Origin of the sequence: Methanolobus sp. WCC4 (assembly GCF_038022665.1) — an archaeon.
Classification (GTDB): domain Archaea; phylum Halobacteriota; class Methanosarcinia; order Methanosarcinales; family Methanosarcinaceae; genus Methanolobus.
On record NZ_CP150629.1, the window covers coordinates 980,418 to 1,038,088 of the forward strand.

Consider the following 57,671-nt stretch of genomic DNA (forward strand, 5'->3'; position numbering starts at 1 on the left):
CTTTGTGATGAAGGGGTAAAGTATCCCTGCCGCCAGTGGTATTCCAAGACTGTTGTAGCCGAATGCCCAGAACAGGTTCTGTTTGATCTTGTTCATTGTCATGCGGCTCAGTCTTATGGATGCGAGCACATCCCTGAGGTCGTTCTTGATCAGTACGATCTGCGCGGATTCCATTGCAACATCGGTCCCTGCTCCCATTGCGATACCAATATCTGCCTGTGTGAGTGCAGGGGCATCGTTGATGCCGTCGCCTACCATTGCAACGATCCTGCCTTCTCCCTGAAGCTTCTCGATCTCGGATGCTTTTTCTCCGGGAAGCACTTCTGACAACACTCTCTTGATGCCAAGCTGTGAGGCAATAGCATCTGCAGTTCTGCGGTTGTCCCCGGTTATCATCACAACTTCGATATCCATGTTCTGGAGCTTCTCCAAAGCTTCCTTTGAGTTCTCCTTGAGTGTATCTGCAACTGCTACAATGCCGATAACATGTCCGTCCATTGCAACTATCATGGCGGTCTTGCCTTCGGACTCGAGCCTTTCCATGTCATCATTGACGGAGGCTATCTGAACATCATTGTCCTCCATGAGCTTACGGGTTCCAAGGAGTATGCTGCTGCCATCAAGTGTTGCTTCCACACCGTGACCGGCTATGGATTTGAAATGCTCTACATTACCGATTTCCAGTTTCCTGTCTTCGGCAGCTTTCACAATAGATTCACCAAGAGGGTGCTCTGATCCTTTTTCCGCACTGGCAGCAATGGCCAGAACTTCATCCTCGCTGTGTCCGGCGGTTATTATGATATCTGTAAGTTCAGGCTTTCCTTTTGTGAGGGTCCCGGTCTTGTCGAACACGATGGTATCGATCATCAGTGTCCTTTCAAGGGCCTCACCGCCTTTGATGAGTATGCCGTTCTCAGCACCTTTGCCTGTACCCACCATGATGGCGGCAGGTGTTGCAAGTCCCACGGCACACGGGCATGATATAACAAGTACTGTGATGGAAATGAGCAGCGAGAACAGGAACGGACTTGCTATTCCTGAATTGATCGCAACGTCAAATCTTTCGTATCCGATGAAGTACCAGAAGAAGAAAGCAACCAGTGCCAGTACATGCACTATAAGGATGAAGTGGCCTGCAACGACATCAGCTATCCTCTGAATGGGTGCCTTTGAGTTCTGGGCATTCTCAACCAGTTCGATTATCCTTGCAAGGGCAGTGTCTGCTCCTACATTGGTTGCTCTGAACTTCAATGCACCTGACCGGTTGAGCGTGGAACCGATGACCATATCTCCAACGTTCTTTTCCACAGGTATGCTCTCGCCTGTTATCATGGACTCGTCCATTGCGGATGAACCCTCGATGACGATCCCGTCAACAGGAGCCTTTTCCCCTGGTCTGACAAAGACTATGTCATCTACCTGTACATCCTCAACAGGAACTTCCTTCTCTTCACCGCCAACGATGATACGTGCTGTCTTAGCCTGAAGTCCGATGAGCTTCTTGATGGATTCAGATGTCCTTCCCTTTGCCCTTGCTTCAAGGTATCTTCCAAGGACGATGAAAGTGATAAGCATCACCGCAGTGTCATAGTACACATGCTCGTAGCCCGGTCCGAGGTCAAAGTAGCTTGCAGCGATACTGATAACATATGCTGCACCTGTTCCGGTGGCGATGAGCAGGTTCATGTCTGTGACACCGTGTTTCAGTCCACGGTATGTTCCAACGAAGAACTGCCTTCCGGGGAAGAGCATGACAATTGTGGTAAGCAGGAAAAGCAGGTTCCTGTCCGAGAAGAGTTCCGGGACGAACCCGAATGATCCGGGGAACATTCCTTTCATGTTCCCGAGCATTATCGGAACAAGCAGGGCCACGGAGATGATCAGGTTATTCCTCTGATGGCGAATCTCCTGTTCCCTTTCCTTTCGTTCCCTGTCCTCTGTTTCATGTCTGTCAGCAGGGAGTGATGCAGAATATCCTATGCCTTCGATGGCCTTTCTCATCTCATCTACTGAGACAAGTGAGGAATTGTACTCCACCTGTGCCTTACGGGTCGTGATATTAACGTTAGCGGAACTGACCCCATTGAGCCTTTTGAGCACCTTCTCAACGTTCTGTGAGCAGGCAGCACATGTCATTCCTCCTACTTCCAGCACTATCCTGTCCTTCACAACATGATAACCGATACCATCTATGGCCTTTTCCATATCCTCGGGGCTTATCAGGGCAGGGTCATAACTAACGGCTGCCCTTTCCGTTGGCAGGTTCACGGAAGCGGAGATAACACCTTCCTGCTTCTTCAATGTCCTTTCAACGTTCTGTGAACATGCAGAACAATGCATGCCCGATACCTTAAAAGCAATCTCAGCCACGGAACCCGGTTTAAGCTCTGTTACTTCCTGTGCTGTATCCTCGATCACGATGGGACAGGCACCTTCTCCTTCCTCTGGTGCGGGGCAGGAGTCCTCTCCGACCTCATAGCCTGCATCTGTGACCGCTTTCTTAATGTCAGCTATGCTCACGATACCGGTATCGAATTCTACCGATGCTTTCTCATCCTCGAGGCTTACCTCTACGGAGTCAATACCTTCAAGGGCCGATATGGCATCAGTGACACGTTTATGACAATGCATGCATGTCATGCCATAGACTTTGATATCTGCTTTCATATTGCCTGAAAAAAGAAAAAGGGGTCTTCAGTTTGCGATACTTCAGGCTACGACAGTATAACCTGCATCCGCTACTGCTGCCTTGATTGTCTCAAGGTCCGCAACAGAAGGGTCGAATGTGACAGTTGCCTGCTTTGCCTCGAGGTCAACCTTTACTTCACTGACCCCTGCAATTGCAGCAATGGACTTTTCCACATTTGCCTTGCAGTGTCCGCACATCATACCTTCTATTTTTATTGTTTCTGTAGTCATGTTTTTGGAACTCCTATATTTCATAAGATACACTAATGTATATAGACTTCACGCTTGTGAACAGTTAATGCAAAATCATAATGTGCGGACACATTGCCCTATCATTTCCTTCCATCTTGCAGGTTGATCAACATCAAAATTGTGTTTTGTCACGACATCCGAATCTTCCAGCACATGCAATTGTTCCTTTTTCAGGAAACCACCTTTCACTTCAACACCAACTATGCTTTTGTTACGGATCTCTGTCATTGTCCCTTCGGAGATATCCGTGACTGCAAGACGCTTGTTAGTGAGTATGGTAAGTTGTGTCCCGTTCCTTGATGAAAGTAGAAGGTGTTCACCTTTGAGGTATTCGGACTGCAGACTTTCGAATATCCTGATAATTCCCGGGAGTTTTCTGGAAGTCAGTGGGTATAGTTTTGGCTTCTTGCTCCCTGTGATAAGTATCACTCTGCCGGATTCGGTATGCATGCCAATTATCTCTTTTATCTCTATCCTTTCCTCGATGCTGGAGTTCTTCGAGAAAAGGCCTGAACTTTCCTTTTTCAGGAATAGGTTCCTGTTAGTTATCTTGAGGGTGAACTTCTCATTACCTATCATCACCACTTCGCTGGCAATGACCTCTTCCCCGCTTTTCAGGATCGCTCCGTTCCCTATCTCTTCGGATATCCTGTTCGTCCGGTCATCAGTGGTTTGTGTACTTCCATCCGGAATATAGTGGTTGAGCATTCCCACGAGGAGATTCCCGTCTATTAGTCTGACATTGTGTTCTGCCGCTTCCTGCATGGCCTCCCTTGTGAATGTGGAGGTTGTGACAATGATGACACCGTCCACACGGTCCCTGTAACGAAGGCTGCTGTATTCCCTTACCTCTTTTACGCCGACGGGATTGGAGTATCTCTTTGCCTGGACCAGCCAGGTGTGTGAGAGACCGAAGTTCTCGATGCTGATGACTATATCAACTCCTCTGTCCCTCGAGTATTGTGTGGGCTCTGCTCTGTAACCCATGTTACGGAAAAGTCCGGAGAGGAGTGTCTCAAAATCCTGCGGGTCGGTCAGCAACAGTTCCTCAAGTGTCCATTTCGCCATTCTTATCCCGTTTATCTATTGATCTGGCAGTTTATCCTTTTTTCCTGAGTGGACATGGTAGTGCCCAGTTAGTACACAACCATGCAAACAGTTAAATGCATTGCGGTAGAATAATCAAGAAAACATCAGGTGTCCATATCAGATAATGTTCACAGTTAAATATCTTTAAACATAAACATAATATAGATCTAACATCGAAAGGGTGAATCAATGGATGAATTAGAAGAGATCAGGCAAAAAAGGATGCAGGAAATCCAGCATTCCCTTGAGCAAAAACAGTATCCAGCAAGTACAGTGACAATTAACGATGCATCGTTCGATGAGTTCATATCAAAATACCCTCTTGTGCTTGTTGACTGCTGGGCTCCCTGGTGTGGTCCCTGTCGTATGCTCTCTCCGGTCCTCGATGAACTGGCAACAGAGATGCAGGGAAAGGTCGTCTTTGGCAAGCTGAACGTAGACGACGAAAAAATGACAGCTATCAAATTCGGTATAACCAGCATACCTGCAATGCTCATCTTCAAGGATGGGGAATTCGTTGACAAGCTCATTGGTGCTGTGCCGAAACAGAATATCATCCAGAAACTTCAGCCTTACTTATAATGACATGAGGGAGATCTATGGGACACAAACCAAGAATATCAGAAAGTCCTTCAGTTCGTTTACTTGACCTTAAGGACAAATCAAAATCATATTTTATCGTAGCTTCTGTTGAAGTAGGTAATACCACTACCAAATGCATTCTTACTGCAACCAACCTTGAGGATGGAAAGACGAGACTCGTTAAGAAGTCAGTGAGCATGACAAGGGATGTCCGACCTCCAAAACCCGGAGAAGAGGTGTTTGGAAAGACATTGAACGGTGTGGAACTGACAAGGGAGTCTGTTGGCGAACTTGTAAGGGATACCCTCCTGGGAGTTGTAAAGGACGCAAACCTTGACATCAAGACCGATATTCACTTCGTGGTCCGCTCAACCGGTGTTGTTGCAGGTTTTGATTCTCCTGAGGAGGTAGGTGAGTTCATCAAGGCGCTGGCAGACGGTTGCCTCATGGCAGGTGTACCGCCTAACAGGATGACCCCACCAATGTCTATCTCCAACATACCCAACAGGTTCCAGAAATATTCCAAACTCGAGAAGGTCATATTCGATGGTGCAGTGGCAAGTGTGACCCCTCCGGTGGGTGCGACAGGTGTTGAGATCGTTGCCAATGAGATGGAAGGAGAACTTGCAACTGCAGGTATCAAAGAGGGTGCAAAATGGGTGGATGTGGATTTCCGTAACCCGTGCATCTCAATGGACTTTGGTACTACCCTTGACGGCAGGATAATCAGTCCCGATCTTCCTTATGCAAAGACCATTGGTAACTTCTGTGGTTATGCCGGCGCCATACCTGATACCATCATCAAGGGAACAGGCACGGTCGATTCCAGCAAGGGTACCGCGCTTGATATCTTCGATGGGAAGTCCCTTGATGGTATTGCGCTGAAGCTCAAAAGCAAGGTCATAAAGGAATATGCTGAGAAGATATTGAACTACATTATCATTGAAAGAGTGCCTGAAGGACGCACAAGGTATGGTAGCGTACCTGTCAATTCCGAGGCGGCAGATGAGATCAATGTAGTGTTGATCGGCTGTGATATCGGTAACAATGGCTCGGATATGGACAAGCTTGCACAACTTGGTGCTGAGATCTATGAGAAGCACAATGTGAAGGTCCTTTTTGCTGTGATCGATGAGGTCATGGCACGTGTTGTACAACGCCTGATAAAGGTTGCACAGGACGAAGGTCTTGTCTTTGATGACACAGCTATCGGTGTTACCGGAAGGGCTGGTATTACCGGCAACAAGCCAAAGCTCATCCTGAAATACCTTCATGAACTCGGCATCAATAACAAGATAGAAGAGCAGGTTGTGTTCGTAGATGACGGTCTTGCACGTGGTGCCGCTGTAATGGCAAGATGTATGAATTCCCTTGGAACCACCTTCAATCCGCTTGGAGGTCATAGGGGAGGGAACTGTATACTTGGACAGCGTATCAAGTTACAGAACAAGTAACAACAGGTATAACAAATACCAATAAAAAAAGGTATGGTTCGGCAGGTTAGCCCCTGCCACTTGATAATTTGAACGATGATATGCGGAAAAGTTATGTTCAAGCTCTTCTTTTCTGCTGTCTTCTCATTTCCTTCTGGAATTCGATCTCATGTTTTTTCACAGATCTTTCATGCCTGTTGGTTTTTGTACCTTTCAAAATTGCACCTCATAATTTGTCATGAGTGATGCGTTCAACTACCGGCGAAGCATAAAGCCACGAAAGTATAGTGTTATCTATTGTAACTCGATTCCTGAACTATCCAACCTCTGTTAACGTCGATAAATCCCTGTTTAAAATAACCGAAATTTATATCTTTTGCTTTTTTCAGAAATTGGCTATCAACAATACGATAATTATTGTGTGAATGAAATATCAGGAAAAATATCATCAATTTGATGTAATATTGTCTCAATATTGTCATTCAATCGTCTGGAATTCCCAGCCTTGAGCACAACTGTTTCAGGTTCATGGTATTGAGCACATCTTCAGGTTCGACCCATGCTCTCCTTGCAACATCTATCCCATAGGCTATGTTGTCGAAATGGTCAAGGTTATGGGTGTCGGTATTGATGGCGAGCATCACGCCACGTTCCTTTGCTTTTCTCGCATTGATGTCGTTAAGGTCCAGTCTCCACGGCGAGGAATTGATCTCAAGGACCTTATCATTGTCCTTTGCAGCCATGATGACCTTCTCCATGTCTATGTCATAGGCAGGGCGTTTGCCGAATTTCCTTCCGGTAGGATGGGCGAGTATGTCAACGTGTTCGTTCTCAAGGGCAGAGACAATCCTTTTAGTCATCTTTTTCCCATCCTGCTCAAGTCCTGCATGGACGGCCACCACGACAATATCAAGTTGATCAAGCATATCATTACTGTAGTCCAGCTTTCCATCCGCCTTTATGTCGCACTCTGTGCCTGAGAGTATCCTTATCCCATCGTATCTCTCATTGAGACGATCGATCTCATCGACATGTTCCTGCAACCTTTTATCAGAAAGGCCATTGGCTATGCCGGTGGAATGCGAGTGGTCAGTGATTGCGATATATTCGTATCCTCTGCGGATGGCATCCTCTGCAAGTTCTTCCATGGTGTTGGCACCGTCACTCCAGTTGGAATGGACGTGAAGGTCACCTTTGATATCCTCCCTTTCTATCAGTCGTGGAAGTTTACCAGTAAGTGCAGCCTCGATCTCCCCTCTGTCCTCTCTTATCTCTGGTGGCAGGTATTCCATTCCCAGGAACCTGTAGATGTCCTCCTCTTTGCTGCACGGTGTGAGCTTACCATTCTTTTCCTTGGTGAGGCCGTATTCGTTCAGGCTGTAACCTTTCGAGAGGGCGAGTTTCCTGAGGTGGATGTTGTGTTCCTTCGAGCCTGTGAAATGTTGCAGCATGGAGCCGTAATGTTCTTTTTCCACAACCCTTAGGTCTACATGCAGGTCTCCTGTATATACTACAGAAGCTTTCCTTGTGCCGGATCCCAGTATCTCTTTGACCTTATCCATATTGACAAAACTGTCGATGGTCCTTTCAGGCTCGCCGGAGATGGCAATGAGGTCTATGTCCTTTACAGTGTCCTTCTTTCGGCGAAGACTGCCTGCGATTGTAACCTTTTCTATGTGGTCCAGAGAGGAGAGTCCATCCTTTATCTCCTCTGCGATCCCAATGACAAGTGCCATGGGATGCCTGCCGTGGTCCTTATCATCCTGAAGCCTTGTTATGGCCCTCAGGATCTTATCCTCCTGTTTCTCACCCATTCGGGGCAGGCGCCGTATCCTGTGTTCTCTGGCAGCCCTGCTGAGTTCGTCTACTGATGTCACTCCCAGTTTCCTGTAGAACTGTCTTGCCGTCTTAGGGCCTATCCCGGGGATATCCATGATATCTATGATGCCCTGTGGTACTTCCTCGACGGTCCTTTCATAGGCTTCGAAGGTACCGGTTTCCAGCATCTCGATGATTTTGCCCTTCAGTGCTTCACCGATTCCGGGTATGTTGTCGATATCCCCTTCTCTGTACAGTACCTTCAGTTCCTCGTCAAGTCCTTTGATACTTCTTGCAGCATTCGTATAGGCTCTTGTCTTGAACTGGTTCTCTCCCCTGAATTCCAGAAGTTTTGCCATCCTGTTGAATCTTTCAGCTATCTGAATGTTGTCCATGTTTCCCCATTTTCCTCATGTTCTCCCCATTCTATCGAATTCAGTTGCCCTTTCCCTTTTTCAGGGCTTCTTCAACCGCCTTTTTGTGTATCTCCCCTGACTCGTGGATACCACCTGCATTTCCCCTGACGGCCCTGCAAGGGTATTGCTGGATGAGAAGGCCTGCCCTTGAAGGAGCATCCTCTATCTTTGTTCCCACAAGCTCCCTTGCCATATGCCATGTACTTCCACATGGTGCTCCACAGACGACCTCAACAGACTCGATGATCCCTTTGTCCGTTGCTATATCGAGAACCGGTGTTGAGAGGTAGGAGCATAGTTCCTTTGTCTCTGGTTTTGCCTCAAGGGTGCAGCAGATGTCCTCTACTTCGATGAGCATGCCGTATTCTTTTGAGATACCTTCCAGTTCGACCACAGGTGCCTTTGAAGGTCCGCCTGGTATGATAAGTGCTTTGACCCCGGCCTTTCCTGCCCTGTGGGCTATTGCGACCGTAAGGTCAGGGTGCAGGGAGTATGTTATGACGATATCCGAATCAAAAACAGAGTTGTCGATATCGGTCCCTTCAAGGTATTCCTCCGGCTCGTCGAGGAAGTCCGGAAGGTATTCGGGTACTGAGCTTCTGATCACTTTCATACCGGTCTTTGAAAGAATTGTCTCTATCAGGCGGTTCCCATACTTTCCCCGGGTGATAACACCTATTGTTGTCATTTTCTATCTTCTACAGGGTTATTTTCCTTTGCATATATGCTTTGCCGGACGGTCCGGAACGTTTTGGATCCATATTGCAATATTTATCAACCGATTAGTATATTAATTATGATGGGTCTATTCATTTTGAGGTATGAATATGGACGACTACGACCCCAATAAAGTATATTTCAGATGCAATGTCTGTGATTTCCTTTTCATGGAAGATCCGGCACGTTTCCCTTTGTTCTGTCCGCAGTGTAGCAGCGAGAACGTCTCAAGGACCTGATATGGGACCTGTTCTGCTTACGGAACAAATAATCTAAATACTATCCCTTTACTTTCTTTCCTGATGTCAATGAAAGGTAAGCTCATTACTCTGGAAGGTATAGACGGTTCCGGCAAGTCGACTATCACAGCCCGGCTGAACTCTAACCCGGAATTCTCCGATTTTGTCTTCACCAGGGAACCCACCACCGGATGGATAGGTGAGGCAGTTAACCGTGCGATCCATTCCGATACTGATGAACTTGCAGAGCTTTTGCTTTTCACCGCAGACCATGCGGAGCACATATCTAAACTGATACTTCCTGCGCTTGAGAGCGGGAAGAACGTGATATCCGACCGTTACTCCGGGAGTCGTTTCGCATATCAGGCAGTGACACTGAAGGACAGGTTCCCCGATCCTATGGCATGGATACAGGACATCCATAGGGGCTGGACAGTGGTTCCTGATCTGACCATCCTTTTTGATATAGACCCCAGAATCGCTGTGGAGAGATGTGGTAATCGCGGGGATAAGACAAAATTCGAGAAGATAGGATTCCTTGAGAGTGTGAGGGAGAACTACCTGCGTCTTGCAAAGCAGGACCCGGAAAGATTTGCGGTTATATATACCGATAAGGATATCGATGATATCGAATCTGATGTTCTGGACATAATTCTATCATTTTTGAGGTAGATACTGATCAGATAATATCTGACCATATCTTCATACTATGTTTGCGTGCATGATCTGTATCTTTACATACCGTTCCCAGTAAATGGGTATGTTCTCTCTATTTTTATATAGATATATGACATACATATCAATATGTAGGATCAATTTTCACAGCATTCTGTGACAACACTGCCCTGTCAGGCAGTACTCGATCAGGTCGTTGTTCAGAATGCACCGATCGGGATATGTGTTCTTGACAGGAACGATGACCTTATTCTGTTCAACAGTTCGATGGAAGCCATTCTGGGGGTGGCTGAAGAGGAAGTGGTGGGGAAGAATCTCTTTCGTGATATTCCTGCACGTACGCTAGAAGGTGACCCGGGTCTGGGGCAATTATATCTTGATACTAAAAGATCCCTGAAAGCTTCCTTTAAGCAGCGTATGTCTATAACCACACCGGCTGGTAAACATATTTTCATTTCCGTACACATGGTACCTTTTTTCGGAGAAGGTGGGGACCATGAAGGGATCATTGCCTATGTTGAGGAAGTGAGTGAGAATTACTATAAGGAAAGGCTCCTCATCGACGAGATTTACAAGTTCAGGAACCTTGAGTCGATCTACAGGAACATACCCTTTATTGCTTTCAGATGGTCAGGCCAGGAAGGATGGCCTGTTCAGTATGTTTCCGATAATATTTCCCAGCTTGGCTATACTAAAGAGGATTTCCTGTCGGGAGGGCTGAGATATATTGACATCGTTCATCCCGATGATGCTGAAATGCTGGTGTCGGACGTGGATGCTTTCGAGAGTACGGACCAGATATATTTTTCCGATGACTATCGTCTGGTAAGTAAGGACGGAGATGTCATCTGGGTGAACGAGATATCCCTGCTTACTGAGGATGGGGGTGAGACACCTTTCCGTTATGACGGTATAGTCCTTGATATCACTGACAGGAAGATGAAGGAAAGGGAGATTGAAAGAAGTAAGGCGCATATCGAGAGCATATTCAGGGCAACACCTGCAGGTATAGGTGTTGCGTCTGACAGGATATTTGTAGAGGTCAATGACAAGCTCTGCGAGATGCTTGGTTATTCCCGGGAGGAGCTCCTCGGTCAGAGTTCCAGGATGATATATCCTGATGACAGGTCGTATGAATATGTGGGTGCGGAGAAGTATTCTCTGATGAGTGAGACAGGGATCGGTGTCGTAGAGACAAGAATGGTCTGTAAGAATGGTGAGGTTATCGATGTTATTCTGAGTTCGACCCCGATCAATTCCGAGTCCCTTTCAGAGGGTGTTACTTTTGTAGTTCTCGACATAACCCATTTGAAGGATACAGAACGGGAACTGCAAAAGCGTACAGAGGAACTCGAGCAGTTGAACAGCCTTAAGGACCTTTTCTCCGATATCATACGACATGACCTGCTCAATCCTGCCAATGCCATTGGTGCCTATGCGCAGCTTCTCGAGGAACAGGAAACGGATGAGGAGAAGCTTCACTACCTGAGCAGGATATCCGAGAGCAATGATAGTCTGGTATCCCTTCTTGAAAGTGCTTCCAGATATGAGAAGCTCAATTCCCTTGAGGAGGTGGATTTTGAGAGAATGGATATTGTTTTACTTTTCAGAAATGCGCTATCCGGCCTTTCCCGGCAGATGGAAAGTAAGGGTGTCACTGTGGAGTTCTCTTGTGATGGTCCATGTTACGCTGATGTTAATCCCTTTGTCAGTGAGGTATTTGTCAATCTCCTGTCCAATGCTATAAAGTACGGACCTGAGAAAGGTGTTGTCAGTATCGATGTCACCGATGAAGGAGGTTTCTGGAAGGTTGCGGTCACTGACCGTGGCAGCGGGATCGATGATGAGGATAAGCCATATCTCTTCGACCGGTTCAGGCGTGCTGATAAGAAAGGTATCAAGGGCACGGGTCTGGGACTTGCCATTGTCAAGAGGATAATGGAACTACATGGTGGTGACTACGGGGTTTATGACAATCCCGAAGGAAAAGGCAGTGTTTTCTGGGTTACCTTCAATAAGGTAAATGTAAATGAGTGCAAAAGAGTGGTGAAGTAACCGTTACCGGTCACTCCAGGCCGTTCTCATCTGCGAATTTGATGAGGGCCTCACCCAGTGTACGGGTGTATTTAGGATTGAGGTTGAAACGTGACTTCTTCTGTCCCCCTCTTTCCTTTGCGATCTCGATGTATTCGTTCTCGTATCTCTCACTTGTTGCAAGTGTGATGGTGAGGAACCAGCCTGCTCCCATCTTGATCTCACCGTAGTTCTCGCCTATTTCCACATTTTCTTCCTTGTCTGCCATGATTACACCAAATGAATGTTAGTGACTGTTAGTTGTATTATTGTAAGATCTGTCGGTTCACTGCTGAACCATCTGGAGCGGGATCGAGCCTTTGTGCAATGCTGTTGCAACAAGTGCACCCTTCACTCCTATCTTCTCCAGTGCCTCAATGTCTTCCTCGTTGCTGACTCCGCCACCAAGAAGCACGTTATGCTCCGAGATAGAGACGATCTTACTTAAGAATTGTGAATCCACACCACTTGATGTTCCTACCCTGTCGAGGTCGAGGATTATGATGTCGTTGAGGTCGTAGTTGTTGAGGAGTTCAACGATCTTGAAGGGGTCATCGGGCATTGCGGGGTCGTTGGTGAGGATCTTCCCGTTCTTCTTGTCTATGCTGACTGTGATCCTGCCCGGATACATGGAACTTGCCTGTTCTATCACGTCAAGGAATGCGGTCTCTGTCCCGAGTATCACGGACTGGACTATCTCCATGACGTCCTCGGTCTCGGAGACGGATGTTATTCCGGGGTCGAGCATGACAGTTGCCTTTTCGGATACTGCTTTTATGATGTCGAAGTTCTTTTCCCTCTTGCCGATCCTCTCGAGCAGGTTGAGGTCTGCAATGTAGACCTCTGCGGGTCTTACGGTGTCCACTATCTTTACGGCATCGGAGCTATTACATATGTGACTCGAGAAGTGTATGGGCTTGTATTCACTGCGAGTACCGCCTTGCGCATGGACTACTGTCCGGTTGAATAGATCAAGTACGAAGATGATACGAAACATATATAATTGATACATCTGTCATGCTATAAAAAAGAGGTTAATATCATGAAGTTACTCATCAGTCCTATCAACCCCGAAGAGGCAATTGCAGCATATGAAGGCGGTGCTGACATTGTTGATGTGAAAAACCCAAAGGAAGGCTCACTTGGTGCTAATTTCCCATGGATAATCAAGTCCGTTAAGGAATCCATTAATTCCGGAAAGCCGATCAGTGCCACGATAGGTGATTTCAATTTCAAGCCTGGAACAGCTTCCCTTGCAGCTCTTGGTGCCGCAGTGGCAGGTGCCCAGTATATCAAGGTCGGTCTTTATGATGTCCAGACTGAGGAACAGGCGCTTGAGATGCTCACCAACATCACAAGGGCTGTCAAGGACTACGACCCTACAAAGAAGGTTGTCGCATCAGGTTACTCCGACTACGAGCGCATCAACTCCATCAACCCTCACCTTCTCCCTGAGATTGGTGCAAAGGCAGGCGTGGATGTCGTGATGGTTGACACAGGTATCAAGGACGGCCGCTCCACATTCGAGTTCATGGACGAGGAAGAGCTCACAAAGTTCACTTCAGCTATCCGTGCTGTAGGTCTTGAGTCCGCACTTGCCGGAACCCTCAAGTTCGAGGACCTTCCAGTGCTCAAGCGCATCCAGCCAGATATCATCGGCGTGCGCGGCATGGTCTGCGGCGGCGACAGGACATCCTGCATCAAGGCAGAACTTGTTGACAAGCTGAAGAACGAGATGTGAATTTATTTCACTTCTCATATTTTACTCTATTTTTAATCTCTGTTTTTGACAGTCTCTTTTTGCTCTAGCTTTGCTTTTGTTGCGTGATAGGCGGCAGTTTCAAAAATATTAAATAAATGTCGATCTCATTTGATAAAGTGGAAGTGGTATTAGATGAAAGAAAAAATAGAGTCTAACAGAATGACCGCTATAATTGTGGGAATTTTGTTCATATTTGCGATCGTGATGCTTTTTTTAGGGGAATCTCTTTACAGACCGATCCTGGATTCCCCGGACTATCTGGATAATGCTTATCCGAACAAAGTGGTTGTGGTAACTGGAATATTGTTAGAGTTCACAGGTGTTCCTGCAGTGGTCTTCTTATCGGTGTTACTGTTTCCGATCTTAAGAAGATACAATGAAGCTCTGGCTTTGGGGTATGTTGTTTTCAGGTTGTTCGAAGCTGCGCTCTTAAGTGTTGCTTATATCAGTAAGCTGTCAATGATCAATTTAAGCCAGAATTATTTGAGTAAAGGTAGTGTGGATACTTCGTATTTCCAGTACATAGGAGGCTTGCTACAGTCATTCGATCACTGGGCCGGCACACAGGGAACTATCTACCATGTCGCTTTTGTTATAGGGTCCATGATCCTCTATTATACATTGTACCGATCGAAACTCGTTCCACGACCCATATCTGCCTGGGGTTTTTTTGCTGCTATAGCTTTGCTGACCGGTTCTGTACTTTCCAGTATGGGCATGTTCGCTGAAACCTCAGAAATAGGATTGGAACTCGTTTTTGCTCTTCCTATAGCTGTGGCTGAGATCATGCTCTCGATATGGCTTATAGTGAAGGGTTTCAACCCATCAGCGATTGCTTCTATGTATGCTGGAACTGATTCGGGAGAAATTTGAATATATACTAAACGGCTTTTTCAAAAATGTTGTTGGAAGTTCTCCTTTATTTGGCAGTTTCTTAGCCTTATTTAGGAGTTTGTATTTTTATCCAATATACACTTCTTAATGTAAATAAGTAGACGCAGAGATATCCCGATAAATAATCCTATTCCAAGAGCTATAGGGAACAATAACAAACCAATGAGCAATTGTATTGTTGGATCATCTGAAAATAACTTGCCAATTAAATCAGCAGCTGAAGAATAATCCCCCATATAACCCATATTAGCACCTTTAAATTTTTTACAACAATTTTTAATTTACTCGCAGGTACATAAAGATGGCTATGATTTCCTTTATTATGGTTCATATGTAGGAACATAGGTTCTGCAGAAATCCTGCTAATTGCAAGTTTTATTTCAGCAAGTTGAATAACTTCATTGTTTCAATAGTCTTCTGATCGATGGCGAAGGAACATGCCGCCTGCGGCGTATGGTTGCATTGTTCTTTGTTGCCAGTGATTTTTTGCAGAACTATCAGAAACATAAGGTTGCAGGGAACAATAAGTTTTGTTAACTGGAAACTATGAATCTCTGAAACCGTCCCGGAGGGTCCGGCAAAGCCGGCAGAATTCGAAAAAATAAAAAACAATTTGTTGCCTTTTCCTCTTTTTCTGTATATATTCTTCCTCCTTCTCCTCCCAAAACCCCAGAAACGTTAAATCCCACTTCTGCTGAATATATTATTAATGATGACCATCGATTCCGTATTTAATAATGATCCAGTGGTGATGCAGCTTGACAGATGAGATCACAGTCAGCGTTGGTCAGGCGTATCCCCGTGATGCAGGCAGGGGAATTGCCAGGCTGGATAAGACCCTCATGCAGCAGATAGGTGCCATAAGTGGCGATATCATCGAGATAAAGGGCAAGGAGAAGTGCTACGCCATAGTCTGGCCGGGGTATGTGGAGGATTCGGGCAAGGAACTTGTGAGGATCGATGGTAACCTCAGGAACAATGCCAAGGTCGGTATCGATGAGAAGGTGACCCTGAAAAAGGTACAGGTCACGGAGGCGGAATCCATTTCCCTTGCACCTACAAAGGAGACTCATCTTGTGGGTGGAGCACGATTTATTCTTAGAATTCTGGAGGGTCGTCCTGTTGTCAAGGGACAGAACATCCGTGTGGAGACAGTGAACAATCCTATTTCTTTCGTGGTGCTTTCCAGCAAACCTTCCGGTCCTGTAGTTGTGAGCAGGAACACAAGGATCCAGCTCAGGGAGAAGGCAGCCATTGCTGAGACCACTGCCGGACAGGTCACCTATGAGGACATAGGAGGTCTTCAGAGGGAACTTGGACTTGTACGTGAGATGATCGAGCTTCCGCTCAAGCATCCCGAACTATTCAATAAGCTTGGTATCGACCCTCCCAAGGGTGTACTCTTGTTCGGTCCGCCGGGCACGGGTAAGACACTTATCGCAAGGGCGGTTGCAAGCGAGACCGATGCCAACTTCATCTCGGTCAGCGGACCTGAGATAGTTTCCAAATACTATGGTGAGAGCGAGCAGAAGCTCCGTGAGATCTTCGAGGAGGCGCAGCGTAACGCTCCAACCATCATCTTCATGGATGAGATCGATTCCATCGCTCCAAAGCGTGATGAGGTCGTGGGTGAGATGGAACGCAGGGTCGTCGCCCAGTTGCTTTCCCTCATGGACGGGCTGGCATCAAGGGGCAAGGTCATAGTCATAGCCGCCACCAACCGTCCTAACTCCATTGACGAGGCGCTTCGTCGTGGTGGAAGGTTCGACAGGGAGATCGAGGTAGGTATCCCTGATTCTGACGGCAGATTGCAGGTCCTTTACGTACACACAAGGGGCATGCCTCTTGAGAAAGACCTTGAGCTCAGGGAAATAGCCGCCGTGACACATGGTTTTGTGGGAGCCGACCTGTCATCACTATGTAAGGAGGCCGCCATGCATGCCCTCAGGCGCATGCTCCCTGAACTGAAGATCGATGACGTGGAGGATGAGATCCCTGCGGAGTTCATGGAAAAGCTGGAGGTCACAAGGAAGGACTTCGACGAGGCACTGAAGAACATCGAGCCCTCTGCCATGAGGGAGGTATTCGTGGAAGTGCCCTACGTGAGTTGGGATGACATCGGTGGTCTGGAAGGTGCAAAACAGGAGCTTGCCGAAGCTGTGGAATGGCCTCTGAAATATCCGGGTCTTTTCGATGCGGTCAAGACAAAGCCGCCAAGAGGTATCATGCTCTTTGGCCCTCCAGGAACAGGTAAGACCATGCTTGCAAAGGCGGTTGCTACGGAAAGTGAGGCCAATTTCATCAGCATCAAGGGTCCTGAACTTCTCAGTCGCTACGTTGGAGAATCAGAACGTGCCGTCCGTGAGACATTCAGGAAAGCAAAGCAGGCAGCACCGACCATAGTATTCTTTGATGAGATCGATTCCATGGCATCAGAAAGAGGTTCCAGTGTGGATGCACACACCACCGAACGTGTGGTGAGCCAGATCCTCACTGAGATCGACGGTGTTGAGGAACTCAAGGATGTAGTGATAATCGCTGCCACCAACCGGCCTGATATCGTAGACCCTGCCCTACTGCGTCCGGGCAGGTTCGACCGTCTCATCTATGTCCGTCCACCTGACAGGGAGAGCCGTGAGAAGATATTCGGGATCCATCTTGAGGACAAACCACTTGCCGATGATGTGAGCATCAAAGAACTTGCCGAGATCACAGAAGGCTATGTGGGTGCTGATATCGAGTCCATCTGCCGTGAAGCATCAATGCTGGCCCTGCGTGAAGTGATAACTCCCGGCCTGGATCCGGAAGAGGCTATGGAAAAAGCTGCTGGCATCAAGGTCACAGCCGAACATTTCATGAAAGCTAAAAAGCGTGTAAGACCGACCACTTCCAGAAGTGCCATGAGCTTCTATGAACAATCTGCTGAATCGTTTGCAAGATATGCAGCAAATGAGGAAGAAAAGGAAGTTGATGAGGATGATGAACGGGCGTATCAGTGATATGCCAACTATTCATTCATCTGTTTTAAGGTAATAAAATAGGAAAAAAGGGACGATCAAAGTCCCTTTCCATTGTTCTCTAATTTCGGTGCTTTCTCATGCATCACAATTTCCTCATTGTCAAGCACGAACTTGCTTACCATTTCCTGCATTGCCACCGCCATACCTGCGAGTTCCTGTGAGCTCTGTGCCAGTTCATGCATGGATGCTTCCTGCTGTTCAACGGATGCTGATGTCTCTTCAGTTCCTGCAGCTGCTTCCTGGGATATGGAAGTGACCTCTTCCACAGAGGATGTTATCTCCTCGATAGAAGCGGATTGTTCCTCTGCAGCAGCAGCGATATCCTGCACCATTTCAGCAACCTTCATGGAACCTTCAACTATATCTCTCATAGCCTTCACAGTCTCGTCAAGGGCCTGAACTCCGCTGGACACAGTTGTATTTCCCTTCTCTACAGTCTCTACAACGACACTTGTCCCTGTCTGGATCTCGGCGATGAGGTCTGATATCTCTTTGGCAGCTCCGCCCGACTCCTCTGCAAGTTTTCTCACTTCATCCGCAACAACAGCGAATCCCTTTCCATGTTCTCCTGCACGTGCTGCCTCAATAGCTGCATTGAGTGCGAGCAGGTTGGTCTGGTCTGCAATATTTGTAATGAGACTTACTATCTCTCCGATCTGCTTGGATTTGGATTCAAGTTCCTTTATCGCATTGACAGATTCTATAGATGCCTTCTCGATATCTTCCATCTGCTTCATCAGTTCCTCTGATCTGTCACCGACAGACCTTGTCTTTTCACTGGAATCCATTGCTATCTCAGCAGACCTCTGGGCATTCATTGCTATGTCCTGCACGTTGGATGACATATCGTTCATTGCACGGGAGATGTCCTCTGCCTTTGAGGACTGTTCATGGGAACCCTTCGCAATGCCTCCTATTGTCCTTGAGACCTCTTCGGATGTAGCTGTGACCTCCTCAATAGCTGCAGACATCTGCTCAGAGGTGCTTGCTATCATATTCGAGTTCCTGCTGATATTTGTTATAATGCCGTTCATGGTCTGCATGATCTCATTGAGGCCCCGTGGTATTGCCTGGAAATCAATGCCTATGTCTGTCTCAGCCTTTCTGTCAAGCTTTCCTTCCAGTACATCGCTTGATATCTGTTTAAAATCATCGACGATGTCCTCGATCGGTCTGGTGATCGAACGTGCGATCATGTAGGCTATTCCTGCCATGGCAATGATCGCAATGATGGATATAAGGATAAGCTGGTTCCTGAGTTCAATGGCACCTTCAAGGATCTCTTCCTGTGGGATAGTCAGGACAAATGAGAAATCCGTGGTCTCCATCGGATGGTAGACCATGGTAACTTCCTTCCCGGTGGTAGGGTCGGTAACCTCTATGTGTCCTCCTATTCCCTTCTCGATGTCCGCTGCCATCTTATCGATATCGGGGTCGTTCAGGTCAGTAAGGTATTTCGTTCCTATCCAGTCCTTTTCAACAGGATGTGACATGAACATCCCGGTATTGCTGACCATGAACGCATATCCTGTATCATATACTTTGACCTGTGATGTCTCATCATCGATGTAGTCAAGTGAGACATCCACGCCGGCAATTCCTGCGAAGTCCCCATCCTTCATGATAGGTGAGACGTAGCTGATCATCATCACTCCGTCATACATGAAAGGTTCAAGGATCACACTATCTTCCAGTGATTTTGGTAACTGGTAGTAATCATCAGTTTCATATCCTGCAAGAGGATCAAGTGAGACAGAACCACCGATCCTGCTCCAGTAAGGGATGAACCTTCCTGTGGTGTCATGTCCCTCTGTATTTGCAAACTCTGCATCTTTCCCGTCGAATGCATCGGCTTCATAGGCGACATATGTTCCAAGCAGTCCCTGGTCTTCTTTCAGAAGGTCCTTCAGGATAGCATTGACCTCATCCCTGTTGCCTGTGTCGTAATTTTCCATTGTGTTCGCCAGTGTCCGGGCAAGTAACTGGTTAGACTGCATGTCACTGTCGTACTGGTAGGCATAGCTTCTGGATACGCTCTCTGCTTCTGAGTATGCCATTTCTATTTCCTGCTCGGTGACTTTGTCAACGATCACGTAAGTGCTAATGGTCATAAGTATCGTGACGCTTATGACAATATATAGGATCAATCTGGTGTTGATATTCATTTTTTTGAAATTCATATTTCTCGTCCATTTTTATTATCTATTTCAGAATAAGTGCAACACCGTCACACGAAAATATATATACTTAATTATTGTATTTAAAATTCACTATATTATTGATGTTATTTATCATGTAATGTCCATTGTTGCTTTTTTTTCTCCGATTTCTGCTTTGTCAAGCTCCAAAAAATATATATAATATTTATGTCTCTCTATTTGAGGCTCAGGCAAAAGAAGTAGTATTAGTATGTATCGGTTATGATGGTCCGGTCAAAGAATAGTGTGATGTGGACCTGTTGATCATGATCTTGTCTGTGGCGGGATATATGGGGCATTATATCAAAATTAATTATCAAAATAGTATATACTTCTAAAGTCCCTGTCTGTCAGACCAGTGCTTCTTTTATCATTGGAGACTTGCTTTTCTGGTCCTTGTTCTCTTTTCAATTTCCTCTTAAATCTCTTTGCAACACATCTCAGACATCTCGAAAGTGAATGTAGTTCCTTTTCCCACTTCACTTTCGAACCAGATCCCTCCATGATGCATCTCAACAAACACTCGCTCATTGTCATAGGTATGCTGACAAAAAACAAAAAAAGAACAGAAACCCTTTATTGGTCCACAAGGGTTTTAACCGGTATGTTCAGGTCTGCCTTTGCTTCATTCTTCATTTCAATATCTTTGCGGAGTTCTTTGATGTATCTGACCAAAATCTCTTTGTTGAACTCTCCTTTCTGCATGACTCCCAAGACATTACCTTCAAGGGCCATTTGATCATCTTTGTCCAGATACTTCGCTGTACATATTAAAATAGAAATGTCAGATGTTATAGTTTGGCTCTTGAGAGTCCTGACCACATCCAGTCCATTTACCTCAGGCATCATCATGTCCAATACGATCAGATCAGGATGCTCCTTCAATGCGATATCGATAGCTTCCTGGCCACCGTAGGCTGTCAGTATCTTTAGTCCCATGTCGGATACGATACCTGAAAGAAGTTCTACTGCAGCTTCTTCATCATCAACTATAAGGACTTTCAATAGCTCTTTTTCATATTCCGCCTTTATCCTTTCTATGGCTGCCATGAGCTTTTCTTTCTGAATGGGTTTAATGAAATGTTCAACAGCACCCCATACAACACCGGTCTGTCCTTCATCTACCATGGTGATCATGATGACCGGTATATCCTTTGTCACTTCATCAGCTTTAAGCCGGCTAAGCACTTCCCATCCATCCATGCCCGGCATCATCACATCCAATGTTATCATGAATGGTCTTACTTCTTTAGCAATTTCCAGTGCATCCTTCCCATTATCGACAGATAGGACCCTGTAACCTTCAAGTATCAGGGTGGTCTCAAGTAGTTCTCTTGAATTATCATCGTCTTCAATGATGAGAATGACTTTTTCATCACCTGTAAAATTCTGCTTTTCAAGCAGTTCAGTTGCTATGTCGGACAAAGGAGGAATGTTCTCTATGTTAGCAGACCTTCCTTCTCTTATGGAAGCTTCAGCACCTTCTTTTAATGGCAATTCAAAGGTGAAGGTTGTTCCTTTATCTTCTTCGCTTTCAACCCATATCCTTCCCTTATGCAGTTCAACGAATCTCTTTACAAGGGAAAGTCCGAGTCCGGTTCCTTCATACTGACGGTTAGCTGCTGATTCCAGTTGCATGAACGGGGTGAACAACTTCTCAATATTCTCTTTTGAAATACCTATGCCCGTATCCTTTACTGATACTCTGGCCATATCCCCTTCCTTTTTAATAGTAACATCGATATTCCCGCCTTTAGGGGTGAACTTAATAGCATTACTGACCAGATTGTAAAGTATCTGCTTGAACCTTATCTTATCAGCATGGATGTTGGTAATGCTCTCATCGATGTTATAGGACATAGACACTCCTTTCTTGTTGGCAAGAGGTGCTACCAGTTGTCTTGCTTCTGTGAATACCTCATTGGCATAGAATGTCTCAAAATGGAGGTCGAGTTTGCCTGCTTCTATCTTGGAAATATCGAGAACGTTGTTTATAAGTGAAAGTAAATGTTTTCCACTTGTGGATATATTAGCAAGATATCTTTCCTGCTGTTTTGTCATCTCTCCTGCGTTCCCTCCAAGAATAAGGTCTGAGAATCCTATTATGGAATTGAGTGGTGTCCTGAGTTCATGGCTCATGGTGGCAAGGAAATCGCTCTTTGAACGGTTTGCAGATTCCGCTTCGATCTTTGCCTGGATAAGCTCTTTCTCAGTTTCCTTGATCCTTCTCAGGTCTACAAAACTTTCTATAAGATATGAGTCATCACCAATGGATATGGATACTACGGATTTGAGGATTGGTATTCTTTCCCCTTCTGAATTGATAAGCACACGTTCTGAGCAGTGAACAGTTTCTCCACGATCACTGATAGGACAGTTTCCTTTTTCTGCCGGACAGACAAATTCATGACACAACTTGCCCAAGATCTCTTCCTTAGGACGTCCGATTATCTCTGCAGCTGATGGATTCACGTCAAAGATAGTATGTGTTTTTTCATCGATGACAAGAACACCGCTGATCACATTGTTGATTATTGATTCCAGTCTTTTTCGGCTTAAAGCTTCAGCTTGCTGAATCTCGTTTTCTTTATCTTCCAAACTCTGAAGCATAAAATTGATATTTCCTGCAAGGTCTGCCAGTTCATCATCCCCACTCATTGTAACACGTGAAGACAGTGTTCCTTCTCTGGTAATGCCTTTCAGGTTGCTGCTCAGCACAGACAGACGTGACAATACATATTTTTCAAGTGAGACTATCATTACGCCGCTGTAAACAATGCCCAGTATCAGAATTGAGTATAATATGTATTTTTCAGCACTTTTTCCTTGCTGGTATATCTCTCTGGACATTTCAATTTCAAGTTCATATACTGGATCTCCATTGATGCCATTCAGCAAAGTTGTTCCTGTGGCAGAGTCCTGATCAACGTATTCTATCTTTGTCGTTCTGTCTTCCAGGGAACTGATCTCATTGTTACCCGGCAGATCATCAGCTGAGACCGGAAGTATGTTGACATTTAATTTTGTAGTTTCTTCTATATCTTTGATCAATGCATCATCAAGGTACTTTGCAATTATGATGGTACCACCAATATTCTCTTCCGCATCCATAATAGGATTACTTGCTATCAGCAGTGCCCCTTCTGATGTACTGATGATCCCACTTTCATGGGCTGGATCTGAAAGACTGGAGAACAGGTTTTCATTGGATTCGATCTTTTCAATGATGTCGTCAGCAACTTCTGCTTCTTCATCGGTAAGTAGATCTGCACTTTCAATGTAGTAAAGCTGTTTACTATTATCGTAGAAAAGCATCAGGTTGATCTCAAGGTTTACAAGGGAAACTGTACCCATATTGATATCTATATATTCCTCTTGTTCACCTCTTACAAAATGATAGGTGTCTTCCCACTCTCCCCAATCAGCTGCAGTGAGCTCCAGACGATCTATCTGAACATTAATAGCTTCTGTTGCTCTGTCAACATTCTTGACAATTTCTTCTTCTTCAAGTTGCTGAAAGCTGTTACCTATTATTTGTCCGGCACTGAGTGTCAAAAGGATAATTAGCAATACGAATGTGATTCCAAAAATAGCAAGAGTTTTATTCCTGATCCTCATCCTTTTTTCTCCAGTATAAAGTATGTTGTTTTTCAGTATAGTATATTTTGATTTTTATTAATGAATGTTTAAATTATATATACTTAATGAAACAGGCTCAGTTATTTCATATCTGTGCTAATAACTACCAAAAATACTTTAAGCCAATTTGTCCCTCTTATATATGGGTAGACTTAATATGCCCGGATAAAAGTGATCACATGCTAAGACAGCGTTTTGTTCTGGATACCACTGCACTGACCGACCTGCAGGCGAGGGAGAAGCTTGGTATGGACGGTGTGTGCGAGGGTATGAGAGAGGTATTGGACCTGATAGCAAGTTCCAGGTTGAATCTTGGAATCAGCTGTTACGTTCCGTTCCCTTCGGTCTACAAGGAGTTACACGACTTTGCCCAGAATAATGGCTGTGACAGTGATGTGATCGCAAAGGTCGATACGTGGCTTGTGAAGAAGGCTCCTGACAGGTACAACGTACAGATACCTTCCAAGGTATTCCATGAGTATGTATCTCACATGAGGGAGCGGATCAACAAGGGCATGGTGATCGCTGAGGAGACCATATGGGACGCCTCAACCGAGTGCCTGCTCACCGAGACAAAGGCCGAGACGAAGAAGGATATAGGCTTCGATATAGAAAAAAGGGTAATTGGTGGTCATATCGGAAAGTTCAGGAACAAATATCGTTCTGCACTACGCTATGGTATCCTTGACAGCGCACCGGATATTGATGTCCTCATACTTGCAAAGGAACTGGATGCAGCCGTGGTTGCAAGCGACTTTGGCATACAGAAATGGGCAGAGGAACTTGGTGTCAGGTTCGTGCCTGCACATACATTCCCCATGATATTGCAGGAATACCTGAAGCATGCGGAATCATCACCCAACATGGTAACTGAGAACGAAAAATTGTGATCTGCCATTTGTCTATACATGTAGTTTAAACACAAATACAATTCCAATACATTTCATAACTTCCAACAGTGGGTATATGGGAGGGGTCTAACTGAGAAATATCACAGTAGAGAAATTCAGGTCGGTGAGCGCACCGCAGCAGCATCTTGAGATAGTCGAAAGAAAAGGACTGGGTCATCCTGACAGCATATGCGATGCTATAATGGACAGGATATCCGTGAACCTCTGTACCGAGTACATCGAGAAGTTCGATACAGTCCTTCATCACAATATCGATAAATGCCTCCTGGTGGCAGGTGAGACCGTCGGGATCTTCGGTGGTGGTGTGGTGGTGGACCCTATGCGTCTGGTCATCGGTGACCGTGCAACCTTCAAGGTCGATGACATCGATATAGACGTTGCCAACATAGCAGTCGATACTGCAAGACAATGGTTCGATGAGAAACTGCGTTTTATGAAGCCCGAGTTCGTGGAATATCAGGTGGAACTGAAGCCCGGTTCTGCTGAACTCACAGATATCTTCAGGAGGCAGAAAGGCATACTGGGTTCCAATGATACTTCGGCTGCCGTGGGATATGCTCCTCTTTCATTCACCGAGCAGGCAGTGCTTGATATGGAGCATCACCTGAATTCTTCAGGGTTCAAGGATGAATTCCCTGAATCGGGTGAGGATGTCAAGGTCATGGGTATAAGGAGGGGGAGCAAGTTCGATGTCACAGTTGCCATGCCGCTGATCGATTCATTTGTGGACAACGAACAACATTATTTCAACATGAAGCAGGACATCTTCACATCAATGAATGCGTTCCTTGCGGATTATATGGAGGAAAAAGGTGTTCAGATGAATGCCTCTGTCTCATTCAACAATCTTGACATTCAGGGACGTGGTATGGAAGGCATCTATACCAGTGTCACAGGTACATCTGCCGAAGATGCAGACTGTGGACAGGTGGGCAGAGGCAATCGTGTGAATGGTATCATCCCACTGAACCGTCCGGTCAGCAGTGAGGCGGCCGCAGGGAAGAATCCTGTCAGTCATGTCGGGAAGATATACAACGTTCTGTCACATCATATAGCTGACAGGATAGTGGAAAAGGTACCTGATGTGAAAGAGGCTTACGTATGGCTTCTGAGTGATATCGGTGTCCCTATCGACGACCCGAAGGTCGCAGAAGCCCAGGTGATCATGAAAAATGGCTCTGTGGAGTCCGTAGCAAAAGAGGTCGAAGAGGTCATTGATATTGAGCTTGAACACATACAGGAATTCTGCATGCAGCTTGCAAGGGGCCAGATACCTGTGTGTTGATTCAGGCTCCTGCTATGAAGGATATCAGTGCGAAGGCCATGGCCATCTTGAACATCTTTGATGATCTGGCAGGATTCTCTTTCCCGAGTATCTCGTAGACAGCTACTGCAAAGAGTATGTCCGCTATAGCAACGATTACGAGATATCGTATGCTCATGAGTGATTGCAGGTATGGAAGGGGACTTGCCAGCACAGCCACAAGGCCAATGGCCGAAGCCAGGTATGCCGCTTTCTTAGCCCCGATCATTATTGGAAGCGTCCGTGCTCCATCCTCCCTGTCTCCTTCAATGTCCTCTATATCCTTGACGATCTCACGGGCGATCGTTGCCAGTGTTGCCAGCAGGAAAAGTACGAAGACCCCGTTGATGCCTCCATTCTCAAAGAACACCGCGCCACCGAACAGGAATGTAGAACCTGTGAGATATCCGACAGCAACGTTTCCCAGAAGTGCTGTGCGTTTAAGGGTGCTTGCATAATATATCAGGAGCACTGAGTTCACAAGGGCGATGGCACCACATATCATGTTGATCGATGCTGCAAGGATCGTGCCGACTGCAAAGAGTGCCAGTGAGAAATAAAGTGCTGTCCTGAGACCTATCTCCCCTGAAGGTATTGGTCTTTCGGGTTTGTTGACCCGGTCGATATCAACGTCAAAATAGTCATTTATCGCATTGCCTGCCCCGGTCACGAAGAAGACCACGAGGAACACTTTCAGTGATTCCAGCATGGGGAATGCGATATCTTCTGAACTGAGTACGGGATTGCCGGCAACTATGTTGTAAGCTATGAAAACCCCTACAACTGCGGCGATACCTGCCATGAGGCAGTTGCCTGAACGCATCAGTTTCAGATATGTCTGCATGATAGTTCTACCTGCTTCGTTTAACTTCCAGCATCCTGTCCAGAGCAACCCTTGCTTTATTTGCAATATCTTCAGGAACTGTGATCACATGTTGCATATTCTCAAGTGAGAGTAACAGTGACTCAAGATCGATGGCCTTCATCTCAGGACAGACTGTGAACTCGGAAACGTTGTAGAATCTCTTTTCCGGATTATCCTTCTGAAGTTTGTGGATGATGCCTCTTTCAGTTACAATGATGAACTCGTCCCCTGCGGTCTTCGCATGTTCCACCATGCCGGTGGTACTGAAGACCCTGTCTGCAAGGTCGATAACTTCCCTGCGACATTCAGGATGTGCCAGTACCTCGGCATCAGGATGTTCCTGCTTTGCCTTTAGCACATCACTGGCAAGTATCTGGTTGTGTGTGGGACAGTATCCTTCCCATGGGATGATCCTTTTTGTGCTGAATCTGGATACATAATCTGCAAGATTCTTATCAGGAACGAACAGGACCTCATCCTCTTCAAGTGAGTTAACGACCTCCACAGCGTTGGCTGATGTGCAGCATATATCGCATTCGGCTTTCACATCTGCCGTGGAATTCACATAACATACAACAGCAGCATCCGGATATTTCTTCTTCTCTTCACGTAATGCATCTGCAGTGACCATGGATGCCATTGGACAGCCTGCATACAGCTCTGGCAAAAGAACGGTCTTCTCAGGACTCAGGATGGCCGCACTCTCTGCCATGAAATGCACCCCACAGAATACTATCACTTCGGCTTCCTGGTCCATTGCCTGTCTGCTCAGGCCAAGTGAGTCTCCCGTGAAGTCTGCAATGTCCTGTATCTCTCCGCGTTCATAATTATGAGCAAGGATGACAGCATTACGTTCTTTCTTCAACTCCAGTATCCTGTGAATGATGTCCTGGTTATTCTGCATGTGATCTTACCTTCAGGAATGTTTTATACGACCCTGTTCCAGTTAGAACCGGGTTCGGATTGGTAATGGTTTATACAACTTATGTACCTGTCTGGAAAGGATCGGATATCCTTTTCAGGGTAGCTATTGCAGAAAGGGGTGCAAGATAGCTGCTCCTTGGGTTGGATGGGGAAGGTACGTTCTCCACTCTGGTGGTGAACTCACCGAACTCGCCTTCTACAGTTATCTCATGGATATTGCGTGTGAGCACCGGATTTGCCACGATCCTGACCTTTGTCCTTTCAAAACCAATGCCTGCAAGACTAATGGTTGCAGCGACATTGACATTTGCAGGGAATTCCTTTACAGCTTCACTGGCAGATCCTTCGAAGATGACTGCTCTCTCCCTGATATTATCAAGGTCTATGCCGTTCTTTATAATGTAAGGAGCACCTGCAAGTCCGCTGGGAGGTTTCTGTGTTGTGAGCGTCACTGAATATATCTTCTCCGAAGCTGCTGACTTCAGTCCGTCGAGCCCGACAATGGCTCCTGATGGCAGATATACCTTGCAGTTGTTCTCCTTTGCAAGTTTGCGTATCGTCTCATAGAGTTTCTCATCGGCAAATGCCCCGACACTCATAATCATAACATCACAGTGTGCATGCAGTGCTGCTGGCACAGCTTCATAGACTGCTTTCTGTGAAGCACACTCTACAAGCAGGTCTATCTCTTTTATCATCGTGGCAATATCCATGAACTGAGGCTTCGAGTTCTCAAGTGTAGAGAGCAATCTGTCCACACCATCCCGGTGCCTGTCGTAAATGGCAAAAAGTTCAGCCTCAATATCGCCTTTGTCGATGGCCTGGCATATGGTGGTACCTATTGTCCCACAGCCGATAAGTCCTATCCTGATCATTGTTAATCCCTGTATACCGATCTTATCGATCAGTTGATTACTGCTTATGTCGATCGGTTAAGTAGGTTTTGCTTATTTATGCTGAAAGCATATAAATGCCTTTACTGTGAATATCCAGTAGATAACATGATGTTCACACATGAGATAGAGAGTTTTCTTGAAGAGGACCTTGGCTATAATGATATCTCCTGCAAACTTGTACCTGACATGCATGTAGAGGCTATTATCTTTGCAAAGGAGGATTGTACGCTTGCAGGTCTGGACGTGGCGGTATCTTTCTTTGAATATTTCGGGATTGGCTACAACACTGAACATGAGAATGGGGATATGCTCTCTCAGGGTGGTGTCATATTCTCATTGAGTGGAAGTTCACTTTCGATCCTGAGGGCAGAAAGACCAGTCCTTAATTTCCTGGGACATCTTTGCGGAATAGCAACAACTACGAGGAAGTGTGTGGATCTGGCCAGAAAACATTCGGATGTAAAGATCGCATGCACCCGGAAGACCACTCCCGGACTCCGTAAATATGAGAAGATGGCGGTCATTGCCGGAGGAGGCGACCCCCACAGGTTCAATCTCACTGATACTATAATGATAAAGGACAATCATGTAAAGCTCATGGGTGTTGACGATGCCCTCCGTTCTGCAAAGGAGAAGGCCAGCTTTGCCCAGAAGATCGAGATCGAGGTAGAATCTGCGGTAGATGCCCTCAATGCTGCAAGGTCCGGTGCGGACATCATCATGCTGGATAATATGGAACCTTCTGAGGTAATGGATACCATTGGTCAATTGAAGGACCAGTCGATCCCTGAACATGTGATCATCGAGGTGTCCGGTGGGATAGGCATAGATGATCTGGAAGAGTATTCAAAGACCGGCGCCGATGTGATATCTATGGGTTCTCTTATCCATGGCTCCACATGGATAGATGTCAGTCTTGAAATTATGGAATGATGTTATGATAAATTCGTTTAGTAGAGACTTCTATGTTGATGAAAGGCCTTAATAGTGATCATTATCATAACATTTATATGAAAAACTGTGTATTTTACTGGAAAACAAGATCAAATTCTGATCATTTGAGGATAATATGGTCCGTACCACTCGACTGTTAACGTTTACTTTATGCGTGATACTTTTCTGCATTGCAACGGCTGGAAATGCCTCTGCTGCAGTTGAACTGTATAATGGTACCATCACCACAGGTGATGGATATCAAATAAACAATTTTGTCATCGATCTTACAGACGCTTTTCCAAGTGCTGAGTCCGCTTCATTCTATGTGTATAACAATGGCAATGAGGTAGATGATTTCCTTATCAATGAAGGCGATTCATATGAGTTCGATTTCGAGGATGATGCGACAATTGAAGTAACTCTTGTATCCGTGAGCAGTGGTACGCTTCCGGTGGCAAGGGTATCCATAGTGCTTACTGGTTATTCGATCAATGATGTTTTTGAATATGATGTCGTTGACGGTGGCCATAAATATGCTGTCTATTCAGGCACTCCCGAACTTGAGATCACAAAGACTGTCGATAAGTCCGATATCAGTGTAGGTGACCTTGTTCGTGTGACCGTCACCGTGGAGAATGTTGGTGACGATAAAGCTACGGATGTAATATTTCAGGAACCTCAACAGGCCAAGTTCCTCCTGTACGAATCATTTGTGACCCAGACAGGCGAGACTACGGTGGATGTCGGCGAGTCCAAGACACTATTCGTGTACCAGCTAAAGGCCACTGAAGAGGGTACTTATACACTTTCGCCTACAACTGCTACATTCTCAAATGCGGCAGGTGCTGATTTCTCCCGGGCCTCATCCAATTCCCCGGTAATAACAGTGGAAGCTGGTGAGGATCTTGTCAATGCGAATATCGAGTTCAAAACGACCCTCGATAAATATACAGTGAGCAGGAATGAGGACATTCAGGGCACCATCTCCATCAAGAATACAGGTGATACCTCAGCAAGTGGTGTAACTGTGAATTTCATAGTTCCTGAAGGACTTGAGTTCGAAGGTGGTTCCGGTATCGAGACAATATCCGGTGTTCCGACAATATACCTTGAATCATTCGGTGTCCAGCAGGAAAAGGAATATTCCTTTACTTTAAAGGGTTCAGAGGTCGGTACATATACGATAAGCACAGAGGAAAGTTACCTTTATGATAATGGGGTTGACGCCCAGTTACAAAAGGTAGGATTAGACTCTGTGACCAACAGCATATATGTCACCAAAGGAAAGTATGACCATCTTCTGGAGCAGCCCATATATGTGTATATACTACCTATAGTGATAATAGGAGCTATAGCTGGCTGGATCTATTACAGGCATAAACAATATAAGTTCTGATATGAGAGTTAGACTCAAAGTTAATTAATCATAACCATTATTATTATTATAATATTATTATCTCTCGGAGGAATTAATTGCTCAACATACTCATCGTTGGGAACGGACAATGCGGAAACCGTATACTGGATGCTATTAACAGAGAGGCATTTGGTAAAAAGAGCCGTTTTGGCAAGTACCTATCCCAGCAAAAATACAAAAGTAATGTGCAAACCATTGCTATCAATACAGCGGTGAACGACCTTAAGGAAATGAGTTTCACCAAAGCAAAGGACAGGATCCATATCCCTCACCTTCATGGAGTTGGAGCCAATCGAAATGTGGGTAAACACGTTTTTGAGGACAACAAGACCCATATCATGAGACAGATCGAGGAAAGAGGTAATTTCGATGTATGTTTTGTGATCACGTCTGCTTCCGGTGGAACCGGTTCTTCCTTTACGCCAATGCTCATAAAAGAGCTCAAGGAAAAGCATGACTATCCTGTTTATTCGATCGTGGTTCTTCCTTTCAGGGAAGAAGGCACACTCTATCTCCAGAATGCAGCTTTCTGTCTAAGGGACATCCGCGAGAGCGGTGCAGATGGTATCATCCTTGCCGACAACCAGTATCTTAAACAGATGGGTGGGAACGTTGAATCAGCATACAATGGTATCAACGATATGATTGCCAAGCGTATACTCTTCCTGCTCGATGCACTGGACAGCGAGATGATGATGGTCACCGACCTTGGTGATTTCAAGACCGTTATGAGTGGTGGTGCAGGACTTGCGACCATCGGCTTCTACGAGGCAAAAGAGGATATGCCTGTCAGAACTGCCATCCAGAAGGCTCTTTCACCAGCAGGTCTCTTATTCTCGACCAATGTGTACGATGAGGCCAGCAGGGCAATGGTCATCATAAGGGGTGACAGGGACCGTCTGAGCATTGACGAGATCTCCACAGAGGTGGAGAAGTTATCAAGTTCTGTAGGTCATGTTTTCAAGGGTATAATCGTCAGGGACGGGGAACTCCCTCAGGTACTGGCGGTCCTGACGCTTGAATCAGCATCCGAACTTGAGAATCTCTATTCCATAGCTGTTGATGCTATCAAATATGAGCGTGACAAGAAGGAACGTGTGGCCAATGTAAAGGATGTTGACAAGGCATTCTCACAGATAGACGGAATGGACCCTTCCTATTGAGGTCCGTTCTCCATTCTTTTTAGTTTTTCATCTTTTTTTGTTTTCATTCCATTCTCTTTCATTTATATTCTTAGCTCTTTCATGTCTCTTCCACTTTTGTACTCTCTTCCTGTCTTTTCTGTAGATGACCGAATACATTGAAATAGTCTAAGCCTAAATAAGTATCAGAGGTTTTATTTTGACTGATGGAAAAGGGTATGACATCATACAGGTCAGGGGACTTTCCAAGATATATGGTGATGGTGTAGAGGTTCGTGCTCTTGACAATGTGGACCTCGATATCAAAAGAGGTGAGTTCCTTTCTATCATCGGTCCTTCTGGTTCCGGAAAAAGTACTCTTCTTCATATGATCGGTATCCTTGATACTCCGACATCCGGCACCATCAAAATTGACAACAGGGTGGTGACCGAGATGTCGGATAAGGACAGGTCAAAGGTTCGCAACGAGGTTCTGGGTTTTATTTTCCAGTATCATCACCTGATGCCTGATTTCAGTGCCCTTGAGAATGTTATGATGCCTCTCCTCATATCTGGCATGAAGAACAGGGATGCAAAGAAAAAGGCTGCTGCACTGCTTGAGGAGGTAGGACTTGGTGACCGGATGGACCATCGGCCGAGCCAGCTTTCAGGTGGTCAGGCACAGAGGGTTGCCATTGCCAGGGCGCTTGCCAACGACCCGGGAATAGTCATAGGTGACGAACCTACTGGTAATCTTGACACAAAGGCAAGTGACATGATATACGACCTGCTGCGCAAGCTCAATCGTGACAGGGGACAGACCTTTATCCTTGTCACCCATGATGAGGAAATGGCCGGAAAGACCGACCGTATAATACGGATAGTCGATGGTCGTATCTCGGGTGATTCTTCCGGGGTCCGGTAAAAGGTGATATCATGGAATATTCAACAGGTAGTATCGGAAGGGTATTTACAGTTCGTCTTGATCAGGGTGACGACATTCTTTCTGAACTGGAGGGTCTTGCAGTTTCAGAGGATATAAGGTCTGCAATGTTCATGATGCTTGGAGCTGTCAAAGAAGCAAGTCTTGTTGTTGGTCCCAAGACCAATGATGTGCCACCTGACCCACAGTGGGCGAAGTTCAGTGATGCACATGAGCTCATAGGTATCGGTAACATCTTCCGGGAAGAAGGAAAGCCGAAGATACACCTTCATTCTGCAGCAGGAAGAGGTGACTCTACTAGAACAGGTTGTCTACGTGGTGAAAGCGAGGTTTTCATGGTAGTAGAGGTATTTATAATGGAGATCACAGGTATGCCCGGTGAAAGGATATTCAATCCTTCAAAAGGATTTGCACCGGTAACCTTCAGGTGAACTGGCCTTAATGGTTGCTAAGCTCTTTGAGCTGCTCGAGCGCTTCAACCATTTCCATATTCTTTTTGAGTGCCTTTGATTCGAAGGTCCTGACGATCTCTTCGAAGGGTACAATAAGTTTGTAGTATTTGACAGGTCTGCCTTTGTCCGTGTTCTTCTTCTCGCTTCGCTCCTCTATCCATCCTCTTTCCCTGAGAGGACGCATGGCGATGCTTACTTCCGGCTGTCTGAGACCCGATGCCTGCTCAATGTTCTGGGAGGTGAGTTCATCACCGCATACCAGGCAGGCAATGGATATGGCTTCGGTTCTGGGTACGTCCAGTCCCTGTAAAAGTTCGATAATCTCATATCCCTTTTCTTCTAAAAGGTCAAAATCTTCACTTTTCATTTATCCACTATAATACTTTTAAGTTTATATAATTTATGATATTATATTTTGTGTATCGGTATGATATGGGGCATGGTTAATCCGGATGAACGGTAACAATATATACAGTAATTGCAAAGTAGGTGTTAAGTAAGCCATAGGTGGAATAGGATGCCATATATTGATGATGATATTAACTATAAGATCAAAAAGATCCATGCACGTGAGATACTTGACTCAAGAGGAAACCCTACTGTCGAGGTAGATGTCTATACTTCAACAGGATTTGGCAGGGCAAGTGTACCTTCCGGTGCATCCACAGGAACCCATGAAGCAATTGAGTTGCGCGACAAAGAGGACCGCTACGGAGGAAAAGGTGTCCTTGATGCAGTGGACAATGTGAACACAGCTATAGAGGCTGAACTCCTTGGTATGGATGTCAGGAAGCAGCGTGAGATCGATGGTCTTATGATCGCACTGGACGGTACCGAGAACAAGATGGAGCTTGGTGCAAATGCTATCCTTGGTGTTTCCATGGCTGTTGCAAGGGCTGCAGCAGATTCTTTGAATATCCCATTGTACCGCTACCTTGGTGGTATCAATGCATACACTCTTCCTGTTCCTACAATGAATGTCCTCAATGGTGGAAAGCATGCAGGTAATGACCTTTCCATACAGGAGTTCATGATCCAGCCAAAGGGTGCCGAGTCATACACAGAGGCAGTACGTATGGGTGCTGAGACCTATCATGCCCTTGGAAAGATACTCGAATCCAAATATGGCGGCGCAGCAACCAATGTAGGTTATGAGGGTGGATATGCACCAGCCCTTGAGATGACCGCTGATGCACTTGATGCACTTGTAAGCGCAATTGAGGAAGCAGGTTACTCTGAGAACGAAATAAGCATCGGTCTTGATGCAGCAGCATCCGAGTTCTTTGACGGTAACAACTATTCCATTGACGGTAAACTGTTGAAACCTGCTGAACTTATCGATTATTACCTTGAACTTATCGAGACCTATCCTATCATCCTTATCGAGGACCCATTCCAGGAAGAGGCATTTGATGACTTCGTGACCCTCACAAACGATGCATGGGATACTATCATTGTGGGTGACGACCTTTTCGTTACCAATGTTGACCGCCTTGTAAAGGGTGTTGAGATGGGTGCTGCAAACGCACTTCTGTTGAAGGTCAACCAGATTGGTTCCCTCTCAGAGGCATTCGATGCAGCTAACATGGCAAACCGCAACGGATACAGTGTTGTTGTGAGCCACCGTTCCGCTGAGACCGAGGACACTACCATCTCAGATATCTCTGTTGCAATTGGTGCAGACCTCATCAAGACCGGAGCACCTGCAAGAAGTGACCGTACTGCAAAATACAACCAGCTCCTCAGGATCGAAGAGGAACTTGGTGAAGCAGCACGTTACATGCAAATTTGAACTGAATACCAGTTCAAACTTGCTTTACTCTTTTTTCTTTGCAGATATAGTATCTATATTTTCGAATAGTACCGTATTTGCTGGATTTTCCAGGTTGGTTTTAGTTATTCATAACTTGCGGTTAGGAAAAATAGTTGTTCTTGATCCGTGTTTCCGATAGTTCAGGAATAAATATTGAAATAAAACACCGACACGACCATCCGCCGCAGGCGGCACGTTCCTTCATTACCATCCTGAAGGATATTGATATCCGCAGCTTTGTAGGAATCCCCATGCGATCCTGAAATACCTTTCATGATTGCATACTATCAATTTTATAGGCAACATCACGTTTTTTAATTACCGGCGTCCAGAAAAAGTTGAAGTTAACAGATATTCCACTTTTTCGGACCGTGCCGGCTTCGCCGGACCCTCCGGGATGGTTCTAGTTATTCATGGCTTCTATTGCAAAGATTGTTGTTCCTGGCCTGTGTTGCAATTAGCAGGATCTCTACATAACTGTTCTTTCTATACTTTTCACTCGAGTAGCGGAACGGTCAGGCTGCCCTGTGGAAGTATCACAGCATAGGGTTCCTTGCCCTGTTCCCTTATCCTTTCAACTGCCCTGTCAAAGGTTTCCTGAATATCCTTGCAGGGTGTCAGTTTTGCACTTCTGATCGTCTCATCTTCAAGTTCGGATATGGCCCACATCTCTGCATAGACACCTATCTGTGCCATCTTGGCTGCCTTGTGATATCCGAGCTTGTACCCTTCATCTATCTTACACATGACATCTTCACATGTGTTCGCACAGCAGAGCAGGTTCAGGAATGTGTCATCTCCCACACCGTCCCTGCATTTTGATACAAGGATGATGATCCCGTCATCCTCAAGCGCGAGCTTCCCGTTCTCGAGTGCCTTCTGGGACTGGTAAAGGTCGATATCCATTGGGTACGGTGCTGCTGTGAGCACGATATTGCCCTTGCGGCTGCATTTTGAGCAGAACACCTCGTTCGCTCTCTCTACTGCAATATCGAAGGACTCGAAAAGGTCACCTGAAACCATTGCGTAAAGTCCGTGGTCTGCTGTGAGTACCGTTTGTATGGAGAACACGTTGAGGTCCTTCAACACTTTCATAGCATCTTCCATGTCCTCTGCAACAGGATTTCCTCTGATGGCAAGAGGCTGTGCAGCATCTGAGAGTGCGTGTTTATGGTTCATCTCGATTGTCTTATATGAAGCGACACCCGGCAGGAATGCCTTTCTGCCACCGGTATAGCCTGCGAAATAGTGAGGTTCAACACTTCCGATGACGATGATGTTCTTACATTCGTTCACCATCTTATTGAGGTACATCTCAGTGCCATTGCTGGACACTCCGAGATATTCCATGTCCTCGTCCTTACGTGCATCGTGGACGAATATCCTGTCTTTGAACTCGTCGTATGTCTCACCGAAGATATATCTATATTCTTCTTCGTTTGGTCCTCTGTGAGCACCTGTTGCAACCATGAACCTGACATCCTCATGTTCTCTCAGAATGTCCGCCATCTCCGCAAGTACCTTTGATGTTGGTGTTGGTCTGGTGGCATCGTTCACGAGTATCAGTATCTTATCGCTGTTCTTTATGAACTCATTAAGTGATCCCGTACCAACCGGGTTGTTCAATGAGTCCGTGATTATCTGTGATAGGTCTCCAACCTCTACCTGATTTGGTGCAATGACCTCATGGGGTATCTGTACATCAAGGTCTACGAATTCTTTTCCATAAGGGATCGGTATTTTGATAGAAATTCCTCCGGGATGATATGATAGTAACTGGGTAGTCCATAGATAGGAAGCTTTATTTATAGAATTCTCTTCTCATATATGCGGTAATAAGATATCTGTTGTACGACCAGATATCCAGAAAGGTGAGTCATTGATAGAACCCACACAACTCCTGTACTTCATCGCAGCCTCGGTAGCTCTCACCCTCCTCCCTGGTCCGGATATTCTCTTTGTCCTCACCCAGAGCATATCACAGGGAAAGAAGGCAGGCATGGCGATAGCATCCGGCCTGTGTACCGGCCTGCTGTTCCACACAACTGCGGCAGCATTGGGTGTATCTGCGATATTGTACAGCTCTGCAGTGGCGTTCTCCATCCTGAAATATGCAGGAGCTATCTATCTTCTCTATCTTGCCTACAATGCAATTCGTGAAGAGGGTGCCCTTACATCCCTGGGATCATTAAGGGAAACAGAACTTCCTCTGCTCTACAGGAGAGGTATCTTCATGAACATCCTCAATCCCAAGGTATCACTGTTCTTCCTTGCCTTCCTGCCTCAGTTCGTAAGTGTTGATTCCGGTAACATCCCCATGCAAATGATATTCCTTGATGCCGTGTTCTTTTTACAGGCAATTATGGTCTTCTTCATAGTATCGTTCTTCGCCGGTATGATTGGGACCCGTATAATGGAAAGACCCGGTCTGGGTAAGAGGATCAACTGGGCGAAAGCTGGCATCTATTCTGTCATTGGTATCGAGCTTGCGTTATCGCATCAGTGACCATGCGATAGCAATCCGGGTTATTCTTTTGTATTTTCATGGAATAGTAATATTATACTGATACTTGCAGTAATTACAACAGTCAGCTACATACTGCTGGAAGCATTCCATGTTCGAACTGAAGATAGCCCTTAGGCATATAAGTGCGCGGAAACGCCTTACATTCTTTGCAGTGTTCGCAGTAGCTCTTGCCATAGCTGTTATCGTGGTGCTGATGTCCATGATGACGGGGTTCACAGAGGAACTGGTCGATTCCACGGTGGAGAATTCCCCGCATATCGTTGTAACCTCGTCCGATCCGGATGAGGATTATGTGCATTTCTACAGTTATTATTCGGAACAGATAGCTGCAATGGATGGTGTTGAGGCTGTATCTCCTGTATTTGTGGGTCAGGCAGCCATCAGTCACAAGGACAATGCCGAAGGTGTGAATCTCAATGGTATCGACCCTGTTGCACAGGATGCTGTTATGCGCATCTCCGATGACATGGTATCAGGTGACCTGTTCGCATTGGGCAGGAGCAACAATGGTATAGTGATCGGTGATAATCTTGCAGAGGACCTGGAAGTTGTCATGGGTGACAATGTCGATGTCATCATGCCGGGATTTGGTGAATCATCTTTCAAGGTCATAGGCATATTCGATACCGGCTCGTCCAGTGATGAGGCAGTTGCATATGTCAGGTTCGACCCTGCCCTTGACTTCTTTGATGAGAACGGTGTTGCCAGCAGCATCAACATAAGGGTCACGGACCCTTTCCAGGCTGATGTGATAGCGAATTCTATTGAAAAAGATACGGACCTCGATGCTCAGAGCTGGATCGAGGCTAACAAGGAGATACTCGACCTTCTCAACACGCAGGGGCTTATCGTGTGGATATACTATGGTCTGATCTATATGATAGCCGGATTTGGTATTGCCAATACCCTCTTTACAGTTGTCATGGATAAGAAAAGGGAGATCGGTATGTTGAAGGCAATGGGTGCCTCGAAGAAGAACATAACCATGATCTTCCTGATAGAATCCCTTATCCTCGGAACAATGGGTGTGATGCTTGGATGTGTGATGGGTTATTTCATCTCATCGGCACTGGCATCCTACCAGATAGATCTTCCCAGTGAGATGTACTTCGGTTTGACGACCCTTCCTCTCAAGACCGATATCATGAACTATGCATATGCAGTTATCTTCTCCTTCTTGATCAATATCGTTGCCGGGGTCTATCCTGCAAGAAGGGCAGCGGCTCTTGACCCGGTAGAGGCTATCGAAAGTGAGTGATGCAGACCTCTTCCTTATTTAAAGGGGGAAGTTAGTTCGTATTTGTACGAAAGGTTTATATTCTAATATGTCGTTTGTATGTTTGCGAACGGGTTAGATTTTAGTACCTCTCCAATACACTCTAATGTCACCATACCTGTGCATTCAACCCCCCTTACCCGTTCGCCTCCTATGTTTTTACTATGTTTTTATTTTTTTGCCTATGTTTTTATCATCGTTCACACCAATTAGGTTACATGAGGATCTTGATCGAGACACCAAAATATAGCTTTTCTAAATACCACAGGGAAGGTCCGGTCTTTATCAAAGAGTTCATGTCACCTATTCCCACTATTTTCAACTATGGTTTTATTGAGGGGAGCCTTGCTGCTGATGGCATGGAAAAGGATGTTGTGGTCATAGGTCCGCGAATGGAACAGGGTACCGTGTTCGAGGTATCCGGGACAGATGGTGTGATAAAATTCATAGATGATTCTGTTGAGGACGACAAAGAGATCATCCTTTCCGGTGGTCTCTATTCAAAACCGCTCTTCTATTTTTATTTCCACCTTTACGCAGCTTTCAAGATAGCTTATTACCTTCTTGTTAAAAGGAAGATATCACGTTGCAGGTTCGGAGGGATAGTCTGGTATAAAGAAGGGTAGAGCAAGGAAGAAACCTGAAAATGAGGTCCCTGTCTCTTCTCATCTCGTGGAGATGGCTTCCACAGGGTCAAGACTGGCTGCTCTCTGCGCAGGATAGATACCTGCAATAAGGTTCAGCAGGAAAACTATTGTGATGATTGTCAGCACATCACCTATCCTGACAACCACGGGTATGACCTCAAGTCCGTACACTCCTTCAGGAAGCGGATAACTTCCAATGGATAATGCAAGGGCAATACCTGCTGCCGTTCCGAGAACCGCTCCTGCCAGCCCGAGTATTCCGCTCTCAACAAGGAAGATGAATCGGATATTGGACTTTGTGGCGCCCATTGCCAGCAGTATCCCTATCTCCCTCACCTTTCCCATGACAACCATGTTCAGCGTGCTCACCACACCGAAAGATGCTATCAGGAGAATGAACCCAAGCGTAACATTATTGGATACGGTCTCTATCGCGATGGTCCTCAATATCTCCGGGTTGTTCACCGTCCAGCCGTCGGCTTTGTACCCGTTATCCTCTATGATCTGCGCTATCTCCCTGTCCCTGTTGAAATCCTTCAGTCTCAGTGATATGCCATTAATGACATCCTCGCTGTCATAGAAATCCTGTGCCGTATTCAGGGATGTATATGTGAGACTTTCATCAAGTGCGGTTCCTGTGTCATATATAGCTACAACCTTCAAAGAGACCGGGTTAGCGTTTGGAAAGGATACTTCCACACTATCTCCAATATCGAGTTCCATATCCTCTGCGAAGGTGTCCCCGATGATGATGCTCCTGTCAGAGTATGTGAGTTCATCGTAGTTCCCTGCTACAATGTCATCTTTTGTGTGTGCAACAGCATCTTCCTGTGCCGGTAATATCCCTTTGAGTGCAGCATTCTTCGTATTGTCCTTGTATTTGAAAGAAGCTTCTCCTATCAGATATGGGGAGGAAGCAACAACGCCATCGATGTCATTGATCTTCTCGACTATGTTCCTGTAAAGATGGATATAGTCATCTCCGTCCTGTGGTGATACAACAACATGAGGCAGGTTATCAACGGTCTTGCTGTAAAGTTCCTGTGTGAACCCTGCCATGAATGACTGTGATACCATGAGTATCATAACGGCTATTCCGATGGCTGCGACTGAGAGAATGGTCTGTCTTTTCCTTGCTCTTATATGGCGAAGTGCAATGAACAGTTCATATCTCATTGGTCACACCTTTTAGGCCTTTCATTTCCAGATTCATCTCTGTCTGGATATCATCAGGGCAGCAATTACAATAAGAATAAGTGAAGTGGGGAGCATGAATCCAGGGGATTCCTCAGCTTCTTCAGTGTCTGTTGCATCTGTCTCCTCAGATGCTTCGTAATCCGACTCGATGATACTTTCCTCAACATCGAGGATGTCACCGTCATTTCCAATGACCTCGGTCACAAGTGAGTATACTCCGGTGGTCAGCCTTTCTTCCCATATGGTCTCTACAGTCTCATCATCTCCATTGAGAAGTACCGGTGACTTCTGAGTAACGGACTCGATGATAGTTTCTCCATTTCCATCCTGCTTTGAGACCGTGAACCTTACAGAGCCTTCAAAAGGTACCTGTGACAGACCGTCAACGGTTGCACTGGCACCGATATCATCCTCGTATGTGTCACTGATGAATACATCATCCTGTGCCACAAAATCCTGGGAAAGGGCTATGTAGTTCTCCTCAGGTGAGTATAGTTTGACCTTTATCCTGCCGGTGTATTCTTTGTTGTTCTCCAGCAGTACGTTCCAGTCCTCTGTCACTTCCATTGGCTGGGTGTGGACTGATATCTTCTTCCCGGTGCCGGAATATATCACGTCGGAACCATCGATGAGCATGTATTCCACATCTACCACTACGGCTTCCAGCGGAGTTATCATGACACTGAAGCCCTGTGAGTTAGGGACGAGATCGTCAACAGTGACCCTTGCTATGGTCTGCCTCCCGTTAACAAAACTATATGCATTCTCATATACAGTACAGCCATTCTTTGAGATACCTGTACTGACAGTATATTTCCCGTCTCCCTTATCGTCGGTGTTCCATTCAAATGCCTTTGTTACGTCAGAATCTGGTGTGATCGTTTCGATGGAAAAAGTCCTTCTGTCAAGTATACTGCCTTCATGTTCCATCACCATTTCGAGTTCAAGGTCACTGACAGGTTCTGAACTGTGTAGTGTGATATCGCATGTCTCCAGGTCAGCATAGATGTTCGTAACACTGACATCATAGCTATCTGATCCGCAATCTGCTGCAAAGGAAAGTCCTGCAAATGAAGTGATCAGCAGGATAGCTGTCAGGGACAAAAAGGCAGTTCTCATGTAGTGGCTCCTGTATCTAGATAAAGTTATTTTTGATAGTATTTATAGCGATCTGTGATGCCGGGGGACGAAAAATGCTTCCCTTATTCGTATCTCAATGCGTCAAGCGGCTTCATCCTTGATGCTTTCCATGCGGGATACATTCCTCCCACAAGACTTGTTGCAATGCCGAAGAAGAATCCTTCTATCACATAGAACATGCTGGACAGTGTGAGCAGGTACGAGGTGTTCTTTACAACAAGCACCATAACAAGATAGCTTCCTCCAATGGTGAGTATTGCACCTGCCGTACTGGCGATGACCCCGAGAAACAATGCTTCCAGCAGGAACATCTTCAGTATATCCTTTCTGGATGCACCCACAGCTTTCATGATGCCGATCTCCTTTGTGCGTTCCATTGTGGACATAAGCATTACATTCAGTATGCTGACACCTGCAACCAGCAACGATATAGATCCTATTCCCATCAGGAAAAGTGAAATGGAGCTGAAAACATCGTCAAGGCTTTCAGTGATTAGGTTAGTTGCAAAGACTGTGACAAGTTCATCCTTTTTGTTGATTCGTTCCTCTATCTCATCTGCAACGTTATCTATCTCGTCTATGTTCTCGACGACAACTATGACCTGATCATAACCTTCATCTTCGTCAGGGTATAGTTTTTCGTACATCTCTGATGAGGTGAATACGCCGGTATCAGTGCTGATGTCGAATCCCATTCCTCTCTCTTTCAGGATCCCTACCACCCTGAGTTTAGTGTCATCTATCTCTATTTTTTGCCCGGGAGTGATCTCCAGATTCTCAGCTACACTTGAACCCACTACACAGTCTGTGGAACCCGGTTTGAAATATCTTCCCTCTTCAAGTTCCACAAGTTTCTCAAGATCGTCTTTTTCGATGTCATAGACTGAAACATATAACAGGATATCTATCCCATCCTTCCGGTGCTCGATCATCTCTCCGTCGGCTATCACCGGTATCACGCTTTCGATGTTCCCTACCTTATATATCTGGTCCACCTGCCTGTCTGTGATATAGTCCTCTCCGGGGGCAGGGGAGACTATGAGCTTGTCTCCTATGTCTGCAAAAGAATCGGTAACGGAAAGTTTCAGGCTGTTACCCAGGATTCCCATTGAGGAGATTGCGATAACACCGATTATGATGCCGATGGCTGCAAGTATTGTACGGACAGACTGGCGTTTCAGATTTCTCTTAGCCAGTTCAGCATACATGTTGTTCCTGAGAAAGGAAGGGATCTTTTCTGTAAGCTTCACCCTATGACCTCCCCATCCTGTATCCTGATGGTCGTATGTGAGTATTCTTCCAGCTTAGGGTCGTGTGTGACAACTATCACAGTGGTTCCGGCTGCATTGAGTTCCTTCAGTAATTTCATTATGTTCTGTCCGGTCCTCGTATCCAGATTTCCTGTAGGTTCGTCAGCAAGCAGGATGGGAGGTTCGTTAGCCAGCGCCCTTGCAATGGCGACCCTCTGTTGCTGTCCGCCTGACATCTCATTGGGTTTATGTTCTGCAAATTCCAGTGGCAGGTCTGCTTTCTTCAACATCTCAAGAGCTTTTTTCCTTCGTTTTGCAGGAGAGGCACCGTTGAATATCATGGGTATCTCCACGTTCTCAATGGCAGTGAGCGTCGGTATGAGATTGAACTGCTGGAAGATGAATCCGATATTGTTCCTGCGGATGGCTGTAAGGCCGTCATCATCAAGACTGGAGAGGTCCACGTTGTTGACCTTCACCTTTCCAGAGCTAGGTAGGTCAAGACAACCTATCATGTTCAGAAGAGTGCTCTTTCCTGAGCCTGAAGAGCCCATAATGGTTACAAAGTCCCCTTTTTCGATGGAAATGCTGACACCGTTCAGGGCATATATCCTGTTAGTACCGAGTGTGTATATGCGTTTCACATCTTGCAGTTCTACTATCGGATGTTGCAGGTCTTGCATAAGGACACCGCTTATTCTATGAACTCTTCATCTTCAGGGACAGATTCCCCATTTTCAATTTCTTCATTCCCTTCATTTCCTTCTTCATCCCTGCGCTTTTTCCATGAGTATCCTATCAGGGCCAGAACTCCAATTGCGATAATTCCTGCAATGAGCCATGTTCCCAATGAACTTCCTTCTTCATCATTGCCGGAGTAGGTATTACCTGATCCAAGGTCAATTTCCTGGGTTATGGTAGTGTATGCATTATCAGGATCCCTGAACTCGATGAGTACAGGTATTGCAGTGACCTCTTTCGATGTCACTCTGGCACTGAGGTCGAAGCTGCTGAAATCATCTGCTTCCAGTGTGCCGATGAAATAATTGGCATAAGGCTGTACAGGTTCCACACCTTCCATATCATCTATAGAGACCATTACATTCTTTGCATCTGTGGTCCCGAAGTTGTTCAGGTCCCCTGATATAGTGTACCTGCCTCCTGAATTCTCGATCTCTATCCCTGTAAAGATGAGGGGTGACTGCTTTATGATCCTTACATCCTTTGTCTCAGTCTCTGTGCTGTGGAGATTGTCGCCGTTGAAGTATGTGGCTGTGAACGATACATTGCTGTACCCTTCCTCGCAGGACATTGTATTGAGTGTGAATGTAGCTGTGGACTTGTTACCTTCAGGAACACTACCTAGGAAATAGTCGGAAGGACTGAACGTCATGTCTTCTGCATATGGGGTGACAATGACGCTTGTTACATCGTTCGGTCTTCTGTTGACGACATCCACACTGACAGTGGAGACCTCGTTCATCAGGGTTGTCGGAAGGTTCGATACGATGACTTTTACATTCCTGTCATCCACTTTCACGGGAATACGGTAATTGAAGTCATTCATATCACTACCACCCACTATTGTCAGGTCAGTGAAATGAACTCCTGTTGCAGCATTTTCCATGGCTTTTACAGTGAATGTTAGCTTCAGGGTGTCACCCGGGCCAAGAAGTCCGACATCCGTGTAGCTCTTGTCAAGTATCTCAAGGTTGCTGTTCCCGTCAAGACTGGCACTGGCTACATATGCATTCATGTCCAGTGTTTCCTCATCTTCTGAGACATATTTTTCACCTGTTGCCATGTTAGCCAGCGTGACGGTTATTGTTCCCACGTCACCGGGCATGAAATACTCTGGTTCGATACTATAATCAACAGTAAATGTAGGTCTTATTTCAGTTATTGCAGCCCCGGGTAAAGAGAAAGTGACCAGAAGTATCATGGCCAATATAATTCGTTTCATTTTAGTGTTCCTTATAATCCCAACAATCCCAGATTGAACAATGAATAGAGGACCTGTAGCAAGATGGGTATTCCGACTGTTATCGCTGCATTCTTTAAGGTCAGGTTCCTTGAGTGCATCACTCCGAATATCCAGATATTAGCACTCCATAGCGTGAAGATAATGCCGAGAATTCCTGCAATTCTCATTGAAGGATCCGATAATATTATTTCCTGTACCATCTGTGGGTCGACAGAACTGAAGTCAATGTTTGAGAACACTTCATTGGTATAATAAAAACTGACTATTGAACCAATAATGCTTGGTATGAATCCATAAGAAGTGAATGCCATGAGCTTTTTGAAATCCCCTTCCCCATTAAGTAGCAGTGATATTATGTAAAAGACAGTGCTGTAGAGTACCCATCCGATAAGAACACCGATCAGTCCACCTATAACACCTGCTATCGCACCGAAACCGGCAAATGCCGCTGCTTCTTCTGGTAGCGATGACATTACTTTCATAGTGACAGTATACGCACTTATGGCAGAGACCACCATCAACACTGCCATAATTATAAGTGGGTTCTTCCACTCGATCGGTTCATTTGCTTTTTCTCTAAAAAAGCCATTGGGGTTTGTTAATACTTCTAACATAAGTTCCACATCCTTTCAATTGCCAATAACCATCCAAAAGTTTACATAATCAAATCTGTCGATATATAGTCAAACTCTTCAATGTCCTTGGGTTATTTATAGTTTATTACTTGGATATGAATGCAAAATTCTACACAACTGGTCCTATGTGACTGAACATTCCTGACGTCTGCGAAGAACATTTTTATAAGTTCAGACCAGACTTACTTAAAACAGAGATAATGGTGTTCCATTAGCTACCTTATCGGATGTTGGATAGTTTTTCAGGGTGCAGTCGTGGCAGAGAACAAAGATATTGGTCCGGATACAGACAATGATACTCCTGTAATTGAGCTTGTCAACATTTGCAAGAGCTATCATGTTGGGGATATGGATGTTCCCATACTCAAGAGCGTTGACCTGAGGGTAGCTCAGGGTGAGTTCGTTGCCATTATGGGTCCTTCTGGTTCCGGTAAGAGTACATTGATGAATATGATAGGATGCCTTGACAGGCCGAACTGTGGTCAGGTCCTTGTTATGGGTAAGGATGTCAATACACTCTCAGACCCTGAACTTGCAAAACTCAGAGGACTTGAGATCGGCTTTGTTTTTCAGAACTTCAACCTTGTTCCACGCCTGACGACCCTCCAGAATATCGAGCTTCCAACCTATGCCAATAAAAAAGCGGGCATCGATGCCAGAAAAAAGGCTAAGGAACTCGTGGAGATGGTAGGACTTGGGGAACGTATGAACTACAAGCCTTCTGAGATGTCAGGTGGGCAGCAGCAGAGGGTCGCCATCGCAAGGGCACTGATAAACGAACCCTCCCTTATCCTTGCGGATGAACCCACCGGTAATCTGGATTCGGTAACCGGGAATGATATCATGGAGATATTCGCTGATCTCCATCGAAAGGGAAGGACAATAGTCATGATCACACACGATCCTGAACTTGCTGAATATGCGGACAGGATCGTAAATATAAGGGATGGTATTATAGTCGGTAACTAAAGAAAAAAGAGGAAAGAGAATGTTGGGGAAATACAGGGACAGGATGGACAGGGCTCTTCTTTTCCTGTTCGTCGTTTTGATATTATCACTTTTCATGCCAGCAAATGCATCTGCTGCAGATGGCGCGGACCTCAAGGTGAGTGTTTTGAAATATGAACCCATCCCTGCGGAGATAGGGGAGTATGTCACTGTCTGGGTCAAAGTTGAGAACCTGGGTTACGCGAAGGCAGATGACCTGTCCGTAAGGATCGTTCCGGAGTATCCGTTCTCTATAGACAGCAGCGATAATGAGCTTGTCAATATCGGTATCCTTTCACCTGATAACGCAGCAGTTGAGGAGTTCAGGTTGTATACGGATGCAGCCGCAAATCAGGGTGTTGGGACCATTGAGGTATTCTATCAGGAAGATTCCGGTGGGACATGGTTCAAAAAGGAGTTCGATATAAGGGTAGGCTCGGATACCTTTGACAGCAAAGGTACCCTTCAGCTTTCCGGGACTCCTTTGAAAGAACCCGAGGTATTGATGCCGGGTGATACGGGCACAATATCCTTCACGCTCCGGAACAGCGCCACGGAATACACGATAACCATCGATGATGAGCAGTATGATACCAATGCCAGGATACAGTCGGCTTCCCTTAATGGCGTGGAAGGTGTGAAAGTGACCACCGGATCATACTATGGTAACGGTCTTATCGGTCCCGGTGAATCAGTGGACCTGACCTACAACATCGAGATCGATGAGGATACCCCTGATGGAACTTACTATCTTGACTTCTCCATAGTCGGCAGTTCGCATTCATACAACAACAACTGGAGGATCCCTGTTAAGGTAGACAGTTCGTCTGTCAGGGTGATACCTTCAAAACCTCTGGCCCTTGAGAATGGTGAGGTTGTACTGGAATTCGATGTTGCGAATATCCATCCGAACACACTTTCCTCTGTCAGTGTCGAGCTTGAAGCGGAAGGTATCGAGTTCTCGCCTTCAGAGTATTTCATTGGTTCCATGGATGCCGATGAACTTTTCACCATAGAGATCAGTGCAAAGGCCGTCTCGGAGGACATCTCCTTCCCTGTGGACCTTGTGGTCAATGCCAATTACAGGAACGGGTTGAACGAGCACACAGAGCAGGTGGATGTACGCCAGCTCCAGCATCATGTTGTTGCTGATGAGAGTGGTACCGGTGCCCACATTGCATTTGTTCTTCTGGTAGTCATCGGTGCCGGTGCTTACATACTTTACAAACGCAGGATGAAAAAAGAGCAAGAGTGACCTCTGATGTTAAGTCCGGCTCAGGCTATACGGATATCACTGGGTAGTATCGGCAGCTCCAAGATGAGGTCTGCCCTTACGACCCTTGGGATCATCATCGGCGTTGCAGCGGTCATAGCCAACGTCTCCCTCGGAGCCAGTTTCAACCAGTACTTCAATGATGAGATCGGTGCTGTGGGTTCCAACTTCATTGTTGTATATAGCCAGAGCATAGATGTTTTCTTTGACAGGGAACTGGAGATAATAGAGAACACTCCCGGAGTTGAGGGTGTATCTCCAATAAATCAACAGATGGCGAAGGTCACTTACATGTCGACCTCGCGACAGATCGATATTCAGGGGGTCACCGAGGACTATGATGAAGTAGCGAACTTCGATCTGGATTCAGGGACATTTCTCACGGACAAGGACCGTTACGTTGCTGTCATAGGTGCCGAGGTCGCCTACGAGAAGTTCGACAAGAAGATATCTGTCAAGAACCCGATCGATATCACCTTCAGGAGGGAGGATGGTGGGGTGGTCACCCAGACTTTCATTGTGAAAGGTATAGTTACGGACCCTGAAACCACTTTTGCGCAGACTGGTGTGGAACCTGAGATCCGTGTCTTCATTCCTATCGAGACAATGAATGAGATACTGGGCAAGGATGATTATGGTGGATTCTTCATCAAGGCACAGAGCCTCGAGGTTGTCAGGGAGACCGGGGATGAACTGGACGAACGTCTTGCAAGGGCACTGGGTGTTCCAAGCAGGGACCTTGACAACGATGATGCAAAACCATATATCGTGTTCGACCAGATCGAGATACTGGAGCAGACCAACCAGCTCTCAGCAGCGCTTACATCGCTTCTGACATCAGTTGCATTCATCTCGCTGCTTGTGGGCTCCATCGGTATTATGAACATCATGCTTGTGACAGTTGCTGAAAGGACCCGTGAGATCGGTCTTTTGAAGTCTCTTGGTTACAGTGAGAAGGATATCCTTGCACTTTTCATAATTGAGTCTATGATAGTAGGTGTGATTGGAGGGGTCTTAGGTACATTACTCGGAATAGCAGGTGCTCTGGTGGCGAATGATATCCTTGATGTGCCGGACGTGTTCCCTGTAAGCCTGATATTCCTCGGATTCTTCGTATCGCTGCTGGTGGGTCTGGTGGCCGGTGTTTATCCTGCAAGGAAGGCTGCACGCATGAACCCTGTTGAAGCTCTGAGGAAGGAGTGAACATGATAGACCTGAGACATTCATTCATTATCGCTCTTGGAAGCATAAGCAGTGCGAAGATGAGGTCCGCCCTCACCGCCCTTGGTATAATTATAGGTGTGGCTGCTGTTGTTGCGAATGTCTCCCTTGGTGCAAGTTTCAACCAGTACTTCACGGATGAGCTGGGTTCACTTGGTTCTAATTTCATAATCATATACAGTCAGGATGTCAATATCTTCTATGACGCTGAGCTGGAGCTCATAAGGAACACACCGGGTATCGATAGCGCTTCGGCCTTCAATCAACAGACAGCTGCTGTCACATACATCTCCTCAACCCGACAGATCGATGTGCAGGGGGTGGGTGAGGATGCCCGGTACATATCGAATCTGCTTGTGGAAGAAGGTAATTTCCTGTCGGATAAGGACAAGTACGTGGCAGTCATAGGAAAAGAGGTTGCGGAGGAGAAGTTCGACAAGGATGTCTCCATCAAGAACTATATGGATATAACTATCAAACGTGATGACGGTACCACTGTGACCCGTAAGTTCCGTGTGAAGGGCATACTTGCCAGTGAGGATAACACCTTTGTAACAGGTGGTCCTGACCGTGATGTGACGATCTATGTCCCAATAGCGACCCTGAACGAGATGCTCAATGTGACTGATTATGTGGGATTCTCTGCAAGGACAGAGGATGCAGAGTCTGTGGGGGAGGTCGCAGATGAGGTGGATAAGAGACTGGCAAGGTCTCTGGGGGTTCCTACAAGGGATCTTGATAATGATGATGCGAAACCCTATCGCATCTTCGACCAGGCAGAGATCATAGAGCAACTCGATGCCCTTGCAGATTCCCTGACGGTCCTCATCACACTGATCGCAGTAGTTGCACTCATTGTCGGTTCTATAGGTATCATGAACATCATGCTTGTCACAGTCACCGAAAGGACCCGTGAGATCGGTCTTTTGAAATCCCTTGGATATACGAGGAATGGGATTCTTACTCTCTTTATTCTGGAATCCATTACCGTGGGTGTCATTGGTGGTATACTCGGCACACTACTGGGTCTGGTGGGGTCCTATGTGGTGGAAGTCTACCTGAACATCCCTCCTGTGTTCCCGTTCTATCTTGTTTTCCTTGGCTTCTTCATCTCTGTATTTGTTGGTCTGGTAGCCGGTGTCTATCCTGCTAATAAGGCTGCGAACCTTGACCCGGTGGAAGCTCTGCGACATGAATGATGATTCTAGGATGCCTGCTTTTTCTTTGTTTATCAATCTCAATTATCCATGGGCATAATATTCAAACCAGTCGATTTATGGAAAGGTTTAAGTATTTGCCGTGCATTGACTAACTTGACGATAAATAGTCGAGTTGGACAAGTTGAGGTGTACAAATGGTTGAAATGGCTGACAACGCTGCTTATGTTCCTGATGATGGCAATGTTATCGATATCGCGGGTCTGAAAAAGAGCTACTTCCTTGGCGAGATGGAAGTGCCTATCCTCCACGGTATAGACCTGTGCATTAAAAAAGGGGAATTCGTTGCCATCATGGGTCCATCCGGGTCGGGGAAGAGTACCCTGATGAACATGATAGGCTGTCTTGACAGGCCTACGGATGGAAAGGTAATGCTCATGGGGAAGGACACGAACATTATCTCAGATAATGAGCTTGCAGAACTACGTGGTTTTGAGATCGGTTTCGTTTTCCAGAACTTCAACCTCATTCCACGTTTGAGTGCCTACGAGAATGTGATGCTTCCAACTTATTCCAACACAAAGAAGGGAATGGACACCTCTACTCGGGCACGGGATCTGCTGAAACTGGTGGGTCTCGATGACCGTATGGGTCACAGGCCACCGGAACTCTCAGGTGGTCAGAGGCAGAGGGTAGCAATAGCAAGGTCACTGATAAATGATCCCTCTCTGATACTTGCAGATGAACCAACAGGGAATCTGGATTCAAAGACAAGTGAGGAGATCATGGGGATCTTCTCAGACCTGCACAAAAAAGGTCGTACAATTGTGATGATCACCCATGATCCTGAAATGGAACAGTATGCAGACAGGGTGGTTCACATAAGGGACGGCTATATTGGTAATAATTGAAACGGGTGGTTTGTAATGAAGATTATCTATGAGGTCAAAAGAGCATTCTATGTACTGCTCTGTGTAGCGATGTTGAGCACTTCTTTCATGGTACCTGCTTCTGCAGATTCTGCCGCCACGATGACGGTGGATGTTATAGACTATGATCCCTTCCCGGCCCAGATCGGCGAGTATGTCGATGTTAGGGTCAAGATAGAGAACATAGGTTATGGTCGTGCAGATGCGGTCTCCCTGAAGATGGATCCTGAATACCCGTTCTCTCTTGATTCACAGAACAACGCGGTGGAATTCATTGGCATACTTTCTCCTGATGACGCAGCCGTTCATGAATTCCGCCTCTACGTTGATGAGAATGCGAAGGTAGGGACCGGTACAGTGGATATCTACTATCAGGTCCATGAAGGCGGTTCATGGTTCAAGTCCTCCTTTGACCTTAAAGTTGGTTCCAGTTCATTTGACAGCAAAGGAACCATCGAACTCACGGAGATAACCTCTGAGCCTGAGGTATTCATGCCAGGGGATACGGGAACCGTGAGTTTCACCCTTACAAATACAGCAACAGAAAGCTCGGTCACCATCGACGGTGAGGAATTCGATACCAATGCCCGTGTCCAGTCAGCAACCCTTGGTGGTGTTGATGGGATAGATGTCACAAGTGAGAGCTATGTTGGCTCCGGTGTGATAGGTCCGGGTGATTCGATAAGTGTGAGCTACAATGTTGACATTGCTGACGATGCACAGGATGGAACTTACTATCTTGACCTTTCAATGGTGGGAAATTCATATTCATATAATAACAACTGGAGGATCCCTGTAAAGGTCGATTCTGCAACTGTCAAGGTCATACCTTCCAAACCAATGACTCTTGTCAATGGTGAGGGAACCCTTGAGTTCGATGTTGCCAATATGCACCCTAACACCCTCAGCTCTGTAAGTGTAAAGCTCAGTGCAGATGGTGTCGATCTCTCTCCTGAGGAATACTTCGTTGGCTCAATGGACTCAGATGAGCTCTTCACCATAGAGATCGATGCCAGAACCGATATAGATGCTGAGTCTGTGCCCGTTACTATCACCGTTGATTACAGGAACGGTATCAATGAGCACAGCACAGAGGTCGCTGTCCGTGACCTTTCCCTCATCACCGAGGATGAAGGCAATGCCGGGAACCTTGCAGTCATGGCTGTTGTACTGATCGCATTCCTCGGTATCCCTGCAGTGGTCTACATGAAGCGCAGGAAGCAGAACTAAAGCAGGTGCAGATCATGCTGAGTCTGAAACATTCCTTCAGGATGGCTGTCGGCAGTATCGGCAGCTCAAAGCTCAGGTCCGCACTGACGACACTTGGTATTGTCATCGGTGTTGCTGCGGTGATAGCCAACGTCTCCCTTGGAGCCAGTTTCAACCAGTATTTCACTGAAGAGATTGGTTCTGTGGGTAACAATTTCATCATTATCGAAGGAAAGACATCCAACCTCTTCCATGATGATGAGATGGAGATCATAAAGAACACACCGGGAATTGTGGGTGTATCTCCTTTGAGTCAGGAGGTTGCACAGGTCAAATACATATCCGCCACGCGGCAGATCACTGTTCAGGGTGTCTCGGAGGACTACGAGGAAGTAGGGAATATCCAGATGGAAAGCGGGACCTTCATCGATGACAAGGACAAATACATGGCAGTCATCGGTCATGATGTAGCCTATGATAAGTTCGACCGCAAGATCTCCGACAAAAATACAATCGAACTGACCTTTACAAGAGCTGACGGTGAGACCGTTACAAAACAGTTCAAGGTGAAGGGTATCGTTGACAGTCCGGAGACGACATTCGTCCAGAGTGGCATCGAACCTGACGAAAGGATCTTCATTCCAATCGCAACCATGAACGAGATCATGGATGAGGACTATTACTGGGGATATTTTGCAGCAGCTGACAGTCTTGAATCTATAGGTGATGTCACGGATGAACTTGACAAGAGACTTGCAAGGGACCTTGGTGTTCCTTTCAGGGATCTGGACAATGAGGATGCAAAACCCTACGCACTTACGGACCAGGGTGAGATCCTTGAAGAGGTGGACCAGTTATCTGCTGCACTTGGATCATTGCTCACTTCCGTTGCTCTGATCTCACTTATTGTGGGTTCCATCGGCATTATGAACATCATGCTGGTAACGGTCACTGAAAGGACCGGTGAGATAGGTATCATGAAATCCCTCGGGTATAAGAACTATGAGGTTCTGTCCCTGTTCATGGTGGAATCTATTGTAGTGGGACTTTTCGGAGGTGTACTTGGGATCATCCTGGGTGTAATAGGTGCCTATCTTGCAGATAATGCAATGGGTCTTCCTTACGTATTCCCTGTGGACATGATCCTCACTGGTATGCTGGTATCACTCATAGTTGGTCTTCTTGCCGGTCTTTACCCGGCCAATAAGGCTGCAAGGATGAATCCGGTGGATGCTCTAAGGCACGAATAGGTATAATATGGATATGCATCAATAGGTAGCAGGCCAGTCAATAAATTAAAAGATCATCAAAGGACAAATTAAAATGTTAGAAGAGATATTGATAGGGATCCCGATACTTATGTTCCTGTTCTTTTTCGGAGCAGGGATACTTGGTACCCTGTTCTGGATATGGATGCTCATTGACTGTGCGACCAGGGAACCTTCTGAAGGGAATGACAAACTGATATGGATCATCGTGATAATATTCACTCATCTGCTGGGAGCTCTTATCTACTTCCTTGTAAGAAGGCCAAAGCGTATTGAGATGTATGGCAGATAAGCGGTAGTTCCAATGAATGGCAGTAGAAAGTAACCATCAGATATAGTAGTGATATCAGGACTTCAGAGGTGGCAGATACCTGTCACGATAAAAAACGATCATAAAAACGAGGATAATATATGGCTGAGATGAGGAATACTATGTGGAATTTCATAAAGGTTGCTTTCATGAAGCAGACCTATCTGAACATTCTCTATCTCATTTTCTCTTTCCCGCTCGGCACAGCTTATTTTGTGTTCCTGGTAACGGGCCTGTCATTAGGTTCCGGCCTTTTGCTGGCATGGGTAGGTATTCCTATTCTGATACTTGTTTTCCTGGCATGGTGGGAGATAGCATCCTTTGAACGTCAGATGGCGATATGGCTGCTTGGTATTGAGATAGCTCCCATGTCCCTGAAGCCTGCTCCTGACCAGAGCATCCTTGGAAAGGCAATATTCAGGATAAAGAGTCCTGTAACATGGAAAGCACTTCTATTCCTTCTGGTGAAATTCCCTCTTGGTATCCTCTCACTTGTAACTATGGTGGTCCTTGTGGCACTGACCATAGGAATGCTCACAAGTCCGGTGACCTATTTCTTCGGTAGTGGACCGGGGGATAGTTTTGTAGGATCGGTACTTTTCTCTGTATTGGGTATATTTGTAGGACTTGCATCTCTCCATTTGTTGAACCTGCTGGCCCATATTGAAGGAACATTTGCAAAAAAGATGCTGGGATATTCAGAAAAGTATACTGAGTCGCTTTAAAAGGAAAATGAAAGGAAACCGGTCTTTCAGTCACTCAGACTGTTGATACTATCGTAGAAATCGAGTATCAGCTTTGTCTTTTCACTCTCAAGGTTGAGCCTGAAAGTCCTGATCTGCTTTCCAAGAGGTTTCTCGATGACGATATTACTTTTAATAAGTGGTGTGATGACCCTTGCAACACTGGAGTGTGATAATCCTGTCTCATCTGCAATTCCAGATAGATAGGTCGATTCATCCTTGTGTGCGATGAGGTTTTTCAGAACTGTCATCTGGGCCGTTTTTCCAAATATCTCTTCCAGCGCATCCATTTTATATCTTAGTAAGATATTATGTTATGGCTTATAAGATCTTCTTTTATCGGATAGCCTGTTGACAAAAACATGGACTTTTTCATATTTGGAAAGGTTTTAATAATATCGTACTTCTATATTTCATAAGCTTGTTTCAGGTAGAATTATCATGGATGGAGAAAACATTAGCGTAAAGATCCTTTCACTTCTGGAGAATGACCCGGGTATAAGCACTAAGGAGATCTCTGAGAAATTATCAGTTTCCGAATCTTATGTCAAGGAGACACTGGAAAGTATGTCCGATATAAGGCAGAAGGTTCTTATTGTCGATGACGAGATGGATGCTCTGATAGCTTTGAAAGTAGCTCTGGAAACAGAAGGGTACAACGTTGTAGAGGCAAAGGATGGTCATGAGGCTATAGAGAAGGTTCATTCCGAGATACCGGATGTGATATTGCTCGATCTTATGATCCCTGGCATCGATGGCTTTGAGGTTTGCAGACAACTGCGATCCGACCCGACCTACAGTCATATTCCTGTGATAATGCTCACTGCCCGTGGTGAGATCGATGATAAGGTTGAAGGTATCGAACTGGGTGCTGATGATTATGTCACAAAGCCGTTCAACCTGAAAGAACTGAAAGCACGTATAAAGATGGTCCTGAGAAGGAATCAGGATTGATATAGTTTTTTGATATATGTGGAACCGGAAAAGCAGATGGAATCTAATTCTCCTTGCCGTAGTAGTTCTGCTTTTGATAAGTTCCATATTCTTTCTCTGGATGAGGACCAACCTTGAGGTCAGGTCGGTAGTTGAGGAACAATACCAGAATCAACAGTTGTCACTGACACGCCAGATAGCTGACAATATCGAGAAGACACTCAATGAAAGGGTACTGTTGCTCGAGGTTATCGCCAAAAAGGATACAGGTGTTCCTCCTGATAATTACCTGTCCGACCTTAAAAGTGTCTATGATGTTGCAGGGATATTCTATGTGGTTGAATATGTCTCAGAGGACGGTACGATAGTTTCGGGCTATCCTGAAGAGAACGTTCCTATCGGTCTGAATCTCTATGATTCGAATCAGTATGGCGCCTTTGAAATGGTAAAGGAGTCCGGAGAGGTATATGTTACGGATCCTTTGAAGCTGATAGAGGGTAACTATGGTTCTTTTATATGGGTGCCTGTTTATGAGGGTGGTGAGTTCAGGGGTGCTTTCATTGCGATAGTCCAGGAATCAGACCTTAAAAGCAGGTATGTGGTGGAATCTAATTCGTCCAGTTACGCATATCTCCTTGACAACAGAGGAAGAGTGCTTTATTCCGATCAGGGTGACTATCCAAGACGTACAAGCTATGCAGAGATCATGGCTTCTACTTCTTCGGGACTTAGCAATATCATTGCAGAACAGGTGAATGGTACGGAAGGGAACGGTAAGTACCTGATCCTTGAAAATGGATCTCTGGTCGAGGAAAGACTTGTCTCATATTCGCCTATTGAGTGGTACAATCAGAAATGGTCACTGGCAATAACAAGTCCTTCTTCTGAGGTTGACAGGCTTATCGTATCTGTTTACCTGAAACTTTTCATTGTAGCCGTGGTTTCGGTACTCTTCATAGTATTCGTTAGTTCGTTCCTGGTCATAATCCTCTTCAACTGGAGCAAGAGCCTTGAAAAGGAGGTTGATGAGAAGACCCAGGAACTCAAGGAATCCAATGAATCATTGAAGGCAGCAAATAGTAAGCTCAAGGAACTTGACAGGCTGAAGACCGAATTCCTTTCGGTGGTCTCCCATGAGCTGAAAACACCGCTGACTGCCATGAAAACCTCAAGTGAGTTCCTCCGGGAGAATGATAGTTGTGATATTCCTCTGAAGAATCAGATGCTTGATATCGTCATCAGGAACATAGACCGGCAGTCAAGGATGGTCGATGACCTTCTTGATATATCCAGGATCGAATCCGAGCGCATGAAGTTCCATCAGGAGCCTGTGGACATAGGGGAAACCATCAGGATGTCCCTTGAGATCCTTGACAGCTTCATAAAGGAAAAGGATATGGCGGTACTGGTGAACCTGCCTGATAACCTTCCGGTGGTCAATACGGACAGGGACAAACTGGTTCAGGTTTTCGTGAATCTTCTCAACAATGCTGTCAAGTTCAGTAAGAAGGGTGGAAGGATCGATATCAATGTGGTGGATGAGGATGACTATCTAAGGGTAAGTGTAGTTGATGATGGTATTGGCATGGGGACTGAAGAAATAGAGAGGATATTCGATAAGTTCTACCAGATAGACAGTACCTCTACCCGCAAGGTTGGAGGAAGCGGTCTTGGACTTTCAATTGTCAAAGGTATCATTGAAGGTCAGGGTGGGACCATAACTGCCAGCAGCGAAGAAGGAAAAGGCAGTACTTTCACATTTACATTAAAAAAATAACCACCAAGTGTTTCATATCTCATAGTTCTCAGGTATGGTGAAGGTAAAATCACTGCCTTTGTCAGGTTCACTGCTCACCTGAATGTTCCCGCCATGCATCTCAACGAATCTCTTCACGATCATAAGTCCCAG

At 45.8% G+C, this 57,671-nt stretch carries 53 protein-coding genes (2 of these 53 cut by a window edge); 30 read left to right on the forward strand and 23 right to left on the reverse strand.

All coding sequences use genetic code 11. From position 1 onward, the window contains the following. The 3 genes from V7O63_RS04940 to V7O63_RS04950 form a co-directional block, all read right to left on the reverse strand. Positions 1-2,667: the 5' portion of a heavy metal translocating P-type ATPase gene (locus tag V7O63_RS04940; protein WP_340820403.1), read on the reverse strand. It extends 99 nt beyond the left edge of the window; the window shows 2,667 of its 2,766 coding nt (coding positions 1-2,667); its start codon is at positions 2,665-2,667; its stop codon lies beyond the left edge, outside the window. A 42-nt stretch (positions 2,668-2,709) separates the two neighbouring features. Continuing rightward, positions 2,710-2,919 (reverse strand): copper ion binding protein, encoded by a 210-nt coding sequence (locus V7O63_RS04945; RefSeq protein ID WP_340820404.1) that lies wholly within the window; start codon positions 2,917-2,919, stop codon positions 2,710-2,712. A gap of 75 nt (positions 2,920-2,994) precedes the next feature. Then, entirely contained in the window at positions 2,995-4,008 is a 1,014-nt protein-coding gene (locus tag V7O63_RS04950) for a restriction endonuclease (protein WP_340820405.1), read from the reverse strand. Positions 4,009-4,218: 210 nt separating this feature from the next. Here V7O63_RS04950 and trxA point away from each other — a divergent pair, with 210 nt between their 5' ends. Together trxA and V7O63_RS04960 are read left to right on the forward strand one after the other, a co-directional pair. Further along, complete coding sequence (trxA, locus tag V7O63_RS04955) at positions 4,219-4,611, forward strand: thioredoxin (RefSeq protein ID WP_340820406.1); 393 nt, start codon at positions 4,219-4,221, stop codon at positions 4,609-4,611. Positions 4,612-4,628: 17 nt separating this feature from the next. After that, positions 4,629-6,065, forward strand: coding sequence for a methanogenesis marker 14 protein (locus V7O63_RS04960; protein WP_340820407.1), 1,437 nt, complete (start codon positions 4,629-4,631; stop codon positions 6,063-6,065). 461 nt (positions 6,066-6,526) lie between these two features. Here the strand turns inward: V7O63_RS04960 and polX are convergent, their stop codons facing one another. Then, a complete protein-coding gene (gene polX / locus V7O63_RS04965; RefSeq protein WP_340820408.1) occupies positions 6,527-8,257 on the reverse strand; it encodes a DNA polymerase/3'-5' exonuclease PolX in 1,731 nt (576 codons plus the stop codon). Positions 8,258-8,297: 40 nt separating this feature from the next. Next, the gene (locus V7O63_RS04970) at positions 8,298-8,966 is read right to left on the reverse strand and encodes a DUF166 family protein (protein WP_340820409.1); all 669 of its coding nucleotides are present in this window, start codon (positions 8,964-8,966) and stop codon (positions 8,298-8,300) included. A gap of 139 nt (positions 8,967-9,105) precedes the next feature. Between V7O63_RS04970 and V7O63_RS04975 the strand changes: the two genes are divergently transcribed. From V7O63_RS04975 to V7O63_RS04985, 3 genes are all read left to right on the forward strand, one after another. Further along, the gene (locus tag V7O63_RS04975; RefSeq protein ID WP_340820410.1) at positions 9,106-9,234 is read left to right on the forward strand and encodes a hypothetical protein; all 129 of its coding nucleotides are present in this window, start codon (positions 9,106-9,108) and stop codon (positions 9,232-9,234) included. A gap of 69 nt (positions 9,235-9,303) precedes the next feature. After that, positions 9,304-9,906, forward strand: coding sequence for a dTMP kinase (gene tmk, locus V7O63_RS04980; RefSeq protein ID WP_340820795.1), 603 nt, complete (start codon positions 9,304-9,306; stop codon positions 9,904-9,906). 159 nt (positions 9,907-10,065) lie between these two features. Next, positions 10,066-11,964 (forward strand): PAS domain S-box protein, encoded by a 1,899-nt coding sequence (locus V7O63_RS04985; protein ID WP_340820411.1) that lies wholly within the window; start codon positions 10,066-10,068, stop codon positions 11,962-11,964. 10 nt (positions 11,965-11,974) lie between these two features. Here V7O63_RS04985 and V7O63_RS04990 read toward each other — a convergent pair whose 3' ends face one another. Continuing rightward, positions 11,975-12,211: a hypothetical protein gene (locus V7O63_RS04990; protein WP_340820412.1), complete on the reverse strand. Its 237-nt coding sequence runs from the start codon at positions 12,209-12,211 to the stop codon at positions 11,975-11,977. Positions 12,212-12,268: 57 nt separating this feature from the next. Beyond that, positions 12,269-12,979, reverse strand: coding sequence for a HisA/HisF-related TIM barrel protein (locus tag V7O63_RS04995; protein WP_340820413.1), 711 nt, complete (start codon positions 12,977-12,979; stop codon positions 12,269-12,271). Positions 12,980-13,024: 45 nt separating this feature from the next. Between V7O63_RS04995 and V7O63_RS05000 the strand changes: the two genes are divergently transcribed. Both V7O63_RS05000 and V7O63_RS05005 read left to right on the forward strand, forming a co-directional pair. Further along, positions 13,025-13,723: a (5-formylfuran-3-yl)methyl phosphate synthase gene (locus V7O63_RS05000; RefSeq protein WP_340820414.1), complete on the forward strand. Its 699-nt coding sequence runs from the start codon at positions 13,025-13,027 to the stop codon at positions 13,721-13,723. Between the two features lie 153 nt (positions 13,724-13,876). After that, the gene (locus V7O63_RS05005; RefSeq protein ID WP_340820415.1) at positions 13,877-14,617 is read left to right on the forward strand and encodes a DUF4386 domain-containing protein; all 741 of its coding nucleotides are present in this window, start codon (positions 13,877-13,879) and stop codon (positions 14,615-14,617) included. A 71-nt stretch (positions 14,618-14,688) separates the two neighbouring features. On the opposite strand, the gene V7O63_RS05010 is transcribed toward V7O63_RS05005, so the two are convergent. Continuing rightward, the gene (locus tag V7O63_RS05010; RefSeq protein ID WP_340820416.1) at positions 14,689-14,883 is read right to left on the reverse strand and encodes a hypothetical protein; all 195 of its coding nucleotides are present in this window, start codon (positions 14,881-14,883) and stop codon (positions 14,689-14,691) included. 513 nt (positions 14,884-15,396) lie between these two features. On the opposite strand from V7O63_RS05010, the gene V7O63_RS05015 reads away from it, so the two are divergent. Further along, the gene (locus tag V7O63_RS05015; protein ID WP_340820417.1) at positions 15,397-17,637 is read left to right on the forward strand and encodes a CDC48 family AAA ATPase; all 2,241 of its coding nucleotides are present in this window, start codon (positions 15,397-15,399) and stop codon (positions 17,635-17,637) included. Between the two features lie 56 nt (positions 17,638-17,693). On the opposite strand, the gene V7O63_RS05020 is transcribed toward V7O63_RS05015, so the two are convergent. Together V7O63_RS05020 and V7O63_RS05025 are read right to left on the reverse strand one after the other, a co-directional pair. Continuing rightward, a complete protein-coding gene (locus tag V7O63_RS05020) occupies positions 17,694-19,769 on the reverse strand; it encodes a methyl-accepting chemotaxis protein (RefSeq protein WP_340820418.1) in 2,076 nt (691 codons plus the stop codon). A 663-nt stretch (positions 19,770-20,432) separates the two neighbouring features. Further along, entirely contained in the window at positions 20,433-23,474 is a 3,042-nt protein-coding gene (locus V7O63_RS05025) for a response regulator (RefSeq protein WP_340820419.1), read from the reverse strand. Between the two features lie 200 nt (positions 23,475-23,674). On the opposite strand from V7O63_RS05025, the gene V7O63_RS05030 reads away from it, so the two are divergent. Together V7O63_RS05030 and V7O63_RS05035 are read left to right on the forward strand one after the other, a co-directional pair. Then, a complete protein-coding gene (locus V7O63_RS05030) occupies positions 23,675-24,385 on the forward strand; it encodes an RNA ligase partner protein (protein WP_340820420.1) in 711 nt (236 codons plus the stop codon). Between the two features lie 100 nt (positions 24,386-24,485). Continuing rightward, positions 24,486-25,691, forward strand: coding sequence for a methionine adenosyltransferase (locus V7O63_RS05035; protein ID WP_340820796.1), 1,206 nt, complete (start codon positions 24,486-24,488; stop codon positions 25,689-25,691). Position 25,692: 1 nt separating this feature from the next. On the opposite strand, the gene V7O63_RS05040 is transcribed toward V7O63_RS05035, so the two are convergent. The 3 genes from V7O63_RS05040 to V7O63_RS05050 all read right to left on the reverse strand — a co-directional run bounded on the left by V7O63_RS05040 (position 25,693) and on the right by V7O63_RS05050 (position 28,373). Then, positions 25,693-26,553 carry a geranylgeranylglycerol-phosphate geranylgeranyltransferase gene (locus V7O63_RS05040; protein ID WP_340820421.1) on the reverse strand — a complete coding sequence of 287 codons (861 nt, stop codon included), beginning with the start codon at positions 26,551-26,553 and terminating at the stop codon, positions 25,693-25,695. Positions 26,554-26,560: 7 nt separating this feature from the next. Beyond that, positions 26,561-27,478 carry a quinolinate synthase NadA gene (gene nadA, locus V7O63_RS05045; protein WP_340820422.1) on the reverse strand — a complete coding sequence of 306 codons (918 nt, stop codon included), beginning with the start codon at positions 27,476-27,478 and terminating at the stop codon, positions 26,561-26,563. A gap of 79 nt (positions 27,479-27,557) precedes the next feature. Then, positions 27,558-28,373, reverse strand: coding sequence for an aspartate dehydrogenase (locus tag V7O63_RS05050; protein ID WP_340820423.1), 816 nt, complete (start codon positions 28,371-28,373; stop codon positions 27,558-27,560). Positions 28,374-28,502: 129 nt separating this feature from the next. Here V7O63_RS05050 and nadC point away from each other — a divergent pair, with 129 nt between their 5' ends. From nadC to V7O63_RS05075, 5 genes are all read left to right on the forward strand, one after another. Then, on the forward strand, positions 28,503-29,327 hold the full coding sequence (gene nadC, locus V7O63_RS05055; protein WP_340820797.1) for a carboxylating nicotinate-nucleotide diphosphorylase: 825 nt from the start codon (positions 28,503-28,505) through the stop codon (positions 29,325-29,327). 136 nt (positions 29,328-29,463) lie between these two features. Further along, positions 29,464-30,726: a BatD family protein gene (locus V7O63_RS05060; protein ID WP_340820424.1), complete on the forward strand. Its 1,263-nt coding sequence runs from the start codon at positions 29,464-29,466 to the stop codon at positions 30,724-30,726. Between the two features lie 77 nt (positions 30,727-30,803). Continuing rightward, complete coding sequence (locus V7O63_RS05065; RefSeq protein ID WP_340820425.1) at positions 30,804-31,910, forward strand: cell division protein FtsZ; 1,107 nt, start codon at positions 30,804-30,806, stop codon at positions 31,908-31,910. Positions 31,911-32,088: 178 nt separating this feature from the next. Continuing rightward, positions 32,089-32,793 (forward strand): ABC transporter ATP-binding protein, encoded by a 705-nt coding sequence (locus tag V7O63_RS05070; RefSeq protein WP_340820426.1) that lies wholly within the window; start codon positions 32,089-32,091, stop codon positions 32,791-32,793. An 11-nt stretch (positions 32,794-32,804) separates the two neighbouring features. Beyond that, positions 32,805-33,242 (forward strand): PPC domain-containing DNA-binding protein, encoded by a 438-nt coding sequence (locus V7O63_RS05075; RefSeq protein ID WP_340820427.1) that lies wholly within the window; start codon positions 32,805-32,807, stop codon positions 33,240-33,242. 7 nt (positions 33,243-33,249) lie between these two features. Here the strand turns inward: V7O63_RS05075 and V7O63_RS05080 are convergent, their stop codons facing one another. Continuing rightward, entirely contained in the window at positions 33,250-33,630 is a 381-nt protein-coding gene (locus V7O63_RS05080; protein WP_340820428.1) for a transcriptional regulator, read from the reverse strand. A 150-nt stretch (positions 33,631-33,780) separates the two neighbouring features. On the opposite strand from V7O63_RS05080, the gene eno reads away from it, so the two are divergent. Further along, positions 33,781-35,055, forward strand: coding sequence for a phosphopyruvate hydratase (gene eno / locus V7O63_RS05085; RefSeq protein WP_340820429.1), 1,275 nt, complete (start codon positions 33,781-33,783; stop codon positions 35,053-35,055). Between the two features lie 516 nt (positions 35,056-35,571). On the opposite strand, the gene larA is transcribed toward eno, so the two are convergent. Then, complete coding sequence (gene larA, locus V7O63_RS05090; RefSeq protein ID WP_340820798.1) at positions 35,572-36,885, reverse strand: nickel-dependent lactate racemase; 1,314 nt, start codon at positions 36,883-36,885, stop codon at positions 35,572-35,574. A gap of 70 nt (positions 36,886-36,955) precedes the next feature. Between larA and V7O63_RS05095 the strand changes: the two genes are divergently transcribed. From V7O63_RS05095 to V7O63_RS05105, 3 genes are all read left to right on the forward strand, one after another. Beyond that, positions 36,956-37,582, forward strand: a complete 627-nt coding sequence (locus V7O63_RS05095) for a LysE family translocator (protein WP_340820430.1) — start codon at positions 36,956-36,958, stop codon at positions 37,580-37,582. A gap of 109 nt (positions 37,583-37,691) precedes the next feature. Next, complete coding sequence (locus tag V7O63_RS05100; protein ID WP_340820431.1) at positions 37,692-38,861, forward strand: ABC transporter permease; 1,170 nt, start codon at positions 37,692-37,694, stop codon at positions 38,859-38,861. Positions 38,862-39,097: 236 nt separating this feature from the next. Further along, a complete protein-coding gene (locus tag V7O63_RS05105) occupies positions 39,098-39,505 on the forward strand; it encodes an inorganic diphosphatase (RefSeq protein WP_340820432.1) in 408 nt (135 codons plus the stop codon). A 39-nt stretch (positions 39,506-39,544) separates the two neighbouring features. Here V7O63_RS05105 and V7O63_RS05110 read toward each other — a convergent pair whose 3' ends face one another. The 6 genes from V7O63_RS05110 to V7O63_RS05135 form a co-directional block, all read right to left on the reverse strand. Next, a complete protein-coding gene (locus V7O63_RS05110; RefSeq protein WP_340820433.1) occupies positions 39,545-40,702 on the reverse strand; it encodes an ABC transporter permease in 1,158 nt (385 codons plus the stop codon). A 33-nt stretch (positions 40,703-40,735) separates the two neighbouring features. Next, entirely contained in the window at positions 40,736-41,842 is a 1,107-nt protein-coding gene (locus V7O63_RS05115; RefSeq protein ID WP_340820434.1) for a hypothetical protein, read from the reverse strand. An 83-nt stretch (positions 41,843-41,925) separates the two neighbouring features. Beyond that, entirely contained in the window at positions 41,926-43,113 is a 1,188-nt protein-coding gene (locus tag V7O63_RS05120; protein WP_340820435.1) for an ABC transporter permease, read from the reverse strand. Next, positions 43,110-43,796, reverse strand: a complete 687-nt coding sequence (locus tag V7O63_RS05125) for an ABC transporter ATP-binding protein (RefSeq protein WP_340820436.1) — start codon at positions 43,794-43,796, stop codon at positions 43,110-43,112. Before V7O63_RS05125 ends, V7O63_RS05120 begins: the two co-directional genes overlap by 4 nt. Positions 43,797-43,807: 11 nt before the next feature. Beyond that, positions 43,808-45,076, reverse strand: coding sequence for a hypothetical protein (locus V7O63_RS05130; protein WP_340820437.1), 1,269 nt, complete (start codon positions 45,074-45,076; stop codon positions 43,808-43,810). An 11-nt stretch (positions 45,077-45,087) separates the two neighbouring features. Further along, positions 45,088-45,711, reverse strand: coding sequence for a Yip1 family protein (locus V7O63_RS05135; RefSeq protein ID WP_340820438.1), 624 nt, complete (start codon positions 45,709-45,711; stop codon positions 45,088-45,090). Between the two features lie 276 nt (positions 45,712-45,987). Here V7O63_RS05135 and V7O63_RS05140 point away from each other — a divergent pair, with 276 nt between their 5' ends. The 9 genes from V7O63_RS05140 to V7O63_RS05180 all read left to right on the forward strand — a co-directional run bounded on the left by V7O63_RS05140 (position 45,988) and on the right by V7O63_RS05180 (position 54,811). Beyond that, positions 45,988-46,701, forward strand: coding sequence for an ABC transporter ATP-binding protein (locus V7O63_RS05140; RefSeq protein WP_340820439.1), 714 nt, complete (start codon positions 45,988-45,990; stop codon positions 46,699-46,701). A 19-nt stretch (positions 46,702-46,720) separates the two neighbouring features. Next, on the forward strand, positions 46,721-47,974 hold the full coding sequence (locus tag V7O63_RS05145; RefSeq protein WP_340820440.1) for a COG1361 S-layer family protein: 1,254 nt from the start codon (positions 46,721-46,723) through the stop codon (positions 47,972-47,974). Between the two features lie 6 nt (positions 47,975-47,980). Then, the gene (locus tag V7O63_RS05150; RefSeq protein ID WP_340820441.1) at positions 47,981-49,195 is read left to right on the forward strand and encodes an ABC transporter permease; all 1,215 of its coding nucleotides are present in this window, start codon (positions 47,981-47,983) and stop codon (positions 49,193-49,195) included. Between the two features lie 2 nt (positions 49,196-49,197). Next, a complete protein-coding gene (locus V7O63_RS05155; RefSeq protein WP_340820442.1) occupies positions 49,198-50,412 on the forward strand; it encodes an ABC transporter permease in 1,215 nt (404 codons plus the stop codon). Between the two features lie 164 nt (positions 50,413-50,576). Further along, a complete protein-coding gene (locus V7O63_RS05160) occupies positions 50,577-51,281 on the forward strand; it encodes an ABC transporter ATP-binding protein (protein ID WP_340820799.1) in 705 nt (234 codons plus the stop codon). Between the two features lie 15 nt (positions 51,282-51,296). Then, positions 51,297-52,529 carry a COG1361 S-layer family protein gene (locus V7O63_RS05165; protein WP_340820443.1) on the forward strand — a complete coding sequence of 411 codons (1,233 nt, stop codon included), beginning with the start codon at positions 51,297-51,299 and terminating at the stop codon, positions 52,527-52,529. Positions 52,530-52,543: 14 nt separating this feature from the next. Further along, entirely contained in the window at positions 52,544-53,758 is a 1,215-nt protein-coding gene (locus tag V7O63_RS05170) for an ABC transporter permease (RefSeq protein ID WP_340820444.1), read from the forward strand. Between the two features lie 73 nt (positions 53,759-53,831). Continuing rightward, positions 53,832-54,068, forward strand: coding sequence for a PLD nuclease N-terminal domain-containing protein (locus V7O63_RS05175; RefSeq protein ID WP_340820445.1), 237 nt, complete (start codon positions 53,832-53,834; stop codon positions 54,066-54,068). 119 nt (positions 54,069-54,187) lie between these two features. Further along, on the forward strand, positions 54,188-54,811 hold the full coding sequence (locus tag V7O63_RS05180) for a sensor domain-containing protein (protein ID WP_340820446.1): 624 nt from the start codon (positions 54,188-54,190) through the stop codon (positions 54,809-54,811). Between the two features lie 26 nt (positions 54,812-54,837). On the opposite strand, the gene V7O63_RS05185 is transcribed toward V7O63_RS05180, so the two are convergent. Then, positions 54,838-55,119, reverse strand: a complete 282-nt coding sequence (locus V7O63_RS05185; RefSeq protein WP_340820447.1) for a MarR family transcriptional regulator — start codon at positions 55,117-55,119, stop codon at positions 54,838-54,840. 151 nt (positions 55,120-55,270) lie between these two features. Between V7O63_RS05185 and V7O63_RS05190 the strand changes: the two genes are divergently transcribed. Continuing rightward, on the forward strand, positions 55,271-55,783 hold the full coding sequence (locus V7O63_RS05190; protein WP_340820448.1) for a response regulator: 513 nt from the start codon (positions 55,271-55,273) through the stop codon (positions 55,781-55,783). Positions 55,784-55,799: 16 nt separating this feature from the next. Further along, a complete protein-coding gene (locus V7O63_RS05195) occupies positions 55,800-57,539 on the forward strand; it encodes a sensor histidine kinase (RefSeq protein WP_340820449.1) in 1,740 nt (579 codons plus the stop codon). Between the two features lie 12 nt (positions 57,540-57,551). Here the strand turns inward: V7O63_RS05195 and V7O63_RS05200 are convergent, their stop codons facing one another. Then, positions 57,552-57,671, reverse strand: partial view of a PAS domain-containing sensor histidine kinase gene (locus tag V7O63_RS05200; protein WP_340820450.1) — the final stretch only. It continues 1,488 nt past the right edge of the window; 120 of the gene's 1,608 nt are visible here — the last part of the coding sequence; its start codon lies beyond the right edge, outside the window; the stop codon is at positions 57,552-57,554.

Excerpts from the sequence above, each read along its gene's own strand:
- V7O63_RS05150 (WP_340820441.1), top strand. The coding sequence starts at position 47,981 with ATGTTAAGTCCGGCTCAGGCTATACGGATATCACTGGGTAGTATCGGC.
- V7O63_RS05170 (WP_340820444.1), top strand. The coding sequence starts at position 52,544 with ATGCTGAGTCTGAAACATTCCTTCAGGATGGCTGTCGGCAGTATCGGC.
- V7O63_RS05080 (WP_340820428.1), bottom strand. The coding sequence starts at position 33,630 with ATGAAAAGTGAAGATTTTGACCTTTTAGAAGAAAAGGGATATGAGATT.
- trxA (WP_340820406.1), top strand. The coding sequence starts at position 4,219 with ATGGATGAATTAGAAGAGATCAGGCAAAAAAGGATGCAGGAAATCCAG.
- V7O63_RS05005 (WP_340820415.1), top strand. The coding sequence starts at position 13,877 with ATGAAAGAAAAAATAGAGTCTAACAGAATGACCGCTATAATTGTGGGA.
- nadC (WP_340820797.1), top strand. The coding sequence starts at position 28,503 with ATGTTCACACATGAGATAGAGAGTTTTCTTGAAGAGGACCTTGGCTAT.
- V7O63_RS05075 (WP_340820427.1), top strand. The coding sequence starts at position 32,805 with ATGGAATATTCAACAGGTAGTATCGGAAGGGTATTTACAGTTCGTCTT.
- V7O63_RS05030 (WP_340820420.1), top strand. The coding sequence starts at position 23,675 with ATGCTAAGACAGCGTTTTGTTCTGGATACCACTGCACTGACCGACCTG.
- V7O63_RS05175 (WP_340820445.1), top strand. The coding sequence starts at position 53,832 with ATGTTAGAAGAGATATTGATAGGGATCCCGATACTTATGTTCCTGTTC.
- V7O63_RS04975 (WP_340820410.1), top strand. The coding sequence starts at position 9,106 with ATGGACGACTACGACCCCAATAAAGTATATTTCAGATGCAATGTCTGT.
- V7O63_RS05190 (WP_340820448.1), top strand. The coding sequence starts at position 55,271 with ATGGATGGAGAAAACATTAGCGTAAAGATCCTTTCACTTCTGGAGAAT.
- eno (WP_340820429.1), top strand. The coding sequence starts at position 33,781 with ATGCCATATATTGATGATGATATTAACTATAAGATCAAAAAGATCCAT.
- tmk (WP_340820795.1), top strand. The coding sequence starts at position 9,304 with ATGAAAGGTAAGCTCATTACTCTGGAAGGTATAGACGGTTCCGGCAAG.
- V7O63_RS05025 (WP_340820419.1), bottom strand. The coding sequence starts at position 23,474 with ATGAGGATCAGGAATAAAACTCTTGCTATTTTTGGAATCACATTCGTA.
- V7O63_RS05165 (WP_340820443.1), top strand. The coding sequence starts at position 51,297 with ATGAAGATTATCTATGAGGTCAAAAGAGCATTCTATGTACTGCTCTGT.
- V7O63_RS05060 (WP_340820424.1), top strand. The coding sequence starts at position 29,464 with ATGGTCCGTACCACTCGACTGTTAACGTTTACTTTATGCGTGATACTT.
- V7O63_RS05040 (WP_340820421.1), bottom strand. The coding sequence starts at position 26,553 with ATGCAGACATATCTGAAACTGATGCGTTCAGGCAACTGCCTCATGGCA.
- V7O63_RS05180 (WP_340820446.1), top strand. The coding sequence starts at position 54,188 with ATGGCTGAGATGAGGAATACTATGTGGAATTTCATAAAGGTTGCTTTC.
- nadA (WP_340820422.1), bottom strand. The coding sequence starts at position 27,478 with ATGCAGAATAACCAGGACATCATTCACAGGATACTGGAGTTGAAGAAA.
- V7O63_RS05145 (WP_340820440.1), top strand. The coding sequence starts at position 46,721 with ATGTTGGGGAAATACAGGGACAGGATGGACAGGGCTCTTCTTTTCCTG.
- V7O63_RS04990 (WP_340820412.1), bottom strand. The coding sequence starts at position 12,211 with ATGGCAGACAAGGAAGAAAATGTGGAAATAGGCGAGAACTACGGTGAG.
- V7O63_RS05155 (WP_340820442.1), top strand. The coding sequence starts at position 49,198 with ATGATAGACCTGAGACATTCATTCATTATCGCTCTTGGAAGCATAAGC.
- V7O63_RS05020 (WP_340820418.1), bottom strand. The coding sequence starts at position 19,769 with ATGACCATTAGCACTTACGTGATCGTTGACAAAGTCACCGAGCAGGAA.
- V7O63_RS04960 (WP_340820407.1), top strand. The coding sequence starts at position 4,629 with ATGGGACACAAACCAAGAATATCAGAAAGTCCTTCAGTTCGTTTACTT.
- V7O63_RS05130 (WP_340820437.1), bottom strand. The coding sequence starts at position 45,076 with ATGAAACGAATTATATTGGCCATGATACTTCTGGTCACTTTCTCTTTA.
- V7O63_RS05195 (WP_340820449.1), top strand. The coding sequence starts at position 55,800 with ATGTGGAACCGGAAAAGCAGATGGAATCTAATTCTCCTTGCCGTAGTA.
- polX (WP_340820408.1), bottom strand. The coding sequence starts at position 8,257 with ATGGACAACATTCAGATAGCTGAAAGATTCAACAGGATGGCAAAACTT.
- V7O63_RS04945 (WP_340820404.1), bottom strand. The coding sequence starts at position 2,919 with ATGACTACAGAAACAATAAAAATAGAAGGTATGATGTGCGGACACTGC.
- V7O63_RS05185 (WP_340820447.1), bottom strand. The coding sequence starts at position 55,119 with ATGGATGCGCTGGAAGAGATATTTGGAAAAACGGCCCAGATGACAGTT.
- V7O63_RS05105 (WP_340820432.1), top strand. The coding sequence starts at position 39,098 with ATGAGGATCTTGATCGAGACACCAAAATATAGCTTTTCTAAATACCAC.
- V7O63_RS05050 (WP_340820423.1), bottom strand. The coding sequence starts at position 28,373 with ATGATCAGGATAGGACTTATCGGCTGTGGGACAATAGGTACCACCATA.
- V7O63_RS05115 (WP_340820434.1), bottom strand. The coding sequence starts at position 41,842 with ATGAGAACTGCCTTTTTGTCCCTGACAGCTATCCTGCTGATCACTTCA.
- V7O63_RS04950 (WP_340820405.1), bottom strand. The coding sequence starts at position 4,008 with ATGGCGAAATGGACACTTGAGGAACTGTTGCTGACCGACCCGCAGGAT.
- V7O63_RS05135 (WP_340820438.1), bottom strand. The coding sequence starts at position 45,711 with ATGTTAGAAGTATTAACAAACCCCAATGGCTTTTTTAGAGAAAAAGCA.
- V7O63_RS05110 (WP_340820433.1), bottom strand. The coding sequence starts at position 40,702 with ATGAGATATGAACTGTTCATTGCACTTCGCCATATAAGAGCAAGGAAA.
- V7O63_RS05010 (WP_340820416.1), bottom strand. The coding sequence starts at position 14,883 with ATGGGTTATATGGGGGATTATTCTTCAGCTGCTGATTTAATTGGCAAG.
- V7O63_RS04995 (WP_340820413.1), bottom strand. The coding sequence starts at position 12,979 with ATGTTTCGTATCATCTTCGTACTTGATCTATTCAACCGGACAGTAGTC.
- V7O63_RS04970 (WP_340820409.1), bottom strand. The coding sequence starts at position 8,966 with ATGACAACAATAGGTGTTATCACCCGGGGAAAGTATGGGAACCGCCTG.
- V7O63_RS05125 (WP_340820436.1), bottom strand. The coding sequence starts at position 43,796 with ATGCAAGACCTGCAACATCCGATAGTAGAACTGCAAGATGTGAAACGC.
- V7O63_RS05000 (WP_340820414.1), top strand. The coding sequence starts at position 13,025 with ATGAAGTTACTCATCAGTCCTATCAACCCCGAAGAGGCAATTGCAGCA.
- V7O63_RS05160 (WP_340820799.1), top strand. The coding sequence starts at position 50,577 with ATGGCTGACAACGCTGCTTATGTTCCTGATGATGGCAATGTTATCGAT.
- V7O63_RS05100 (WP_340820431.1), top strand. The coding sequence starts at position 37,692 with ATGTTCGAACTGAAGATAGCCCTTAGGCATATAAGTGCGCGGAAACGC.